Below are 55,318 nucleotides of genomic sequence, written 5' to 3'. Positions count from 1 at the left end.
GTGCGAGATAAATACATAGCCGGTGTTGAACTGCTCTTGCAGGTCCATAAACAGGTTGAGCACCTGGGCCTGGATCGACACGTCCAGCGCCGAGGTTGGCTCGTCCGCCACCAGCACCTTGGGTTGCAGCATCATGGCGCGCGCCAGAGCGATGCGCTGGCGCTGGCCGCCGGAGAACATATGTGGGTAACGCTGGTAATGCTCGGGGCGCAGGCCTACCTGCTGCATCATTGCCTGCACCCGCTCGCGCCGTTCCAGGCGGGACAGGCCGGTGTTGATCAGCAGCGGCTCGCCCAGCTGATCGCCGACCTTTTGCCGTGGATTGAGCGAGGCGTAGGGGTTCTGAAAAACCATCTGCACATCACGTCGTAGCTGCTTGCGCTGCGCCTTGTTGGCGCCAGTTACTTCCTGCCCGGCGATCTGCAGCGAGCCTGAGCTGGGCTCCTCGATCAGCGTCAGGGCGCGGGCCAGGGTGGATTTACCGCAGCCGGACTCGCCGACCACCGCCAGGGTCTTGCCCGCCTGCAGTTCAAAGGACACGCCATTCAGCGCCTGCACCTGGGCATTGGGCTGAAACAGGCCACGGGAGATTTCGTAGTGACGGGTGAGGTCGCGAGCAGTCAGGACGGCGCTCATCAGGCCACCTCCGCAGTCAGGTTGAGCGGGTAGAAGCAGCGCGCCGCGCCACGTTCATGGGCATCCAGGCTCGGCCGTTGTTCACGACAATGCGCCTGGGCGTAGGGGCAGCGTGGTGAAAGCAGGCAGCCCAGTGGCCGGTCATAGCGGCCCGGAACAATGCCGGGCAGGGTGGTCAGGCGGCGCTGGCCCTGGCTGTGTTCGGGAATCGCCTTGAGCAGCGCCTCGGTGTAGGGGTGGCTGGGCGCGTTGAACAGCTGCGGCACGCTGCCGATCTCTACCGCTTGCCCGGCATACATCACGCAGACCCGTTGCGCGGTTTCGGCGACCACGGCCAGGTCATGGGTGATCAGCACCAGGCCCATGTTCTGCTCGCGCTGCAGGCTTACCAGCAGGTCCATGATCTGCGCCTGAATGGTCACATCCAACGCCGTGGTCGGTTCGTCGGCGATCAGCAGTTTCGGTTCGGCGGCAATCGCCATGGCAATCGCCACCCGCTGGCTCATGCCGCCTGACAGCTGGTGCGGATAGGCATTCAGGCGGCTGGCGGCGGCGGGGATTTCCACCCGTTCCAGCAGTTGCAGGGCGCGCGTACGGGCGCCCTGGCCCTTGAGACCGAGGTGCTGGCGCAGCACTTCTTCAATCTGGAAACCCACGGTAAAACTGGGGTTGAGTGCGGTCATCGGGTCCTGAAAGACCATCGACAGGTCCTTGCCGACGATATGCCGGCGCTGGCGGCCCTTGAGGCGCAGCATGTCGGTGCCGTCGAACTGCAGGCTGTCGGCGGTGACGATGCCGGGTGCGTCGATCAGGCCCATCAGCGCCATCATGGTCACTGATTTGCCGGAGCCGGATTCGCCGACAATCGCCAGTACTTCGCCCTTCTCCACACACAGGTCGAGGCCGTCGACCACCGGGATGGCCGTGGCGTCGCCGAAGCGCACGCTGAGGTTTTTGATATCCAGCAGGCTCATGCAGGGTTCCTCACTGCGCATTCTTGAGTTTCGGGTCGAGTGCATCGCGCAGCCCGTCGCCCATCAGATTGATTGCCAGCACGCTGAGCAGAATGGTCAGGCCCGGCAGGCTGACCACCCACCAGGCGCGTTCGATATAGTCGCGCGCCGAGGCCAGCATGGTGCCCCACTCCGGCGTTGGCGGTTGTACGCCGAGGCCGAGAAAGCCCAGGGCGGCGGCGTCGAGAATCGCCGAGGAAAAGCTCAGGGTGGCTTGCACGATCAGTGGCGCCATGCAGTTGGGCAGCACGGTGATAAACATCAGCCGCGGCAGGCTGGCACCGGCCAGGCGTGCGGCAGTGACGTAGTCACGGTTCAGCTCGCCCATCACGGCGGCGCGGGTCAGGCGCACGTAAGACGGCAGCGAGACGATGGCGATGGCAAAGATGGTGTTGATCAACCCTGGGCCGAGGATGGCGACGATGGCCACTGCCAGCAGCAGCGAGGGCAGGGCCAGCATGATGTCCATCAGGCGCATGATCGACGGGCCGAGCAGGCGCGGAAAGAAACCGGCAACCAGCCCAAGGAGGATGCCGGGGATCAGCGACATCAGCACCGAGGCCAGTCCGATCAGCAGCGACAGTCGTGCACCATGGATTAACCGCGACAGCAGGTCGCGGCCCACTTCATCGGTGCCGAGCAGAAATTGCAGCTGGCCACCTTCCAGCCAAGCCGGCGGAGTGAGTAGAAAGTCGCGGTATTGCTCGCTGGGGTCATGCGGGGCGATCCAGGGCGCAAACAGTGCGCAGATCACCAGCAGGATCATAAATGCCAGCCCGGCGACCGCGCCCTTGTTGTGGGCAAAGGCCTGCCAGAACTCTTTGAGCGGTGAAGGGTAGAGCAGCGATTGGTCAAGACTGGTGCTTAGGGTTTCAGTTGTCATAGTGGGCTCCGTAGAACCTGTGCATGGCCTCGCGAGCTAGCGCGAGACAAGGAAAAAGCAGCTGAGGAAGCGGAGTGTGCTGTTGCACATGAGCATTCCGAAGCTTGTTTTGACGCGGTATCGCCGACGCGCAGCAGGCCATGGGCAGGTTCTTAGCGCTGATGGCGAATGCGTGGATTAGCCAGTCCATAAAGGATGTCCACCACAAAGTTGACCAGGATCACCAGGCAGGCGATCAGCAAAATGCCGTTTTGCACCACCGGGTAGTCACGCGCGCTGATCGACTCGATCAGCCATTTGCCGATGCCCGGCCAGGAGAAGATGGTTTCGGTCAGCACCGCGCCCGCCAGCAGCGCGCCGACCTGCAGGCCGAACACCGTGAGCACCGGGATCAGGGCATTGCGCAGGCCATGTACGAACACCACGCGAGCCGGCGACAGGCCCTTGGCGCGGGCCGTGCGCACATAGTCTTCACGCAGCACTTCGAGCATCGCCGAGCGGGTCATCCGCGCGATCACGGCGAGCGGAATGGTGCCGAGCACGATGGCCGGCAGGATCAGGTGGCGCAGGGCGTCGACAAAGGCGCCCTCTTCACCGGAGAGCAAGGTGTCGATCAGCATAAAACCGGTGACTGGCGGGATGTCGTAGAGCAGGTCGATACGCCCGGATACCGGCGTCCAGCCCAGCCACACCGAAAAGAACATGATCAGCAGCAGGCCCCACCAGAAAATTGGCATGGAATAACCGGCCAGCGAGATGCCCATCACCCCATGGTCGAACAGCGAGCCGCGTTTGAGGGCGGCAATCACACCGGCAACTAACCCCAGGGTGCCGGCGAACAGCAGGGCGGCCAGGGCCAGTTCGACGGTGGCGGGAAACAGGGTGAGAAATTCGCTCCACACGCTTTCCCGGGTGCGCAGTGATTGCCCCAGGTCGCCCTGGGCCAGTTGGCCGATGTAGTCGAAATACTGGGCATACAGCGGTTTGTTCAACCCCAGGCGCTCCATGGCCTGGGCGTGCATTTCCGGGTCGACGCGGCGTTCGCCCATCATCACTTCCACCGGATCGCCGGGGATCATGCGGATCAGCGCGAAGGTCAACAGGGTGACGCCGAAAAAGGTGGGGATCAGCAATAGCAGGCGTCGGGCAATAAAGGACAGCATGCGGGTCAGTGCTCCAAAAAAGGTGAGCGTGCATCGGGCTGCATGGCCAGACGCTGTTGTAGTGCGACGAGTGGCTCGGCAGTAAAGTGCCGGTTGAGCGCGCCTGTGGCAGGCAGGGTGCGGCAGGCAACAGGGCGCCTGGCGGTTCGGTCGGGCCAGATAGGTCCAGTCATCAGCGCAATCCTCGGATTATACGGAGCCAGCAAACGGCGGCCGGGTAGGCCGCCGTTGTCCGGCTGACGAGTGGCGGGGTAAGCCGCTCGCCAGCATGGTCGAGAGCCGCTGTTACTTGACGCCCACGCCGTAGAACGAGTTCAGCGCGAACGGACTGATCTTGAAGTCCACGACCTTCTTGCTCATCGGCTGGTAGACCGTGGAGTGGGCGATCGGGGTGATCGGAACTTCACGCTTGAGAATCACTTGAGCCTGCTTGTAAAGCTCGGTGCGTTCTGCCGTATCGGTCACCCGCTTGGCAGCTTTCACCAGCTTGTCGTAGTCAGCATGGCACCACTTGGAGAAGTTGTTGCCGTCCACGGCGTCGCAGCCGTACAGGGTACCCAGCCAGTTGTCCGGGTCACCGTTGTCGCCGCTCCAACCGATGAGCATGGCGTCGTGTTCGCCAGCCTTGGCGCGCTTGAGGTATTCGCCCCATTCGTAGCTGACGATCTTGACCTTGATGCCGACCTTGGCCCAGTCGCTTTGCAGCATTTCAGCCATCAGCTTGGCGTTGGGGTTGTACGGGCGCTGCACGGGCATGGCCCACAGGGTGATCTCGGTGCCTTCCTTGACGCCGGCAGCCTTGAGCAGTTCCTTGGCTTTTTCCGGGTTGTAGGCGGGGTCCTTGATGCCCTCGTCATACGACCATTGGGTCGGCGGCATGCCGTTAACCGCCAGTTGGCCGGCGCTCTGGTACACCGCGTCGATGATCCCCTGCTTGTTCACCGCCATGTCCAGCGCCTGGCGTACTTCGAGTTTGTCGAACGGCGGGTGGGTGACGTTGTAGGCGATATAGCCGACGTTGAACCCGGCCTGCTCGGGCATGTCCAGGGTCGGGTCTTTTTTCAGCGCGTCCAGATCCGCCGGGCGCGGGAACAGGGTGACCTGGCATTCGCCGGCCTTGAGCTTCTGCATGCGCACCGAGGCGTCGGTGTTGATGGCGAAGATCAGGTTGTCGATCTTCACCTCATCCGGTTGCCAGTACTCCTTGTTGCCCTTGAAGCGGATTACCGCATCTTTCTGGTAGCGGCTGAACACGAATGGGCCGGTGCCGATGGGCTTCTGGTTGATCTCGGCGGCCTTGCCGGCCTTGAGCAGGCTGTCGGCGTATTCGGCGGACTGGATCGAGGCGAAGCTCATTGCCAGGTTCTGGATAAAGGCGGCGTCGACTTCGTTGAGGCTGAACTTGACGGTCATGTCGTCGAGTTTTTCGATCTTGGCGATATTCGCGTCCATGCCCATGTCGGTGAAATAGGGAAATTCCGAGGGGTAGGCTTTGCGGAACGGATGCTCTTTATCGAGCATGCGCTGGAAGGTGAACAGCACGTCATCGGCGTTGAAGCTGCGGCTCGGCTTGAAGTACTCGGTGGTATGGAACTTTACGTTCGGGCGCAGGTGAAAGGTGTAGCTCAGGCCGTCTTCGCTGATGTCCCACTTCTCGGCAAGGCCGGGGATCACTTTGGTGCCGCCACGTTCGAACTGGCTCAAACGGTTGAATACGGTTTCTGCAGCAGCATCGAAATCGGTGCCGGTGGTGTACAGACCCGGGTCGAACCCGGCGGGGCTGCCTTCTGAGCAGAACACCAGGTTGCCGGCAGCGCTGGCAAGGGGTGTGCTGGCGATCAGCCCAGCGGCGAGTAAAGCCTGGATGACGGCGTTCTTACGCATAGTGACCTCATGGTTATTGTGGTTGTGATCCTGAGGGGCCCCTTGTAGAGGCCTTGGGTGAAACTATGCAGAGCCTATGCCGCCGGCAAGGGCTATGTCATGTTGCGAGCTGGAAATGCGGTAGCGTTGTATGTTGCTGTCGCATTTCTGTAAATCGGTGGTTAATTCATGGCAAAGCGCCGCTATCGTCGGACAACGGCGCTGCTTTCATATGTAGCAAGATGTAGCAGTTTTCAGCGCATCTGCACTTCGATCACCCCGTCGGCATTGATGCTGACCTGGCTGGAGCCTGCCTCGATTTCCGGTGACGGGGCTGCATCCATCATTGCGGCGCCCTTCATGGCTTCCATGCGTAGCATCGGGGGTTGAAAGCCGCCGCTGTTGAGGTTGAGGCTGACCAGCTTGTAACCGCTGCCGCCGAGGGCTTCGGTGGCCAGTTGCGCGCGGGCCTTGAATGCGGCCACGGCATCTTTGAGCAGGGCATCTTCGTGGGTCTTGCGGGTGTCACTGGCGATGCTGAAGTTCATTCCACCCATTTTCAGGGTGTGCAGCATTTCCCCGGTGAGCTTGGACAGCGCGCTGAAGTCGGCGCTTTCCAGGCGCAGCTCGGCGCGCTCGCGCCAGGCAGTGATTTTCTGGCCCTTTTCGTCGTACACCGGATAGCTGTTGCGGCTGCCGGAGGCGACGCTGACGCCTTTGACCTTGCGCGCCTGGGCGATGCTGGCATTCAGGGTCTGGCTGATCTGCGCGGCCAGAGCGGCTGGGTCGCTGTCCTGGGCTTCGCTGTAGAGGGTGACGTGCATCAGGTCGTGGGCGATTTCCTGGCTGACTTCAGCGCGCAGGGCGACCTGGTTATAGCGGGCGTCTTCAGCCACGGCGGATACGCTCAGCAGGGTGGTAGCACTTAGTAGCAGGGCAGTGGTGAGGCGGGACAGTGACAGCATGATGATTCCTTCAGAGGGTGAGCGCACGGGGTATGCGCAGCTTTCCAGGGGGTAGACGAAGCTATCTGACTAGGCGGGTTAAATCGGGTTCCACTTTTTTCAGTAAGCTCGCCGCTGCGGCGCGTTGCCGCAGTTGGCCGCCCAGAGGCTTGGTTATACTCCTGCGGCCCACCCGATGGGCAATCTGAGCACCTTGGAGACTCTATGCTCGCACCTGTGCAGCTGCTGTCGGCGAGCCGGCAAAACCTCTGGCGACTGACCCTGATCCGCATTCTGGTGCTGGCTGCACAAGCCGGCTCCGTGGGGCTGGCGTACAAGTCTGGCGCGTTACCGCTGCCCTGGCTGGAGCTGAGCGTCACCCTCGGCATTTCCCTGGTGTTGTGCCTGCTCACTGCACTGCGCCTGCGTGGGCCATGGCCAGTGACCGAGCAGGAGTACGCGGTACAGCTGGGCTGCGATCTGATCATCCACAGCCTGCTGCTGTACTACTCGGGTGGCTCAACCAACCCCTTTGTCTCCTATTACCTGGTGCCGTTGACCATCGCTGCGGCGACCCTGCCCTGGCTCTACACCATCACCCTCTCCGGTCTGGCGCTGGGCGGTTACACCTTTCTGCTGGTCTGGTCGCACCCGCTGGACCTGCCGTCCGGTCCACGCGAGAGCCTGCTGATCTATGGCATGTGGCTGAGCTTCGCCCTGGCTGCCGGGCTGATCACCTTCTTCGTGGCGAAGATGGCTGAAGAGCTGCGCCGTCAGGAAGAGCTGCGTGCCGAGCGTCGGGAAGAAGGCTTGCGTGACCAGCAGTTGCTCGCCGTGGCGACTCAGGCGGCGGGTGCTGCGCATGAGTTGGGTACGCCGCTGGCGACCATGAGTGTGCTGATCAAGGAATTGCGCCGCGAGCATCAGGAGCCGACGCTTCAAGAGGATCTTGCGGTGCTGCAGGAACAGGTCAAGCTGTGCAAGGAAACCCTGCAGCAACTGGTGCGCGCTGCCGAGGCGGATCGCCGTCAGGCGGTGATCGAGCTGTCATCAGTCGAGTGGCTGGAAGCCACGCTTAATCGCTGGCACCTGATGCGCCCGGAAGCCAGTTATCGCTATCAATGTCTGGGGCGTGGTACCCCCCCAAAGATGATGCCGCCGGCCGATTTGACCCAGGCGTTGCTCAATCTGCTGAACAACGCGGCCGACGCCTGCCCGGACAAACTGGATATTCGTCTGGACTGGGACCACCAGTGGCTACGCCTGAGCATTCGTGACTTTGGCGCCGGTGTGCCGCTGGCGATTGCCGAGCAACTGGGGCGGCCATTTTTCACCACCAAGGGCAAGGGGTTTGGTCTGGGTCTGTTCCTCAGTCAGGCCAGCGTCACTCGTGCCGGCGGTACGGTTAAACTGTATAACCACGAAGAAGGTGGCACGCTCACCGAGCTGAAATTGCCGCGTGCCTATGGTCGAGCCTAAGGAAATACCCGAATGAGCGATGAAGTGCTGTTCGACGGTGATGAACACCCTCACCTGCTGCTGGTTGATGATGATCCGACGTTTACCCGTGTGATGGCGCGCGCCATGAGTCGTCGTGGCCTGCGTGTGTCTACCGCCGGTTCGGCAGAGGAAGGCCTGGCTCTGGCTGAGCAGGATCTGCCGGATTACGCCGTGGTTGACCTGAAGATGGAGGGCGATTCCGGGCTGGTGCTGCTGCCCAAGCTGCTTGAACTGGACGCTGAAATGCGCGTGGTGATCCTTACCGGTTATTCGAGCATTGCCACGGCAGTGGAAGCGATCAAGCGCGGTGCCTGCAATTACCTGTGCAAACCGGCCGATGCCGATGATGTGCTGGCCGCGTTGCTGACTCAACATGCCGACCTGGAAAGCCTGGTGCCGGACAACCCGATGTCGGTCGATCGCCTGCAGTGGGAGCACATCCAGCGCGTGCTCAGCGAGCATGAAGGCAATATCTCCGCCACTGCCCGCGCCTTGGGCATGCATCGACGGACCTTGCAGCGCAAGCTGCAGAAGCGCCCGGTACGCCGCTGAGCCCTGTAATGCGGCAGCCTGGCTAAAGCGCTGCCGCGGGCTTCTTTAAATGGTTATGTCTGAGTTAGCGGTTGCTCACCCGTAGGGTGGGTTAGCCGCCAGCCGCGCTTGTCGATCCATTCGCCATGACGGGGCGGCGTAACCCGCCACCGGTGCACCACGTCTATCTGCCGCTGCTGGATCGGTGTTTAGCGCCGCTAACCCACTCTCCGGACTCCCAGTCGTCAGAGGCTGGCAAATAGTGGGAACACGCCCAACAGCAGTGCCGCCAACATGATGGCCAGGCAGATCAGCACCGCCCATTTCAGGGTGAAGCGCTGCAGGTCGCCGAATTCGATCTTTGCCAGACCGATCAGCAAATAGGTCGAAGGCACCAGCGGGCTGAGCAGGTGTACCGGTTGGCCGACAATCGAAGCGCGGGCCATTTCCACTGGGCTGATGCCGTAGGTGGCGGCGGCTTCGTTGAGCACCGGCAGGATGCCGTAGTAGAACGCATCGTTGGACATAAAGAAGGTGAACGGCATGCTCACCAGTGCCGTGATCACTGCCAGATGCGGGCCGAGGGCTTCAGGGATGACTGCCAGCAGGCTCTTGGACATGGCGTCGACCATGCCCGTGCCGGACAGAATGCCGGTGAAGATCCCCGCGGCGAAGATCAATCCGACCACTGCCAGAACGTTGCCGGCGTGGGTGGCGATGCGCTCTTTCTGCTGCTGCAGGCAGGGGTAGTTGATGATCATGGCGATGCTGAACGCGATCATAAACAGTACCGGCATCGGCAGCAGGCCGGCAATCAGCGTCGTCATGAGCACCGCGGTGAGGGCAGCGTTGATCAGGGTCAGCTTGGGACGGCGAGCCTCTGGGTACTGTGAAACGCTGATCTGATCCTGGCCGGTTTGCTCGTCCGGCAGTTGCAGAATGCCCAGGCGCTTGCGCTCACGCAGGCCATAGAAATAGGCGACGGCAAACAGCACGATGGCCCCGATCACCATGGTCGGAATCATCGGCACAAACACATCCGAGGGGTCGACATGCAGGGCGCTGGCGGCGCGGGCGGTCGGCCCACCCCATGGTGTCATGTTCATGATACCGCCGGCCATGATGATCAGGCCGGCCATGATGGTCGGGCTCATCTTCAAGCGGCTGTACAGCGGCAGCATGGCACCGACGCAGATCATGTAGGTGGTGGAACCGTCGCCGTCGAGCGAGACAATCAGCGCCAGGGCCACGGTGCCGACGGCGACCTTCAATGGATCACCCTTGACCAGTTTGAGGATCAGGCGCACGGGCGGATCGAACAGCCCCGAGTCGATCATGATGGCGAAATAGAGGATGGCGAACATCAGCATCACCCCGGTCGGCGCGAGCTTGCCGATGCCTTCGAGCATCATCGGGCCGATCTGGCTGGCGAAGCCGCCGAGCAGGGCGAAAATAATCGGGATGATGATCAGGGCAATCAGCGCCGACAGGCGCTTGCTCATGATCAGGTACATAAAGGTGATGACCATGGCAAAGCCAAGGAAAGTCAGCATGACGAGTCTCCGGGTGGGTAGGGTGCGAAAAGCGGGGCGCGGCCTTAAGTGGGCAGCGGTTGCAGTCGAGCGGGGCGGAGACGGGGTGCGCGCGGGCGTGGGCAGAGCAGCAAAATAAACATGGCAATCACCGTTGTTGTTTTTGTCAGGTGCGCAGGCGTGCTGGCAGCCGGGGTGGCCGAGTCGAGTCAGCCGTGGGCGATTCTATGAACGCAAGCTTTCAGCCAGCTTTCGCGGGCCTGCAGTCGGTCGTATCCCCATGAAAGCGGGCTGAAAGTCTGGCCTGTTATCATTCGCGGCCTTCCGTTGTACGGCGCTCTGGCATGTTGGCAATCTTCTCGCAAATTCTCGGCATCACCGCGCCGGTGTTCGCCATGCTGTTTCTTGGCATGGTGCTCAAGCGCCTGGGGCAGGTCGACGCCGCTTTTGTCAGCACTGCTACCGCCCTGGTGTTCAACGTCAGCATGCCGGCCATGCTGTTTCTCGCCATCCTGCATGCCGATCTGCGCACCGCGCTGCAGCCGGCGCTGCTCGGTTATTTTGTGCTGGTGACGGTGGTGGGCTTTCTGCTGGTATGGAGCTGGGCACTGTGGCGGGTGCCGCGGGTGGAGCGTGGCGTCTATGTGCAGGGGGCGTTTCGCGGCAATAACGGCATCATCGGCCTGGCGCTGGCCACCAGCCTGTACGGTGATTACGGTTTGTCGCTCGGCGGCATACTCGGTGGCGTGGTCATCCTCAGCTACAACAGCCTGTCGGCGATTGTTCTGGCGATCTACAGCCCAAATGCCAAGGCCAGCGTGTGGAGCATCAGCAAGAGCATTCTGCGTAATCCACTGATTCTCGGTGTACTGGCGGCAATCCCGTTCGCCTACTGGCAGGTTCGGCTGCCGGTCTGGTTGACCACCTCGGGTGAATACCTGGCGCAGCTGACCTTGCCGTTGGCGTTGATTTGTATTGGTGCCACGCTGTCGCTGGCTTCACTGCGTGAAAGTGGCAAGTTGGCCTTGGGGGCCAGTGTGATGAAGATGGTCTGGCTGCCGCTACTGGGCACCCTTGGCGCGTTCCTCTGCGGTTTCCGCGAGGCCGAGCTGGGCATCCTCTTTCTGTTCTTCGCCAGCCCAACGGCGGCAGCCAGCTTCGTGATGGCCAAGGCAGCGGGCGCTAACCATCAGTTGGCGGCGGCGATCATCGTTATCACCACCCTGGCGGCGGCGATCACCACCAATATCGGGCTGTTTGTGCTGCAGTGGGGCGGCTGGATCTAGTGAGTTTGCATGCATAACAAAAAGCCGGGCGTTGCCCGGCTTTTTGTTATGCGGTGGTCAGGCTTTCTGGGCGTCGTCGATCACGTCCTGCGCTGCGCGGAAAGCGTCGATGGCTGCCGGTACGCCGGCGTAGACCGCGCAGTGCAGCAAGGTTTCGCGAATCTCCTCGACCGTGCAGCCGTTGTTCAGCGCGCCGCGCACATGGCCTTTTAGTTCCTGCGGGCATTTCAGGGCGGTCAGTGCAGCCAGGGTGATCAGGCTGCGGGTCTTGCGATCCAGGCCCTCGCGGTTCCACACGCCACCCCAGGCGTGCTCATTGACGAAGTCCTGCAGCGGTTGGGTAAAGTCGGTGGCGTTATTCAGGGCGCGGTCGACGAAGGGGTCGCCCATCACTTCGCGGCGTACCTGCAGGCCACTTTTCTGCTCTTCACTCATAACGGTTCTCCGTAGAATCACTCGAGGGCTTCGATGCGTACCGGCACCACGCCGGCGCGGAGCATGTCGATTTGCGCGGCGGCCTTGTGCGACAGGTCGATGATTCGTCCTTTGCTGTAGGGGCCGCGGTCGTTGATGCGCACCACCACGCTTTTATCGTTACGCAGGTTGGTCACCCGCACCAGGCTGCCGAAGGCCAGGCTGCGGTGCGCGGCGGTCAGGGCGTTCTGGTCGAAGCGCTCGCCGCTGGCGGTCTTGTTGCCGTGGTGACGCGCACCGTAATAGGAGGCCTGGCCCTCTGCGCGGTAACCCTGCGGGTCAACCGGGCCCTGATGGCTGGCGCAGGCACTGAGCAGCAAGCTGGTGATGGCGATCAGTAACAGGCGCATGGCGGCTCCCGGGCAGTTTGGCAGCGGACAAAACAACGCCGGGCTGACCCGGCGTTGTGTGTGACGGCAAGGCTTAGGCTTCGAGCTTTTTCTTCAGCAGTTCGTTCACCTGGCCGGGGTTGGCTTTGCCTTTCGAGGCTTTCATGGCCTGGCCGACGAAGAAGCCGAACATTTTGCCGCGTTTGGCTTCGTCGCTGGCGCGGTACTGCTCGACCTGTTCCGCGTTGGCGGCCAGCACTTCATCCAGCATAGCTTCGATGGCGCCCGAGTCGGTGACCTGCTTGAGGCCTTTCTTCTCGATCACCTCGTCAGCCGTTGCGCCTTCACCGGCAGCCAGGGCTTCAAAGACCATCTTGGCGATCTTGCCGCTGATGGTGTTGTCCTTGATGCGCAGGATCATGCCGCCCAACTGCTCGGCGGATACGGGCGATTGCTCGATCTCCAGGTTGTCCTTGTTGAGCAGGCTGGACAGCTCGCCCATCACCCAGTTGGCCGACAGCTTGGCATCACCGCAGGTCTTCTCGACGGCTTCAAAGTAGTCGGCCAGTTCGCGGCTGGCGGCCAATACAGTGGCGTCGTAGGCGGACAGCGCAAACTGCGCTTCGAAACGCTCACGTTTCTGCACCGGCAACTCCGGCAGGCTGGCGCGTACTTCATCGAGGAAGCTCTGTTCGATCACCACCGGCAGCAGGTCCGGGCAGGGGAAGTAGCGGTAATCGTTGGCTTCTTCCTTGCTGCGCATGGAGCGCGTCTGGTCCTTGTTCGGGTCGTACAGGCGGGTTTCCTGCACCACCTTGCCGCCGTCTTCGATTAGCTCGATCTGCCGTTGCACTTCATGGTTGATGGCTTTTTCGATAAAGCGGAACGAGTTGACGTTCTTGATCTCGGCGCGGGTGCCGAACTCGGCCTGGCCGACCGGGCGCACCGAGACGTTGCAGTCGCAGCGCAGCGAGCCTTCGGCCATGTTGCCGTCGCAGATGCCGAGGTAGCGCACCAGCGCATGGATCGCCTTAACGTAGGCCACCGCTTCTTTCGCCGAGCGGATGTCCGGCTCGGAAACGATTTCCAGCAGCGGCGTGCCGGCACGGTTGAGGTCGATGCCACTCATGCCGTGGAAGTCTTCGTGCAGGCTCTTGCCGGCGTCTTCTTCCAGGTGGGCGCGGGTGATGCCGATGCGTTTGCTGGTGCCGTCTTCCAGGGTGATGTCGAGGAAGCCCTTGCCGACGATGGGGTGATCCATCTGGCTGGTCTGGTAGCCCTTGGGCAGGTCCGGGTAGAAGTAGTTTTTGCGCGCAAAGACGTTCTGTGGCGCGATTTCGGCGTCAATCGCCAGGCCGAATTTGCAGGCCATGCGTACGGCTTCAGCATTGAGCACCGGCAGGGTGCCGGGCATGCCCAAGTCAACCAGGCTGGCCTGGGTGTTGGGCTCGGCACCAAAGGCGATGGCACTGGCGGAAAAAATCTTCGATTGGGTGCTGAGTTGGGCGTGAATTTCCAGCCCGATTACGGTTTCCCATTGCATGTCAGTCGTCCTCAGAATCCGCTCGGTGCATGTTGGTGCCAGTCAGTGACCTGTTGGTACTGGTGGGCGACGTTAAGCAGGCGGCCTTCCTGGAAGTAGTTGCCGAGCAGCTGAACACCGACCGGCAAGCCATCAACGAAGCCGGCAGGCATCGACAGGCCGGGGATGCCGGCGAGGTTGGCGGTGATGGTGTAGATGTCTTCCAGGTAGGCGGCGACCGGGTCGTTGTTCTTCTCGCCGAGCTTCCAGGCCAGGTTTGGCGTGGTCGGGCCGAGGATCACGTCAACATCCTTAAAAGCCGCGACAAAATCATTTTTGATCAGGCGGCGGATTTTCTGTGCCTTGAGGTAGTACGCGTCGTAGTAGCCAGCGGACAGCGCGTAGGTGCCGACCATAATCCGGCGCTTCACTTCCGCACCAAAGCCTTCGCCACGTGAGCGCTTGTACAGATCCTGCAAGTCTTTCGGGTTCTCGCAGCGGTAGCCGAAGCGTACGCCGTCGAATCGGGACAGGTTGGAGCTGGCTTCGGCCGGAGCGATCACGTAGTAGGCCGGAATCGCGTGTTGCATATTCGGCAGCGAGATGTCCTTGACGGTCGCGCCGAGCTTTTTCAGCTCTTCCACCACGGTCATCACTTTTTCGCCGATACGGGCATCGAGACCCGCGCCGAAATACTCCTTCGGCAGGCCGATGCGCAGGCCGGCGAGCGGCTGGCTGAGGGCGGCGAGGTAGTCATCCACCGGTTGATCGACGCTGGTGCTGTCCTTGGTGTCGAAACCGGCCATGGCCTGCAGCATCAGTGCGCAATCTTCGGCGGTGCGCGCCAGTGGGCCGCCCTGATCGAGGCTGGAGGCGTAGGCAATCATGCCCCATCGGGATACCCGTCCATAGGTCGGCTTGATCCCGGTGAGGTTGGTCAGTGCGGCCGGCTGGCGAATTGAACCGCCCGTGTCGGTGCCAGTGGCTGCTGGCAGCAGGCGTGCAGCCACTGCGGCAGCTGAACCGCCGGAAGAACCGCCGGGCACGCGGGTCAGGTCCCAAGGGTTTTTCACCGCGCCGTAGTGGCTGGATTCGTTGGCTGAACCCATGGCGAATTCGTCCATGTTCAGCTTGCCCAGGGTCACGGCGCCAGCGCTGGCGAGCTTCTCGACCACGGTGGCGTTGTAAGGGGCCTTGAAGCCGGTGAGGATTTTCGACGCGCAAGTGGTCAGCACGTCTTGCGTACAAAACAGGTCTTTGTGCGCAATCGGTGCGCCGAGCAGGGCGCCGTTCTCGCCACTTGCGCGGCGTGCGTCGGCCGCTTTGGCCTGGCTCAGTGCCAGGTCTTCGGTGACGGTGATAAAGCTGTTGAGCTGCGGGTCGAGTTGGGCGATGCGCGCCAACAGGCTGCGGGTCAGTTCTTCGGCGGAAAACTGTTTGTCGGCGAGTCCGCGGGCGATCTCGGCCAGGGTAAATTGATGCATGGCTAGGCTTTTTCCCTTACTCGATGACTTTCGGAACCAGATACAGGCCGTTTTCCACGGCAGGGGCGATGGCCTGATAGGCCTCGCGCTGGTTGCGTTCGGTGACCTGGTCGGCACGCAGGCGCTGTGTGGCTTCCAGTGGGTGAGCCAGCGGCTCGATGCCGTCGGTATTGACGGCTTGCATCTGGTCAATCAGGCCGAGAATGTTATTGAGGGTCTCGGTGGTACCCGGGATATCGGCTTCATTCAGGCCCAGTCGAGCCAGATGAGCGATTTTCTCCACGTCGGAGCGGTCAAGCGCCATCAGGTTTCTCCCTAAATAAGGCAAAGCAATTGCGGCTCGCCTTTGGAAATGTGAGTGGGTCGTCATGCATGAATGTGCAGGGAACGGACCGTGACAGGTGGCGGTCAAAGGCCGCGATGATGGGCCGTAAAGCCCGGAAAAACCGGCAATCTAACATATTGGTGCCTTGCTCAAAATCCCTGCCGTTGTTAGAGTTTGCCGCACTTTTTTACCCACGCGTTGCCTAGGGTCCTTATCCCATGTTCAAAAAACTGCGTGGCATGTTTTCCAGCGATCTGTCGATTGACCTGGGCACTGCCAATACCCTGATTTATGTCCGCGAGCGCGGCATCGTCCTGAACGAGCCGTCGGTCGTGGCTATCCGCACCCACGGCAACCAGAAGAGCGTGGTGGCGGTCGGAACCGAAGCCAAACGCATGCTCGGCCGTACACCGGGCAACATTGCCGCCATCCGCCCAATGAAAGATGGCGTGATTGCCGACTTCAGCGTCTGCGAAAAGATGCTGCAGTACTTCATCAACAAAGTTCACGAAAACAGCTTCCTGCAGCCATCGCCGCGCGTGCTGATCTGCGTGCCGTGCAAATCCACTCAGGTAGAGCGCCGCGCTATCCGAGAATCGGCCCTCGGTGCCGGTGCCCGTGAAGTGTTCCTGATCGAAGAGCCCATGGCCGCCGCCATTGGTGCCGGCCTGCCGGTTGAAGAGGCTCGCGGCTCGATGGTCGTCGATATCGGTGGTGGTACCACTGAAATCGCCCTGATTTCTCTTAATGGTGTCGTTTACGCAGAGTCTGTACGCGTTGGCGGCGACCGTTTCGACGAAGCGATCATCACCTACGTGCGCCGCAACTACGGTTCGCTGATCGGTGAGTCCACTGCAGAGCGGATCAAGCAGGAAATCGGCACCGCGTATGCCGGTGGCGAACTGCGTGAGGTCGACGTACGTGGCCGCAACCTGGCTGAGGGCGTACCGCGCAGCTTTACCCTGAACTCCAACGAAGTGCTCGAAGCGCTGCAGGAATCCCTGGCGACCATCGTCCAGGCGGTGAAGAGCGCGCTGGAGCAATCGCCGCCAGAACTGGCGTCGGACATCGCCGAGCGTGGCCTGGTGCTGACCGGTGGTGGCGCGCTGCTGCGGGATCTGGACAAATTGCTGTCGCAGGAAACCGGCCTGCCGGTTATCGTCGCTGAAGACCCGCTGACCTGCGTTGCACGCGGCGGCGGCAAGGCTCTGGAAATGATGGATCGCCACACCATGGACCTGCTGTCCTCGGAATAAGCGCGACCGCTCCAAGTCTTGAGCTGCAAGCCGGGGGTTCCCCGCTTGCAGCTTTTGTTTTGCTGCCTGACGCTGTGAGGAGCTGCCGATCAAACCGCTATTTGCCAAAGGTCCTTCACTGGGTGTACGCCTGTTGGTGTTCACCGTGCTGTCGGCTGCGCTGATGGTGGTCGATGCGCGCTTCACCCTGTTGCAGCCGCTGCGCGCGCAGCTGGGCCTGATTGTCGAGCCGGTCTACTGGGCCGGACGCCTGCCGGTACGTCTGTGGGAAAGTGCCACACAGGAGCTGAGTACCCGTAGCGAACTGACCGCCGAAAACGAAAAGCTCAAAGCCGAGCAACTGATGATGCAGCGTCGCCTGCAGAAGCTCGCTGCCCTCACCGAACAGAACGTGCGCTTGCGTGAACTCCTCAACTCCGCAGCGTTGGTCGATGAGGATGTGCTGGCCACCGAGCTGATCGGCATTGACCCCAACCCCTTTACTCACCGCATTCTGATCGACAAAGGCGAAAAGGACGGGGTGGTGATGGGGCAGCCTGTGCTGGATGCGCGCGGTCTTATGGGCCAGGTGGTTGAGGTGATGCCTTATACCTCGCGCGTGCTTTTGCTCACCGACACGACCCACAGCATCCCGGTGCAGGTCAATCGCAACGGCCTGCGCGCCATCGCCAGTGGTACGGGTAACCCCGAACGACTGGAACTGCGTCATGTGGCGGACACGGCGGATATAAAAGAGGGCGATCTGCTGGTCAGCTCCGGTCTTGGTCAACGTTTCCCTGCCGGTTATCCGGTGGCCATGGTCAGTGAAGTGATTCACGACTCCGGGCAACCGTTTGCCATCGTTCGTGCAGTGCCCACGGCCATGCTGAACCGCAGCCGTTACATGCTGTTGGTGTTCACCGATCCGCGCACCCCGGAGCAACGCGCTACTGAATCGGCACAGGCCCAAGAGGCTCTGGATCGGGAAATTCTGCAGCAGGCACAACCTGCTGGCCAAGCGGCGGATGCGCCAGCGTCCCCCGCCACTTCGACAGAGGCAGCGCAATAATGGTCGCGCGTGCGAGCAATATCTGGTTTGTCTGGCTGACCCTGGCTCTGGCGCTGCTGCTGAGTGTGGCGAGCATGCCGAAGTTTATGGAGTTGGGGCGTCCGCTTTGGTTGGCGCTGTTTCTGACCTACTGGGTACTGGCGTTGCCGCATCGTGTGGGCATGACCACGGCGTGGGCCCTTGGTCTGCTGGCGGATGTGCTGAATGGCAGTCTGCTGGGGCAGAATGCGCTGATCCTGACCTTGATCACCTTTCTGGTGCTGACCTTGCACCAGCGTTTGCGCATGTTTCCGATGTGGCAGCAAAGCACTGTGCTGCTGGTGGTTTTTGGTCTGGCCCAGCTGGTGCAGCTGTGGCTGAATGCGCTTACCGGGAGTCGCCCGCCCACCCTGGCATTTGTGTTGCCGGCCCTGGTCAGTGCGTTGCTGTGGCCGTGGGTGTGCGCAATCCTGCGCGGGCTGCATCAGCGCCTCGGCGTCAATTAAGCGGGGCGCATTGGCCTTGCATCCATCCGACAGGGAGACGACTGCTTGGCCATCCTCTATCTTGCTTCCGGATCGCCGCGCCGGCGTGAGCTGCTGGCGCAGATCGGTGTGCCCTTCCTTACGCAAATCGCTCCGATTGATGAAAATGCATTGCCAGGTGAGTCGCCACTCACCTATGTAGAGCGTCTGGCGTGCACCAAGGCGCACGCCGGGCTGGCTGCCCTGGCCGATTCAAACGACGCGGTGGTGCTGGGTGCCGATACGGCTGTGGTACTTGATGGGCGCATTCTCGGCAAACCGTTGGACCGTGCCGACGCCCTGGCGACCTTGCAGGCCTTGTCCGGGCGCAGCCACCAGGTGCTCACGGCGGTGGCATTGGTCAGCCGCGAACGGCAGGCTTCGCGGGTGGTCGCAAGCCAAGTGACCTTCCGCGCGCTGAGTCCGGCTGAAATCGAGGCTTACTGGGCCAGTGGCGAGCCGCAGGACAAGGCTGGCAGCTATGGGATCCAGGGGCTGGCAGCGGTGTTTGTCAGCCAGCTGCAAGGCAGCTACTCGGCGGTGGTAGGGTTACCCCTGTGTGAGACCGCAGCGTTACTCGCAGAATTTGCTATTCCGTGCTGGCAGACCATGCCAGATCACAGTCAAGAGGTTGCGGGTCGTGGCTGACTGACTGCCATATCGGCACAGTCACCGGGCTTTCAGCTTGATCTCAGAAGAGATGAGCGCATGAGTGAAGAAATCCTGATCAACATCACGCCGATGGAATCGCGCGTGGCGGTGGTGGAAAACGGCGTACTGCAGGAAGTGCACGTCGAGCGTACACAGAAGCGCGGGATCGTCGGCAATATCTACAAGGGACGGGTTGTGCGGGTGTTGCCTGGTATGCAGGCGGCATTTGTTGATATCGGTCTGGAGCGGGCGGCATTTATTCATGCGGCGGAAATTTCCAGTCGTGAAGGATCGGCAGTCGAGAGTATCAGTGCGCTGGTGCATGAAGGCCAGAGCCTGGTGGTGCAGGTCACCAAGGACCCTATTGGCACCAAAGGTGCGCGCCTGACCACGCAGCTGTCGATCCCTTCGCGTTATCTGGTCTATATGCCGCGTACCGCGCATGTCGGTATTTCGCTGAAGATTGAAGACGAAGCCGAGCGCGACCGACTCAAGCAAGTCGTGGCGGACTGTGTGGCGGCCGAAGGTATTGAGGAGTCTGGTGGGTTTATCCTGCGCACGGCCGCCGATGGTGCAGGTGCTGACGAGATCCTTGCCGACATCCGCTACCTGCGCCGCTTGTGGGGGCAGATCGCCACGCAGATGAAAGTCGGGCCGACACCCTTGGTGATCTATGAAGACCTGTCCCTGGCGCTGCGTACGTTACGTGACCTGGTCAACCCGAAGATCGAGAAGATCCGTGTCGATTCGCGGGAGACCTTCGGCAAGATTACCCAGTTTGTTGATGAGCTGATGCCGGAAATTGCCGACCGTCTTGAGCACTACCCCGGTGAGCGGCCAATCTTTGATTTGTACGGTGTCGAGGATGAGATCCAGAAGGCTCTGGAGCGCAAGGTGCCACTCAAGTCGGGCGGCTATCTGGTGGTTGATCCTGCCGAAGCGATGACCACCATCGATGTGAACACCGGTGCTTTTGTTGGTCATCGTACGCTGGAAGAGACCATCTTCAAGACCAATTTGGAGGCGGCTACGGCGATTGCGCGCCAGCTGCGCCTGCGCAATATCGGTGGGATCATCATCATCGACTTCATCGACATGGAAGATGAAGAGCATCAGCGCCAGGTGCTGCGCACCCTGGAGAAGCAACTGGAGCGCGATCACGCCAAGACCAACATCATTGGCATCACCGAGCTGGGCCTGGTGCAGATGACCCGCAAGCGTACCCGCGAAAGTCTTGAACAGGTGCTGTGTGAGCCGTGCAGCGCCTGTCAGGGCCGCGGCAAGCTGAAAACAGCAGAAACCACCTGCTATGAGATTTTCCGCGAAATTCTGCGTGAGGCGCGTGCTTATCAGCCGGAAGGCTATCGCGTGCTGGCCAACCAGAAAGTGGTCGATCGCCTGCTTGATGAAGAGTCAGGCAACGTTGCCGATCTGGAGGCCTTTATTGGTCGCACCATCAAGTTCCAGGTGGAGACCATGTACTCCCAGGAACAATACGATGTGGTACTGCTCTGACATGCCGGCGGGGCTGAACTGAATGGAGTGGCTGGCGCGAGGGTTTGCCTGGCTGGTACGGGCTGCACTGGGGCTGTGTGCCCTGATGCTGGTGCTGGCGGCAGTGTATGTCAGTCTGGGACGCGAACTGGTGCCTCTGGTGGCCGAGTATCGGCTGGAGGCTGAAGACAGGGCTCGTGAGGCGCTGGGCATGCCGGTGCAGATCGGTGCCCTGGAAGGCCTGTGGCAAGGTTTTGCACCGCTGCTGACTGCCCATGACATGGTGGTAGGTGAGGGCGCCGGAGCGTTGCAACTGGATCAGGTGCGTGTGGTGCCGGATGTGCTCGGCAGCCTGCTGGCGCGGCAGCTGCGTATCGCCCGGCTCGAGCTTGACGGGGTGCAGTTGGTGGTGCAGCAAGCCGAAGATGGCGGTTGGTCACTCAAAGGCATGCCGCAGCGCCCTGGCGCCGCACCGCTTGATCTGGCCGAGGTATTGAAACAGTCGCACGTGGTCAAGCGTCTGTCGCTGCTCAACAGTCAAGTCACTTTGCAGGCGTTGGGGCAGCCGGAACGGACCCTGACCTATGTAAATCTTACCCTGCGTAATGGCCTGGCGCGTCAGCGTCTGGATGGTCGATTGCTGCTGCCTGATGGGCAGCCGCTGGCGTTGCAAGTGCGCACCCGGTTGCGTGCTGAGCGCTGGCAAGATGCACAGGCCGATGTCTACCTGAGCCTGCCGCAGAGTGACTGGGCAGCCTGGTTGCCGGCCAATCTGCTGGCGCAGTGGCGACTCGAACAGCTGCGGTTGGGTGGCGAAGTCTGGTTAGCCTGGGCCAACGGAGGCGTACAGCGGGTGGTCAGTCGTCTGCATGCCCCGCAGATCAAAGCCGGATATGCCGATCGCGAATCGATAGTCCTGGACAACGTGGTTGTGAATGCCTATTTCAGCCGGGCTGAGCAGGGCTTCACGCTGCAACTCGATGACTTGGCCTTCAGCCGGAGCGACAAGCGCTGGGGCGAAGTCCGCCTGGCCCTGACTCAGCAAGCAGAAAGTGCAGAGTTGCAGGAGCAGTGGCTGCTCAGTGCTGATCGCCTCGACCTGGCACCGCTGCAGCCATTGGTGGCGGCCCTTGCCCCACTACCGGAAAACGCCTTGGCGGTGTTGGCGCAACTCAATCCGCATGGGGCTCTGCGTAACATCCAGCTTGATTACCGGCCACGCCTGACAGACAGCAAGCGCCTGCAGTTTGCTGCCAATCTGGAGCGTATCGGTTTTGCGGCATACCTGGGCTCGCCCGCGGTGGAAAATGTCAGCGGCAGTATCAGTGGCGATTTGGGGCAAGGTGAACTGCGCCTCGACAGTGATGACTTTTCCCTGCACCTGGACACGCTGTTTCCCCAGCCCTGGCGCTACAAGACGGCCAACGCCCGGCTGACCTGGCGGCTCGATGAGCAAGCCTTTACCCTGCGCAGCCCCTACTTACAGGTGGTCGGTGACGAGGGGCCGGTCGCTGGAGACTTCCTGATACGCCTGCGTCGCGATCCGGCCGGCGAGGATTACATGGATCTGCGTGTCGGTCTGCGCAATGGCGATGCCCGGTTTACTGAAAAGTATCTGCCCAGCCGCTCGCCGGGCATGAGTCACGATCTGGATGCCTGGCTGAAAGCCGCAATCCGTGGCGGTGCAGTCGATGAAGGCTACTTCCAGTACCAGGGCTCGCTGAATAAAGGGGCCGAGGCGGCTTCGCGCACTATCAGTCTGTTCTTTGCCGTGCATGATGCCGAGTTGGCCTTTCAGCCTGGCTGGCCAGCATTGCGTGAGGGGCGTGGGCGAGTGCTGATCGAAGACAGCGGCGTACGTGTTGAACTGGCCCAGGGCCGAATTCTCGATAGCCAGGTGCGCAATGCCCAGGCGGTGATTGCCACCGCATTGCCTGGCCAGTCGCCGCGTCTGTTGCTTGAGGCCGAATTGGATAGCAGCGTGGTTGATGCGTTGCAGATTCTGCAGCAAGCGCCCATCGGTACGGCGCCGACGTTTGCCGGCTGGCGTGGTGAAGGCGTGCTGGCCGGCAAGCTGAAGCTCGACCTGCCACTGCGCAAAGGCGCGCCTCCTGCTGTGGTGGTGGATTTTGCCACGGCCGATGCGCAACTCAGTCTGCCCAATCCGCCGCTGCAGTTCACTCAGTTGCAGGGTGCATTCCGTTACAACACCGCCAGTGGTCTCAGTGCGCCGGATATTCGCGCTCAGGTGCTGGGGCATGCGGTGCATGGCAAGGCCCTGGCCGAGGGCGCACGTGGCAAGGCGCGCAGCCGCTTTGAAGCCAGTGGGCAGATAGCGGTCAAGGAGTTGACCAACTGGTTGGGCGTGACTCAGCCCGTGCCGGTTGGCGGCAAGGTGCCGTATCGCCTTAATCTGATTCTGGACGGTGTCGACAGTCAGTTGCGCGTTACGTCCAGCCTTAAAGGTACCTCGATCGCGCTGCCTGCACCGCTCGGCAAGGACCGCGAAGAAGTGCGCACTGCAGCCTGGCAGATGAGCTTGGGCGGTCGTGAACAACGTTTCTGGCTGGATTATGCCGAGTTGCTCAGCCTGTCGTTCGCCGCAGAACCCGGCAAGCTCGGCCTGGGCCGTGGCGAGCTGCGTCTGGCCGATGGCCCGGCGAGTTTGCCCACCAGCCAGGGGCTGCGCGTGCGTGGTCGGGTGACCGAGCTGGATTGGTCTGCCTGGCAGCAGGCTTTGCAACCTTATGCTCAGGTGCCGAAGCAGGATGCCCAGCAATTGTTCAAGGATGCCCAGCTGCGTATCGGCAACTTCAGCGGCTTTGGCATCAACCTGGAGGCGCTGGAGGTCGGTGTGCGGCGGGAGGCGGCCAGCTGGGCGGTCAGTCTCGACAGTCCGCTCCTGAAAGGCACTGTCGGGTTGCCGGAGGACTCCGCTCAAGCCATCACGGTGCAGCTGGATTACCTGCGCTTTCCAGCTGCGGAGCCGAAAATCGCGGATGCGCCTGATGTAGAGAAGCCGGATCCTCTGGGCGGTTTCGATCCGGCAGGTTTTCCAGCGCTGGATGTGCGGGTGGCCCAGGTCTTCCAGGGTATCGAACCGTTGGGGGCTTGGTCATTCAAGGCGCGGCCGGTGACCGGTGGTGTGCACTTCAACGAGCTGGACCTCAATCTCAAGGGGTTGAATCTGGCTGGGCGTGCTACTTGGCTGAACACGGCCACTGGTGCGCGCAGTACCTACAACGGTCGCCTGGGTGGGGCTGATCTGGCCGATGTGCTGATTGCCTGGGGCTATGCGCCCACTGCCAGCAGCCGTGATTTTCACCTTGATGTCGATGGCAGCTGGCCAGGCTCACCGGCCTGGTTCGGCATCAAACGTTTCAGCGGTAGCCTGGATGCGTCCCTGCGCAAAGGCCAGTTCTCCGAAGTGGAGGGCCCCGCGTCGGCGCTGCGGGTTTTCGGCTTGCTCAACTTCAATTCGATCGGACGGCGCTTGCGCCTGGACTTTTCTGATCTACTCGGTAAAGGCCTGAGTTACGACCGGGTCAAGGGTGTACTGGATGCCCGTGATGGCGTGTTCGTCACCCGCGAGCCGATCACCCTTGAAGGGCCGTCGAGCAACCTGGAGCTCAAGGGGACGCTGGACATGGCCCATGACCGTATCGATGCCAAGTTGTTGGTGACGTTGCCGGTTACCAACAACCTGCCCTTGGCGGCGCTGATCGTCGGGGCGCCGGCCATTGGCGGTGCGCTGTTTGTTGCCGATAAGCTGCTGGGTGACCGCGTGGCGCGCTTTGCCAGTGTGCAGTACGACGTAACCGGCCCTTGGCAGAATCCCAACATCAGTTTCGACAAGCCCTTTGAAAAACCTCAGTAAGCCCTGCTGGCATGCGGCCAACCGTGCAGTCTGCCGGTGAGGCTTGTAAGCTGGTGATACCGTCCTGCTTTGAGAGACGACAGTCATGACCTTTGCGGTAATTCAGATGGTCAGTCAGGCCGATGTCCTTGCCAATCTGGCCCAGGCGCGGCAATTGCTGGAGCAGGCTGCTGCGCAGGGGGCGCGCCTGGCGGTGCTGCCGGAGAACTTCGCCGCCATGGGCCGGCGCGATCTGGCCAGCCTCGGGCAGGCCGAAGCGCAGGGCACGGGCCCGATTCTGCCGTGGCTGCGGCAGGCGGCACGGGACCTGGGTTTGTGGATCGTGGCGGGCACTTTGCCCTTGCCCCCGGATGACCAACCAGACGCTAAACCGCATGCCTGCTCCCTGCTGGTGGATGCGCAGGGGCAGCGTGTGGCGCGTTATGACAAGCTGCACCTGTTCGATGTGGATGTCAGCGACAGCCATGGCCGTTACCGCGAGTCGGATGACTATGCCTTTGGCAGGCAGGTGGTGGTAGCTGATACCCCGGTGGGGCGCATTGGTCTGAGCGTGTGCTATGACCTGCGGTTCCCGGAACTTTACAGCGCCCTGCGCGCGGCAGGTGCACAGCTGATCAGCGCGCCAGCAGCGTTCACGGCAGTGACTGGCGCAGCGCATTGGCAGGTGCTGACCCGCGCCCGTGCCATTGAAACGCAATGCTATGTACTGGCCGCCGGGCAGGGAGGCACGCATCCGGGCGGACGTCAGACCTTTGGTCATTCGGCGCTGGTCGATCCCTGGGGGCGCGTATTGGCTGAACTGCCCTACGGCCCAGGCGTGCTCGTGGCCGAGCGCGATGCCGACGAGCAGGCGGCGATCCGTCAGCGCATGCCGGTGGTGCGCCATAAACGATTTTTTGCAGCGGCCGAGTTGCGGCAGCCAGGTTTGGAGTAGTTATGAACAATATGTTGGTGTCCGTCAGTGAGCATCTGCTGGGTCCGGGTGGCCTGAGCATCGAGCATTTGCCAGGTGTGCTGGCCGAATTGGCCGGGCCGGGTATCGACGCGGCTGACCTGTATTTCCAGAGTCAGGTCTCGGAAACCTGGGCGCTGGAGGATGGCATCGTCAAGGAAGGCAGTTTCAACCTCGACCAGGGGGTCGGTGTGCGCGCTCAGTCTGGCGAGAAAACTGGGTTCGCCTACAGCAATGCGATTACCGCCGATGCCCTCAGTCAGGCGGCGCGCGCGGCACGCTCAATTGCCCGCGCTGGGCAAAATGGTCGCGTGCAAGCGTTCAGCAGTCCGTTGGTCAAGCCGCTGTATGCCCAGGACAACCCGCTGGATGTGCTCAGTCGCGCTGAGAAGGTCGAGCTGCTCAAACGCATCGATGTTGCCACTCGCGCCCTCGACCCGCGTATCAAGCAGGTGTCGGTCAGCCTGGCCGGGGTTTGGGATCGGATTCTCGTTGCCGCCAATGATGGCAGCCTGGGCGCGGACATTCGCCCGCTGGTGCGCTTCAACGTCAGTGTGATCGTCGAACAGAACGGCCGTCGTGAGCGCGGTGGCCATGGCGGCGGCGGGCGCACCGACTACCGTTATTTTCTGGAGCAGACCAGCAGCAACGAAGAGCGCGCCATGGGTTATGCCCGTGAGGCCCTGCGCCAGGCGTTGGTTAATCTGGAAGCGATTCCGGCGCCGGCCGGCAGCATGCCGGTGGTGATGGGGGCTGGGTGGTCCGGGGTGCTGCTGCACGAAGCCGTCGGTCATGGCCTGGAAGGCGATTTCAACCGCAAGGGCAGTTCGGCCTACAGCGGTCGAGTCGGTGAACAAGTGGCCTCCAGCCTGTGCACCATCGTCGACGACGGCACCCTGGCCGAGCGTCGCGGCTCGTTGAGCATGGATGACGAAGGCACTCAGACTCAGTGCACTACCCTGATCGAAAACGGCGTGCTCAAGGGCTACATGCAGGACAAACTGAATGCCCGCCTGATGGGCGTTGCTGCCACCGGCAATGGCCGGCGTGAATCTTATGCGCACCTGCCGATGCCGCGCATGACCAATACCTACATGCTGGCCGGCGAAAGCGATCCGGAAGAAATCATCCGCTCGGTGAAGAAGGGTATCTACTGCGCCAACCTGGGAGGTGGTCAGGTGGATATCACCAGTGGCAAGTTCGTGTTCTCCACCAGCGAGGCTTATCTGATCGAGGATGGCAAGATCACCGCGCCAGTCAAGGGCGCTACGTTGATCGGCAATGGTCCGGAAGCCATGAGCAAGGTGTCGATGGTCGGTAACGACCTGGCGCTGGACAGTGGTGTGGGCACGTGCGGCAAGGATGGTCAGTCGGTGCCAGTGGGGGTTGGCCAACCGACGCTGAAAATCGATGCGATCACCGTGGGTGGGACCGGTAGCTGAGGTGGATGGCTGAGCAGGCTGGAGCTGTTGGCTCCAGCCTGGCCGGAGCTAGCGCAGGCCGCGCTGGGTTTCGTCCAGCTCGCGGATGTACTTGAAGATTTTGCGTGAGGCGGCGGGTGCTTTGTTCTGGGCCAGTTCGTGTTGGGCCTGGCGGATCAGTTGGCGCAGGTGCTGGCGGTCGGCGTCGGCGTACTCGCCGACGAAGGCTTCCAGGGTGTCGTCGTTACCGTTGATCAAACGGTCGCGCCAACGCTCCAGGTTGTGAAAGCGCTCGTTGTACTGGCGGGTCGAGGCATCAAGCTGGTCGAGCAGGGTCAGGATGGCTTCAATGTCCTGATCGCGCATCAGGCGGCCGATAAATTGCACGTGGCGCTTTTTCGCCGCGTTGGCGGTGTGCTTGGGCGCTTCGGCAAGCGCGCGGCGCAGCTCGTCGGTCAGCGGCAGCTTGTTCAGCAGGTCGAGTTTCAGGGTAGTCAGGCGTTGCCCCAGATCCTGCAATGCATGCAGCTCGCGTTTGATCTGGGTTTTGCTCTTCTCGCCGGAGAAGTCGTCAAGGTATTCAGACATGGTGGCGGTCCAGTGGAAAACGCCGACATGATAGCAGCAAGTTTCCAGCTGTAAGCGGATGGCCTGTGAGGCGGCGCTGTACGGCTTATCGTTCAGGAGTGTTTATGAGTGCAGTAGAAAGCGTCGGACCCCAGGCGGTGCCGCAGTTACAGGCGCAGGTGGAACAGATTATTGCCGAAGCCAAAAAACAGGGCGCGAGTGCCTGCGAGGTGGCCGTATCGGTGGAGCAGGGCTTGTCCACCACGGTGCGTCAGGGTGAGGTGGAAACAGTTGAGTTCAACCGCGATCAGGGCTTCGGCATCACCCTGTATGTGGGACAGCGCAAAGGCTCGGCCAGCACCTCGGCGAGCGGTGAAGCGGCGATTCGCGAAACAGTCGCGGCGGCACTGGCAATTGCCAAGCATGCCTCCGAAGATGAATGCGCCGGTTTGGCTGATGCGGGTCTGATGGCTCGCGAGCTGCCGCAGCTGGATTTGTACCACGCCTGGTCGATCACTCCCGAGCAAGCCATTGAACAGGCGCTCAGTTGTGAGGCCGCCGCGTTTGCGGCAGATGGCCGGATCAAGAATGCCGACGGTACCACCCTCAACACTCATCAGGGTTGCCGGGTGTATGGCAACAGCCATGGCTTTGTCAGTGGTTATGCCAGCACGCGGCACAGCTTGAGTTGCGTGATGATTGCTGAAGATGGCGGGCAGATGCAGCGTGACTACTGGTATGACGTCAATCGCCAGGGCGAGTTGTTGGCGGAGGCCGGCAGCATTGGTCGCCGCGCTGCAGAGCGTGCAGTCAGCCGTTTGGGCGCGCGCCCGGTGCCGACCTGCGAAGTGCCGGTGCTGTTCGCGGCCGAATTGGCTAGCGGGTTGTTTGGCAGCTTTCTTGCGGCGATTTCCGGCGGCAATCTGTACCGAAAATCATCGTTCCTTGAAGGTACGTTGGGTCAGCAGCTGTTTCCAAGCTGGCTGAAACTCGATGAGCGTCCACATATTCCGCGGGCACTCGGCAGTGCGGCCTTTGATGGCGACGGCCTGGCGACGTACGCCAAGTCCTTCGTCGAGCGTGGCGAGTTGCTTTCCTATGTGTTGGGCACTTATTCCGGGCGCAAGCTCGGCATGCCCAGTACGGCCAACGCCGGTGGCGTGCATAATCTGTTCGTCAGCCATGGCGATGAAGACCAAAAGGCCTTGCTCAAGCGCATGGGGCGCGGCCTGCTGGTTACCGAGTTGATGGGGCAGGGGCTGAATATGGTCACGGGCGATTATTCGCGCGGTGCGGGTGGTTACTGGGTGGAGAACGGTGAGATTCAGTTCCCGGTGCAGGAAGTCACCATCGCCGGCAATATGCGCGACATGTTCAGGCAGATTGTGGCCGTGGGAAATGACCTGGAACTGCGCAGCAATATCCGCACCGGCTCGGTGCTGATTGAGCGCATGACGGTGGCGGGTAGTTGAGTCCAGTGGCGTGAAAAAGGGGCTGTCGCTTAGGCGTTCAGCCCCTTTTTATTGCCTGCCATCCATAGTAGGCAAGCCTGCGGGCCGTCGCTTTGCGCTGTTAAAAATGTCTCCCGAACATTTTTATTGGCTGCGGTCTTACTCGCCTTCGTCGAAGTAGTTGTTGATCAGCTCGCTCAGGGCTTGCAGGGCGTCGGTATCCTGCTCGCCTTCGGTATACAGGTGCACAGCTGTGCCTTTGCCAGCGGCAAGCATCATTACGGCCATGATGCTCTTGCCGTCGACCAGGCTCTCCGGCGTGCGGCCCACTCTGACCTGGCACGGAAAACGCCCGGCGACGCCAACAAATTTGGCTGCCGCGCGGGCATGCAGGCCAAGCTTGTTGATAATGGTGATTTCGCAGGCAGGCATCGCGGCAATTCCTTAGCTGAGGTCGCGGTGGCGAATCTGAACATTTTTCAGGATGGGTTTGATGGTCTCGCCCAGGCGGTTCGCCAGGTACACCGAGCGGTGATGGCCACCGGTACAGCCAATCGCTACGGTGACATAGGCGCGGTTGCTGGCGGCAAAGCGCGGCAGCCATTTGGTCAGGTAAGCGAGGATGTCCTGGTACATGTCTTCGACGTCGGCCTGGGCCGAGAGATAGTCGACTACCGGCTGGTCGAGGCCGGAGAAATCGCGTAGATCAGGCTTCCAGTAGGGGTTGGGCAGGCAGCGCACATCGAATACCAGGTCAGCATCTACCGGCATGCCACGCTTGAAACCGAATGACTCAACCAGGAATGCAGTGCCCGGTTCGGGCTGGTTGAGCAGGCGCAGCTTGAGGCTGTCTCGCAGCTGATACAGGTTGAGGTGAGTGGTGTCGATCTTGAGGTCTGCCAGGTCGATAATGGGCCCGAGCAGCAGGCTTTCATCGGCAATGGCTTCAGCGAGCGAGCGATTCTGGTTGGTCAGCGGATGGCGCCGGCGCGTTTCCGAGAAGCGCTTGAGTAGGGTTTCTTCGTCGGCATCCAGGTAGATCACATCGCATTTGATATGCCGTGCGCGAACTTCTTCAAGCAGCTCAGGGAAACGCTTGAGATGGCTTGGCAGGTTGCGCGCATCAATCGACACCGCCACCTGCGGATGCAGCAGCTCGGTGTGCAGCAGGGCGCGCTCGGCCAGTTCAGGCAACAGGCCTGCGGGGAGATTGTCGATGCAGTAGAAGCCGTTGTCCTCAAGTACATCGAGGGCGGTGCTCTTCCCGGAGCCGGAGCGACCGCTAACGATGATCAGGCGCATGCTCAGGCTCGGTTGAGTTGGCTTTGTACGTCCACGACCACCTGATACAGGGCTTCGCTGCTTTCGGCTTGGCGCAGGCTGGCACGTACATCGCTGCGATCGAGCATGCTGGCGATCTGCCGAAGCAGCTCCAGGTGAGCATCGGTTGCTGCTTCGGGCACTAGCAGGACAAACAGCAGGTCCACTGGCGCACCGTCGATGGCGTCGAAGTCTACGGCAGCGTCCAGGCGCAGCAAGGCGCTGATCGGCGCGGTGCAACCGGGCAGGCGGCAGTGCGGAATGGCGATGCCATTACCGAAACCGGTCGAGCCGAGTTTTTCTCGGGCAATCAGGCTTTCGAAGATATCTTGTCCATCCAGGTCAGGCAGCTCGCGCGCTACCAGGTTGGCAATCTGTTCGAGGACACGTTTTTTGCTGCCGCCCGGCACGTTCACCAGGGAACGGCCGGGGGTCAGGATAGTTTCAAGTCGGATCATAGGAGATAGACGATGTCAGCGGGCCATTGCACCCTGTTGACGTTCGAGCTGTTTTTCCTTGTGTTTGATGAGTTGTCGGTCGAGTTTGTCAGTCAGTAGATCGATGGCCGCGTACATATCGTCATGCTCGGCATTGGCGACGACTTCGCCACCGGCAACGTGCAAGGTCGCTTCGATTTTCTGTTTGAGTTTCTCGACCTCCATGATGACTTGCACATTGGTAATCTTGTCGAAGTGGCGCTCCAATCGGCCGAGTTTTTCGGCGATGTAGTCGCGCAGGGCGTCGGTCACATCCAGCTGATGTCCACTGATGTTGACTTGCATACCGCTTTCTCCTTGTTGCCGTGTGTAAGAGACAGGCAAAGGGCCTGCCGCCGGAACACTGTGGCGCGGAAGACGCTGACAGAGCTAGCCAGGCACATGCGCTGATTGCTAATAGGCAGTATGGCTGCTTTTGCAAAAAAGGCGTGGCCTGGGGTGTTTGGTCAGTGCTATCTGTCTTCCTTCTTTGTGCCGCCTTAGATCAATCGTTTGCGCTCACTGGAAGGCGCTATTCCGAGGGATTCACGGTACTTGGCGACCGTGCGGCGGGCTACTTGAATGCCCTGTGCCTCCAGTAAACCAGCGATCTTGCTGTCACTCAACGGCTTTTTCGCATTTTCCGCCGCGACCAGTTTTTTGATGATCGCGCGGATCGCAGTGGATGAGCATTCTCCACCTTCGGAGGTGCTGACGTGGCTGGAGAAGAAATACTTCAGTTCGTAAATGCCGCGTGGGGTGTGCATGAATTTTTGCGTGGTCACCCTTGAAATGGTCGATTCGTGCATGCCGACGGCTTCGGCAATATCATGCAGTACGAGCGGTTTCATCGCTTCGTCGCCGTAGTCGAGGAAGCCGCGTTGGTGTTCGACGATCTGCGTGGCGACTTTCATCAGGGTTTCGTTGCGGCTTTGCAGGCTCTTGATGAACCAGCGTGCTTCTTGCAGCTGGTTGCGCATAAAGGTGTTGTCGGCGCTGGAGTCAGCACGCTTGACGAAGCCGGCGTACTGCGCGTTGACCCGCAGGCGCGGCATGGCTTCCTGGTTCAGCTCTACCAGCCAGCGCTCGTTGTGCTTGCGCACGATTACATCGGGGACTACGTACTCGGGCTCGCTGGACTCGATCTGCGAGCCTGGGCGCGGGTTGAGGCTCTGGATCAGCTCGATAACCTGACGCAGCTCGTCTTCCTTGAGCTTCATGCGGCGCATCAGTTGGCTGTAGTCGCGGCTACCAAGCAGATCGAGGTAATCACTGGCCAGGCGCTGGGCTTCGCTCAGCCATGGGGTTTGGGCTGGTAATTGACGCAGTTGCAGGAGCAGGCATTCACCCAGGTTGCGCGCGGCAATACCGGCAGGCTCGAACTGCTGGATACGGTGCAGCACGGCCTCAACTTCGTCGAGCTCGATATCCAGTTCCGGATCGAAAGCATCGACCACTTCTTCCAGGCTTTCTTCGAGGTAGCCCTGATCATTGATGCAGTCGATCAGGGTGACGCCGATCAGGCGGTCCTTGTCTGACATCGGCACTAGATTGAGTTGCCAGAGCAAGTGGCTTTGCAGGCTTTCACCACTGGAGGTGCGGGTGGTGAAATCCCACTCGTCGTCATCACTGGCGCTGCTGGGCAGGCTGCTGGCGCTGGTCTGGTAGATGTCTTCCCAGGCAGTGTCTACGGGCAGCTCATTGGGGATGCGTTCGCCCCAATCGCCTTCTTCCAGGTTGTCCACCGTCTGTGTGGTTTCCTGAAAGCTGGTTTCCTGGTAGGGGGTGTCCTGCTGTTCACTGGAGCTGGCGCTCTCTGCGCCATCGGCCATGGGGTCCGAATTGTCGAAATCATCGCCGTCTTCCTGGCGTTCGAGCATCGGGTTGGACTCCAGGGCTTCCTGAATCTCTTGTTGCAGATCCAAGGTCGACAGTTGGAGTAGGCGGATGGCCTGTTGCAGCTGCGGTGTCATCGTCAGCTGCTGGCCCATCTTCAGGACTAGCGATGGTTTCATTGCAGACCTTATTTACCGGCGTCTGTGCGCAATCCACTACAGGGCGTTGTTAAAATCGCCACTAGGAAGCAAATTATATGCCTGACTTTTGGGGTTTTGCCTAGTCTTGGCTGCCGCAGGCCCGAGAAAAGCTGTGGTTACAGCTTGAACTCATGGCCTAGGTACACTTCTTTTACTGTCTGGTTGGCCAGGATTGCCTCTGCATCCCCTTCGGCGATCAGTTGACCGTCGTTGACGATATAGGCGGTTTCACAGATATCCAGTGTCTCACGCACGTTGTGGTCGGTGATCAGTACGCCGATGCCTTTGGCCTTGAGGTGGTGGATGATCTGTTTGATATCACCCACGGAAATCGGGTCGACCCCGGCGAAGGGTTCGTCAAGCAGGATGAATTTTGGGTTGGTGGCTAGGGCGCGAGCGATTTCCACCCGGCGGCGCTCTCCCCCAGACAAACTCATGCCCAGGTTGTCGCGAATGTGGGTGATGTGGAACTCCTGCAATAGCCCCTCGAGCGCTTGTTGGCGCGCGCTGCTGTTGAGATCCTTGCGGGTTTCCAGGATGGCCATGATGTTGTCGGCCACGCTGAGTTTACGAAAGATCGAGGCTTCTTGGGGAAGGTAGCCAATTCCGGCGCGGGCGCGGCCATGCATGGGCTGATGGCTGACGTCGAGATCGTCGATCATCACGCGGCCCTGATCGGCCTGGACCAAACCGACGATCATGTAGAAACAGGTGGTCTTGCCGGCCCCATTGGGGCCAAGCAGGCCGACGATCTGCCCGCTGTCGATGTTCAGGCTGACGTCGCGCACGACCTGGCGGCCTTTGTAACTCTTGGCCAGGTGTTGGGCTTTCAATGTGGCCATTATTACTGCGCCTGTTGGTCGGCTGGTTTGTTCTTCGGCTGGATCACCATGTCGATGCGCGGACGTGGCGCAGTCACATTGGTGCCTGTGGCGCGGCCGGCGTTAACGATCTGGCGCTGGGTGTCATAGACGATTTTCTCGCCTTCGAAGGTGTTGCCTTCCTGAATCACCTTGGCTTGGTCGATCAGTACCACGCGCTCGTTGGCCATGAAGTACTGGATAGTCAGGCCGTAGGCCTTGACGATCTGCTTGTCGGCTGACGGCAGTTGTTCGTAATAGGCGGGCTGGCCGACGGAGGTAAATACCTCAACATCGCCTTGGGCATTCTGAGTAATGGTCACGGTGTCGCCGGTAACCTTCATGGTGCCTTGGGTGATGACTACGTCGCCGCGATAGACGGCCACGCCTTGTTTGTCATCGAGCTCGGCGCTGTCAGCCTGAATGCGAATCGGCTGTTCGCGGTCGGATGGCAAGGCCCAGGCGCTGGCGCTTCCAAGTGCCGCACTGAGGCTAAGTAGTAGGGGGAGGGTGTTAACGAGCCTCATGCTGACCTCTTACGTTGGACAGCAGGAGCATCCTGCCGTCATTCATGTACGCTTTCATTCCTTGTGCCGTGGTCACCCCATTGGCCGTGTCGATTCTAACGGCTTGCTGGGTCTGCGCATATTCCTTCTCGGGGAATACGGTCAGACGGCTGGTGGTGAGAATGGTCGGGCGACCTTTGGCGTCGGTGCGCTCGACACGCACCTTGTCGATCAGTTCGACCTCGACTCCGCCTGGTGAGACTTCGCCGCGTTCACTGCTGATTTTCCAGGGAAGTTCGCTGCCGCGAAACAGATTCATGTTCGGGGTTGTCATCAGGGTGATGTCACTGGCCTTGATATGCTCGACCTTGTCGGCTGTCAGTTCGTAGTGCAGTTTGCCGTCGGCCTGGTACTGCACGGTATAGGTATTGTTGGCGTAGAAGTCGATGGCATTGTCGGTCGCCGTTGTTTGTGTCTGCTGGTTGAAACTATCTGGGTTGAGATTCCAGTAGCCGAGGGCTGCTACCAGCAGGGCTGCGCAGGCGAACAGCAGAACATTGAGCGATTTACGGGGCATGGTTGGCCTATAGATAAGCGGCTTGAGCGGCTTCAAGGGTGCCTTGGGCGCGCATGATCAGTTCGCAGAACTCGCGTGCGGCCCCTTCACCGCCGCGGGCTTGGGTGATGCCATGGGCGTGTTGGCGGACAAAACCATTAGCGCTGGCAACGGCCATTCCCAGGCCGACACGGCGCATAACGGGGAGATCCGGCAGGTCGTCACCCAGGTAGGCGACCTGGTCATAGGTCAGGTCCAGTTCGCTGAGCAGTTCATCCAGCACCACCAGTTTGTCTTCGCGGCCCTGGTAAAGGTGTTGAATCCCGAGGTTTTGTGCGCGGCGCTCAACCACAGGGGTCTTGCGACCGCTGATGATGGCGGTGCGGACGCCGGAGTTGATCAGCATCTTGATGCCGTGGCCGTCGAGGGTGTTGAAAGTCTTGAATTCGCTGCCGTCCACCAGGAAGTACAGTTTGCCGTCAGTCAGTACGCCGTCGACATCAAAGACTGCCAGTTTGATCGTCTGGGCGCGCTGCGTCAGTTCGGTATTTATCACGTCAGTGCTCATTACATCACTCCAGCGCGTAGCAAATCGTGCATGTTGAGCGCGCCAATTGGCTGATCCTGCTCATCCACCACGACCAGGGCGTTGATTTTGTGGTCTTCCATGATTTTCAGGGCTTCTGCTGCCAGCATGTGCGCCCGAGCAGTCTTGCCGTGACGGGTCATGACCTCGTCAATGGTCGCCTGGCGTACATCAATGCTGCGATCCAGGGTGCGGCGTAGATCGCCGTCGGTGAAAACGCCTGCCAGGCGGCCATCAGCCTCGGTTACTACGGTCATGCCCAGGCCTTTCTGGGTCATTTCCAATAGTGCGTCACGCAGTGAGGTGCCACGGCTAACCTGGGGCAGGTTGTTGCCGGTGTGCATCACGTTTTCTACCTTGAGCAGTAGGCGGCGGCCCAGGGCGCCACCTGGGTGGGAGAATGCGAAATCTTCGGCAGTGAAGCCGCGCGCCTCCAGAAGGGCGATGGCCAATGCGTCGCCAAGAACCAGCGAGGCTGTTGTGGAGGACGTCGGGGCCAGATTCAGTGGGCAGGCTTCCTGAGTGACGCGGGCGTCCAGATTGACTTCGGCAGCCTTGGCCAAAGGGGAGTCGGGATTGCCTGTCATGCTGATCAGGGTGATGCCCAGGCGTTTGATCAGTGGCAGCAGGGTGACGATTTCGGCTGTGGAGCCGGAGTTGGAGAGGGCCAGTACCACGTCGTCGCGGGTAATCATACCCATGTCGCCGTGGCTCGCCTCGGCGGGATGTACGAAAAAAGCCGTGGTGCCTGTGCTGGCCAGGGTGGCTGCAATCTTGTTGCCCACATGACCGGACTTACCCATCCCGACCACGACTACGCGGCCCTTGCTGCCAAGAATCAGTTGGCAGGCGCGTACGAAGTCACCGTTGATGCGCTGCAGCAGGTCCTGTATCGCCTCAATTTCCAAGCGGATAGTGCGCTGCGCGGACTGAATCAGTTCGGTTGGCTGGCTCATTGAATCTCTGGGGCTGGGAGTAAAGCTGCCGATTATAACGGTAAAGGGGCGTCTGCCCAGTCTTTACCGTTGCAGGGCTGTGAGGCGCTTATCTTCCGCAACAAGTTCAATCTTGGGTGGCGTTGACCCTGGTGGTATAGTTCGCGCCCCATTTTCGGTACGTTCGACGATCAGTAGTGTCCTTTGTTCAGGGCGGTACGTCAGTCAGGCACGCGTTGAGCAAGGAGTCCAGATGAGCGCCGAGAGTCCGTACGCAGTTGAGCTGAAGCGTGTGAGCTTCAAGCGCGGCGAGCGGGATATTTTCAAAAGTGTCGATATTCAGATCCCGCGCGGCAAAGTGACCGGCATTATGGGGCCGTCTGGCTGCGGCAAGACCACCTTGTTGCGCCTGATCGCTGCTGAGCTCAAGCCCAGTGAGGGCGAGGTCTGGGTCAATGGTGTGAATTTACCGGGCTTGTCGCGTAGCGAGCTGTTTGACATGCGCAAGCAGATGGGTGTGCTGTTTCAGAGTGGTGCGCTGTTTACTGATCTGGATGTCTTCGAGAACGTCGCCTTTCCGCTGCGGGTGCATACCCAGCTGCCGGAAGAGATGATTCGCGACATCGTGCTGATGAAATTGCAGGCGGTGGGTCTGCGTGGTGCGCTGGACTTGATGCCTGACGAGCTGTCGGGTGGCATGAAGCGTCGTGTGGCGCTGGCACGGGCTATTGCTCTTGATCCGCAAATACTCATGTATGACGAACCGTTCGTCGGCCAGGACCCGATTGCCATGGGCGTGTTGGTGCGTCTTATTCGCCTGCTCAATGATGCACTGGGCATCACCAGTATCGTGGTGTCCCATGATCTGGCAGAAACCGCCAGCATCGCTGACTACATCTATGTAGTGGGGGATACCCAGGTGTTGGGGCAGGGCACGCCGGCTGAACTGATGGCTTCGGATAACCCGCGCGTGCGCCAGTTCATGCAAGGCACGCCAGATGGGCCGGTGCCCTTTCATTTTCCTGCGGCCAATTACCGCGACGACCTGCTGGGGGGGCGCTGATGCGCAAGACGTCTGTGCTCGAGCGGGTGCGCCTGTTCGGTCGCGCTGGTATCGACGTGGTCGCTACATTGGGCCGCTCGGGGATTTTCCTGCTGCGCGCCTTGCTGGGGCGTGGTGCTACGGGCAACAGTTTTCAGTTGCTGATCAAACAGCTGTATTCGGTTGGGGTGATGTCCCTGGCCATTATTGTCGTATCGGGCATCTTTATCGGCATGGTGCTGTCGCTGCAGGGGTTCAGCATTTTGGCCAAGTATGGTTCTGAGCAGGCGGTGGGGCAGATGGTTGCCTTGACGTTGCTGCGTGAGCTGGGGCCGGTGGTGACCGCATTGCTGTTCGCTGGTCGTGCCGGCTCGGCGCTGACAGCGGAAATTGGCAACATGAAATCCACCGAGCAGTTGTCCAGTCTGGCGATGATCGGCGTGGATCCGCTCAAATACATTGTCGCTCCGCGTCTGTGGGCGGGGTTTATCTCAATGCCGCTGCTGGCGATGATCTTCAGCGTGGTCGGCATCTGGGGTGGGGCAATGGTCGCCGTCGACTGGCTCGGGGTCTATGAGGGCTCGTTCTGGGCCAATATGCAGAGCAGTGTTTCGTTTCGTGAAGATGTGCTCAATGGTGTGATCAAGAGCATGGTTTTCGCGTTTGTCGTGACCTGGATCGCCGTGTTCCAAGGGTATGACTGTGAGCCGACTTCGGAAGGGATTAGTCGTGCCACCACCAAGACGGTGGTGTACGCCTCGCTCGCCGTATTGGGGCTGGACTTCATTCTGACCGCTTTGATGTTTGGAGATTTTTGATGCAGAACCGCGCGCTGGAAGTGGGTGTCGGCTTGTTCCTGTTGGCCGGGTTGTTGGCCTTGTTGCTACTGGCCTTGCGCGTCAGCGGCCTGGCGGTGGGCAGCAGCGATAATACGTATAAGGTCTATGCGCACTTTGACAACATTGCCGGTCTGACTGTGAGGTCCAAGGTGACCATGGCGGGCGTCACGATTGGCAAGGTTACGGCCATTGATCTGGACCGTAACAGCTACATGGGGCGCGTCACCATGCAGTTGGATGATGCGGTGGACAATCTGCCGGCAGATTCCACCGCCTCGATTCTCACCGCCGGTCTGCTGGGTGAGAAATACATCGGAATTAGTGTGGGTGGTGAAGAGGAGGTGCTGCGTGAAGGCAGCACCATCCACGACACGCAGTCATCGCTGGTGCTGGAAGACCTGATTGGCAAGTTCCTGCTCAATTCGGTCAATAAAGACCAGGCCAACAAGTAAGAGGTATTGAAGATGCTCAGAACACTGCGAAACGGCTTGCTGGTTACCCTGGCTTTACTGTCCTGCTCGTTGCAGGCGGCGCCGGCAGCCCATGAGGTGGTGCAGCAGACCACCAGCACCCTGTTGGCTGACCTTAAAGCCAATAAAGAGCGTTACCGTACGGATCCAGGGGCGTTCTACAACGCACTGGACAGCATTCTCGGTCCGGTTGTGGATGTGGATGGGATTTCTCGCGGGGTGATGACCGTGCGCTATTCGCGTCAGGCATCGCCCGAGCAGATGCAGCGCTTTCAGGAAAACTTCAAGCGCAGCCTGATGCAGTTCTATGGCAACGCCCTGCTCGAATACAACAATCAGGATATCCGCGTACTGCCGGTGAGTGGTCAGCAGGATCCTGAGCGCACCTCGGTCAACATGGAAATCAAGGACGGTAATGGCACGGTGTATCCGCTGTCCTACACCATGGTCAGTCAGGACGGTGCCTGGAAAATGCGCAACGTGGTCATCAATGGCATCAACGTCGGTAAGTTGTTCCGCGATCAGTTTGCCCAGGCCATGCAGGACAATCGTAATGACTTGGACAAGGTGATCGACAACTGGGCCGAGACTGTTGCCAAGGCGCGGCAAGGGGCCAATGCCTCGTGAGTCAGGCGAATATCACTGAGGCTGCGCCCGGAGTTCTGCAACTGGTTGGCGTGCTGGATTACCTGAGTGCTCCAGCCTTACGCGAGCAGGGCGGAAGGCTGCTCAAGGCCAGTCAGGCCGCTGACTGCGTGATCGATTGCAGCGGTGTGGAAAAATCCAGCAGCGTCGGTGTGTCGCTGCTGTTGGCTTTTATGCGTGACGCCAGTGCCCACAGCAAGACGCTGAGCGTGCGTAACCTGCCCAACGATATGCGCGAAATCGCCAGTGTCTGCGGTTTGCTGGAAATTCTTCCGCTGCAAGCCTGATCACGGCTTCGGTCGGCGGCTGATAATGCGGGGTTCGCAGGCGGGGGGCTTTTTTGTATGATGCTCGACCCGCGAGCGTCAGCTCGGCAATCGTTAATTCATGCATTGATCGAGGTTGAGCATGCAAGCCTTAGAAGTAAAGAGTCTCCTTGAGGCTAAATTGCCGGATACCCAAGTGGAAGTCGAAGGCGAAGGCTGCAACTTTCAGCTGAACCTGATCAGTGACGAGCTGGCGGCCCTCAGCCCGGTCAAGCGCCAGCAACAGATTTACGCTCACCTCAACGCTTGGATCGCTGATGGCAGCATCCACGCCGTGAGTATGAAATTCTTCAGCCGTGCCGATTGGGCCGCGCGCTCCTAAACCGAGAGAATCATGGACAAACTGATTATTACCGGCGGTGTGCGCCTCGATGGCGAAATCCGCATTTCCGGGGCAAAGAACTCTGCCCTGCCGATTCTCGCCGCCACCCTGCTCGGTGACGCGCCGGTCACCATCTGCAATCTGCCGCACCTGCATGACATCACCACCATGATCGAACTGTTCGGTCGTATGGGGATCGAGCCGATCATCGACGAGAAGCTCAGCGTCGAAGTTGACGCGCGGGCGATCAAGACCCTGGTTGCACCCTATGAGCTGGTGAAAACCATGCGCGCCTCGATCCTGGTGCTCGGCCCGATGGTGGCGCGCTTCGGTTATGCCGAAGTGGCCCTGCCGGGTGGTTGCGCCATTGGCTCGCGTCCGGTCGATCTGCACATCCGTGGCCTGGAGGCCATGGGCGCGATCATTGATGTCGAAGCCGGCTACATCAAGGCCAGGGCCCCAGAAGGTGGCCTGCGTGGTGCGCACTTCTTCTTTGATACCGTCAGCGTGACCGGTACCGAAAACATCATGATGGCCGCGAGCCTGGCCAAGGGCCGCAGCGTGCTGGAAAACGCCGCTCGCGAGCCGGAAGTGGTTGACCTGGCCAACTGCCTGATTGCTATGGGCGCGAAAATCAGCGGTGCCGGCACGGATACCATCACTATCGATGGCGTTGAGCGCCTGCACGGTGCCCGTTTCAGCGTGATGCCTGACCGTATCGAAACCGGCACCTACCTGGTGGCGGCAGCGGCGACCGGTGGTCGGGTCAAGGTCAAGGACACCGATCCGACTACCCTGGAAGCAGTGCTGTCCAAGCTGCAGGAAGCCGGGGCGGAAATTACCTGTGGCAACGACTGGATCGAGCTGAACATGCACGGCAAACGGCCGAAAGCCGTCAACCTGCGCACCGCTCCGTACCCGGCGTTCCCCACCGACATGCAGGCACAGTTTATCGCCCTCAATGCGATTGCTGAGGGCACCGGCACGGTGATTGAAACCGTATTTGAAAACCGCTTTATGCACGTGCATGAAATGATCCGCATGGGGGCGCAGATCCAGGTTGAAGGCAACACCGCCATCGTCACTGGCGTTGAACCCCTCAAGGGCGCGCCTGTAATGGCCACCGACCTGCGTGCATCCGCCAGCCTGGTGATTTCGGCGCTGGTCGCCGAAGGTGACACCCTGATCGACCGCATCTACCACATTGACCGTGGTTACGAGTGCATCGAAGAGAAGCTGCAGCTGCTGGGGGCGAAGATTCGCCGCGTGCCGGGCTAAGACCATGCTGACCATTGCTCTTTCCAAAGGCCGGATTCTCGATGACACCCTGCCGCTGCTGGCCGCGGCGGGCATTGAACCGACCGAGAATCCGGATAAAAGTCGCAAGCTGATCATCCCCACCACCCTGGATGATGTACGCCTGCTGATCGTGCGTGCCACCGATGTGCCGACCTATGTTGAACACGGTGCGGCCGATCTCGGTGTGGCTGGCAAGGACGTGCTGATGGAATACGGTGGCCAGGGTCTGTACGAGCCGCTGGACCTGCGGATTGCCCAATGCAAGCTGATGACCGCCGGTGCTGTTGGCGCGCCCGAGCCGAAAGGCCGTCTGCGGGTAGCCACCAAGTTCGTCAATGTGGCCAAACGGTATTACGCCGAGCAGGGCCGCCAGGTCGACATCATCAAGCTGTATGGTTCGATGGAGTTGGCACCGCTGGTGGGGCTGGCCGACAAGATCATTGACGTGGTCGACACCGGCAACACCCTGCGCGCCAATGGTCTGGAAGCTCAGGAGTTGATCGCCATGATCAGCTCGCGGCTGATTGTCAACAAGGCGTCGATGAAGATGCAGCACGCGCGCATTCAGGCGTTGATCGACACCCTGCGCGATGCGGTTGAAGCGCGACATCCACGCTGAGTCTGATGGCCGTCCTGTGCGGCCTAGCCTATCCGCGTTATAGCCAAAATTCTCAGGTGCCCGCGCGGAGTGGTTGTTACTCTACGGGCGCTTGAGCATTTGCCAATCTAAGAGGCCCGCTATGACCGCTCCTATCGCTATTCGCCGACTCAATGCTGCTGACCAGGACTTTGCCCAGCATCTGGATCATCTGCTGAGCTGGGAAAGTGTCTCGGACGACGCGGTCAACCAGCGCGTGCTGGACATCATTAAAGCCGTGCGTGAGCGTGGCGATGCGGCGCTGGTCGAGTTCACCAAGCAGTTCGATGGGCTGGATGTCGCCTCGATGGCCGATCTCATCCTGCCGCGCGAGCGCCTGGAGCTGGCCCTGACCCGCATCACCGCCGAGCAGCGCAGCGCCCTGGAAAAGGCCGCCGAGCGCGTGCGCCTGTACCACGAGCGCCAGCGTCAGGACTCTTGGACCTACACCGAGGCCGACGGCACGGTGCTGGGGCAGAAAGTCACCCCGCTGGACCGCGCCGGCCTGTATGTGCCGGGCGGCAAAGCCTCCTACCCGTCTTCGGTGTTGATGAACGCCATTCCGGCCAAGGTCGCCGGCGTGCCGGAAGTGGTGATGGTGGTGCCGACCCCGCGTGGCGAGATCAATGAGATCGTTCTGGCTGCCGCCTGTATTGCCGGCGTTGATCGCGTGTTCACCATCGGCGGTGCGCAAGCCGTGGCCGCCTTGGCCTATGGCACCGAAAGCGTGCCACCGGTGGACAAGGTCGTCGGCCCGGGCAATATCTATGTCGCCACCGCCAAGCGCCACGTGTTCGGCAAGGTCGGTATCGACATGATCGCCGGACCGTCGGAAATTCTCGTGGTGTGTGACGGCCAGACCGATCCAGACTGGATCGCCATGGACCTGTTTTCCCAGGCCGAACACGATGAAGACGCGCAGTCGATTCTGGTGAGCCCAGATGCCGCCTTCCTTGATCGCGTCGCCGAAAGCATCGCCAGATTGCTGCCGACTCTGGAGCGTGAAACCATTGCGCGCACTTCACTGGAAGGCCGTGGCGCACTGATTCAGGTGGCCGACATGGCCCAGGCCATTGAGGTGGCCAACCGTATTGCGCCGGAGCACCTGGAGTTGTCGGTGGCGAACCCCGACGAGTACCTGCCGCTGATTCGTCACGCCGGTGCGATCTTTATGGGCCGCTACACCGCCGAGGCCCTGGGTGACTACTGCGCCGGCCCTAACCATGTGCTGCCGACCTCTGGCACAGCGCGCTATTCCTCGCCGCTGGGGGTGTATGACTTCCAGAAGCGCTCGTCGATCATTCATTGTTCGGCCGAGGGTGCGTCGGAGTTGGGTAAGGTCGCCAGCGTGCTGGCCCGTGGCGAGTCGCTGACCGCCCATGCCCGCAGCGCTGAATACCGCATCAAGAACTGAGTTTTCAGGGCGCGCCGCGCGCGCCTCACCCCAGAATCGAATTCGAGGAGAGAAGGGCAGATGAGCAAATTCTGGAGCCCCTTCGTCAAAGACCTGGTGCCTTATGTGCCGGGTGAGCAGCCGAAACTGGCCAAGCTGGTCAAGCTCAACACCAATGAAAATCCCTATGGCCCGTCGCCCAAGGCGATCGCCGCCATGCAGGCTGAGCTTAACGACAACCTGCGCCTGTACCCGGACCCCAATAGCGATCGCCTGAAGCAGGCAGTGGCCGATTATTACGGTGTGCAGACGGCTCAGGTGTTTGTCGGCAATGGTTCCGACGAGGTGCTGGCGCACGCTTTTCACGGCCTGTTCCAGCACGGCCAACCGCTGCTGTTTCCGGATATCAGCTACAGCTTCTATCCGGTGTATTGCGGCCTGTATGGCATCGACTTCGTGCAGGTGCCGCTGGACGAACAATTCCAGATTCGTGTGGAAGATTATGCGCGGCCCAACGGCGGCATTATTTTCCCCAACCCGAACGCACCGACCGGCTGTCCTCTGGCGCTGGATGCCATCGAGCGCATGCTCCAGGCCAACCCGGATACCGTGCTGCTGGTAGACGAGGCCTATATCGATTTTGGCGGCGAGACGGCGATCAGTCTGGTGGATAAATACCCCAACCTGCTGGTTAGCCAGACGTTATCCAAGTCGCGCTCGCTGGCCGGGTTGCGGGTCGGTATCGCGGTCGGTCATCCTGACCTGATCGAAGCCTTGGAACGCATCAAGAACAGCTTCAACTCCTACCCGCTGGACCGTATGGCGATTGCCGGCGCGGCGGCGGCATTTGAGGACAAGGCGTACTTCAAGCAAACCTGCCAGCGGGTGATCGACAGCCGTGAGGCGGTGGTGGCAGGGCTGGAGCAGCTGGGCTTTGAGGTGCTGCCGTCGGCGGCGAACTTCGTGTTCGCCCGTCATCCGGGCAAAGATGCGGCCACCCTGGCGGCCGGCCTGCGCGAGCAGGGCGTGATCGTGCGTCACTTCAAGCAACAGCGGATTGCCCAGTTCCTGCGCATCACCATCGGCACGCTGGAGCAGAACCAGGCGCTGCTGGATGCCCTGCAAGGTCTGTAATTCGGTGCCATAAAAAAGCCGGAGCAGTGCTCCGGCTTTTTATTGCCTGTGACTTTTCAGTATGGGTTATTCGTGGTGCGCCTGGCCGAGGAAGGTCAGCGAGGTAAACAGGCCGCGCGTCTCGATATCCTTGTCGCCTTTGACGGGTAGGTCGATGGATGCGCTGATGATATTCAGCCCTTCGTTGCGTACCAGTACCTGGGCGCGGCCGTCGGCATCGGTGGTGGCGCTGACCTGGTGCGGCGCACCACGGTAGTCACCGACCAGCTCGACCCCCGCAGCTGGCTGGCCATCCACCAGCACCCGCACCGCCAGCAGCTTGCCGGGGCCGACCTTGAGTGGGTCGACTTCCGGCAGGATAACCATCTTCAATTGATCCAGCTTCGGCAACGTGGCGCCTTCCTGGTAAATCGCCAGGCTGTACTTGAACGTGTGCAGCGACTCGGTCGAGTTCGGCACTTTGCTGCGGCCCTGATTGATCCACTGCTTGTCCGGGGTCAGTGACCAGGCGCCGTTATCCAGGGCTACGCCGAGCACCGCCGGGGTTTTCAGCGGTTGCAGGCGGGCGTGATCCTCAAGACGCTGAACGGTGACCGGGATCATCTTGCCGGCGCGGTCATAGGCCCAAGCGCCGCTGATCTTCTCGGCCTTGAAGGCGTTGTCCTCGGCACCGTGGCCGTAGATGGTTTCGATATGGCCGCGGCGTTGTTCGGTCCACAAACCGTGGGCCTGAGCTTGCCCGGCAAGCAGGGCGGCGAATAACACAGTGAGCAGGGCGGGTTTGGCAGTGCGCATACGGGTGTTCCTTGCGGGTTAGAGATTGAGGGTCAGGCTGAGGCTGAGGTTGCGTGGGTCACCGGGCATGACCCAGGCGCTGTTGAACGCGCGTTCGTAGTACTCGCGGTCGAACAGGTTGTTGAGGTTCAGACCGACGCTTAGGTCCTCGCTGGCCTGATAGCGCGCGAGCAGGTCGACGGTGTTGTAGGCCGGTAATTCGAAGTCGCTGCCGGCTTGCCCCGAGCGATCCCCTACATAGTGGAAGGCGGCACCGATGTCCGAGCCGCGCAGGCCACCTTCCTGAAACTGATAGACCGTCATCAGGCTGCCACTGTGGCGGGCGACGCCGAGCAGCTGGCTGCCGACCGGCAGGCTGTTGTCTTCGGTCACTTCAGCATCGATAAAGGCGTAGGCGCCGATGATGCGCACGGCATCGCTGAGCTGGCCGCTGAACTGCATGTCCAGACCCTGGCTGCGCGCCTTGCCAGCGGCGATGCTGTTGCCGGGATTGGCCGGGTCGGCGGTCAGCACGTTTTCCTTGTCGATATGAAACAACGCGAGTGTCGCGCCCAGGCGGCTGTCGAGCAGGTCGAGCTTCAGCCCAGTTTCATAGCCCAGGCCCTTCTCCGGTTTGAACACCGTGCCCTGGCTGCTGATGCTGTTGGGCTTGAACGAGGTGGAGGCGTTGGCGAACACCCCGATCTGCGGCGTCAGTTGATAGAGCAGCCCTGCGCGCGCGGTGGCGACATCCTTGTTCTGCTCATTGCTGACCCGCGTGCTGCGGTTCAGTGCGGTCTGCTCGAAGCGCTCGAAGCGTGCGCCGATCAGGCCACTCAGGCGTTCGCTGAAACTGATCTGATCCTGCAGGTTGAGGGCATAGCTCTCGGTATGCTCGAAGAAGTCGTTGGGATTGACGATGGCGGGCTTGGTCTGGCCGTACTGCGGTTGGTGGATGTTCTGGCCGTAGCCCAGGGTGGTCGCGCTTTGCGGGTACTTCTGGCTGTTGCGGTAGTTCTCGTACTCCAGGCCAGCGAGGGTCTGGTGCTGCCAGCTGCCGAGGTCGAAGCTGCCGTGCAGTTCGGCCTGGGTGATGCTGTCGTTCCATTCGAAGCTGCGCTGGCGATAGAAGCGCGTCAGGGTGTCGCCAACCAGGCGTGACGGCTCGGAGCTGTTGCCCTGCAGGCGACCCTGGGCGTAGTGGTTGGCCAGGCGTAGCTTCCAGCTGTCATTGAGGTGGCGCTCCAGGCTGACCTGCAGCATCTGGTTGTCGTTGCGGATGGTGCCGTCGTTCGGCTCGCCCATAAACGTGGAATCTTTCACCGCGCCCATGCGGTTGTTCACCGCCGGTATGCCACGGTCGAACACCGATTCGGTACGGCTGAACTCGCTCTCGACCAGTAGCAGGGTGTCGGCATCCAGCTGCCAGCTCAGCGACGGGCTGACGATCTGCCGTTCACTGCCGACATGGTCGCGAAAGCTCTGGTTGTCCTCGATCGCCAGGTTGACCCGTGACAGCAGGGTAGCGTCGTCATTCAGCGGGGTGTTGACGTCCAGGCTGCTGCGGTAGCGGTCCCAACTCCCGGCGCTGGCCTTGAGTTGGCTGAAAGCCTCGGCCTGCGGCTTCTTGCTGACGATATTGATCATGCCGCCTGGGTCGCCACGGCCATACAGGCTGGCGGCCGGGCCTTTGAGCACCTCAATACGTTCGATACCGGAGGCGTCCGGCGAGCTGTAGCTGCCGCGGTTGATGGCGAAGCCGTTCTTGTACAGCTCACCAGTGGTGAAACCGCGCACGCTGTAATTGAGGAAGGTCAGGCCGCCGAAATTGTTTTGCCTGGATACTCCGCCAGCAAAATCCAGGGCGCGGTCGATGCGCGGGGTGCCCAGGTCATCGAGCACCTGTGACGGCACCACGCTGATGCTTTGCGCGATCTGCTCAATCGGCGTATCAGTGCGAGTCGCACTGGCCGAACGGGTGGCGCGATAACCCTGTACAGGGCCATCCGCCCGTTCCTGGCGTGCGGTGACGGTGGTGGCGGACAGCTCGACGGGGTTTTCTGCTGCTGCGGCAAAAGCGCTGGGGGTGATCAGGCAGGCAAGCAAAGCGTGGGCGGCGCGCAAGAGGTAATATCCTTCTACTGTATTTAATGTAATAACATAACATTAAAGTTGAGAGGAATTATCGATTGCGTTGTGCAAATTGAAAAAGAGTGAGAATTAGCTGCCGTTGACGGGCGGCCTAACGCCGATTTCTGCGGTCAGTTGCAGCGGTTTGCCGTTGCGCAGGATGTCGATGCGGATCTTCTCGCCGGGTTTGGCGCGGGCTACCTGGTTCATCGAGCGGCGGCCATCACCAGCGGCTTCACCGTCGATGCTGAGGATCAGGTCGCCGGGCTGTAGGCCGGCTTTCTGCGCCGGGCCATTACGGTAGATGCCGGCCACAACGATACCGGGTCGTCCGTCCAGCCCAAAGGATTCCGCCAGTTCCGGCGTCAACGGTTGCACCTCGATCCCCAGCCAGCCGCGAATCACCTGGCCGTGTTCGATGATTGCCTGCATCACTTCCATCGCCAGTTTTACCGGGATGGCAAAGCCGATGCCTTGTGATCCGCCGGACTTGGAGAAAATCGCGGTGTTGATGCCTACCAGGTTGCCGTAGGCATCCACCAGTGCGCCGCCGGAGTTGCCAGGGTTGATCGCCGCGTCGGTCTGGATGAAATCTTCGTAGGTGTTGAGGCCCAGCTGGTTGCGCCCGGTGGCGCTGATGATGCCCATGGTCACGGTCTGGCCGACGCCGAAGGGGTTGCCGATGGCCAGGGTCACGTCGCCGATGCGGATATTGTCGGAGCGCCCGAGGATGATAAACGGCAGATCCTGCAGATCGATTTTCAGCACCGCGAGATCAGTCTCCGGGTCGCTGCCAATGATGCGAGCCAGGGTTTCACGCCCATCTTTCAGGGCCACGACGATCTGATCAGCACCCGCGACCACATGATTGTTGGTCAGCAGGTAGCCTTCCGGGCTCATGATTACTGCCGAGCCCAGGCTCGACTCCATGCGCCGTTGCTTGGGCAGGTTGTCACCGAAGAACTTGCGGAACTGCGGGTCCTCGAACAGTGGATGCGCCGGCTTGTTGACGAACTTGGTGGTGTACAGGTTAGCGACGGCCGGTGAGGCCAGGTTTACCGCGTCGGCGTAGGACACCGGGCCTTCCTGCATGCGGCTGTAGAACGGTGCCTGGCGCACGTGCACGTCCTGCCCCGGCAAACCGACCCACTGGGGGAAATACTGCATGATCAGCAGTGCCGACAGCACACCGACCAGCAGGGGCCAGCCGAGGAAACGCAGGGCCTTGAACATCGATCCAATCCTGAGGGTTGCCGGGGGCAGGTGCGCCCCTTAAGGTGCGCCATTATAGAGAGGTGGCTGCGAATAAAGCAGCGCCCGCACACCTGTTGATAAGGAAACCCTATGGCCATTGCCCTGGCGACCCTAGTGGAAGAAGCCGACCGCTACCTCAATGCGGCGCGAATCAGTGATTACTGCCCCAATGGCCTGCAGGTCGAGGGCCGGCCGCAGGTACGGCGCATCGTCAGTGGCGTGACCGCCAGCCAGGCGCTGGTCGATGCGGCCGTCGAGGCCGAAGCTGATGTGCTTTTGGTGCACCACGGCTATTTCTGGAAGGGCGAAAACCCCTGTGTCACCGGAATGAAGCGCCGCCGCCTACAGACCCTGCTGGCCAACGACATCAGCCTGCTGGCCTATCACCTGCCGCTGGATGTGCACCCCGACGTGGGCAACAACGTGCAGCTGGCCGCGCAGCTCGGTATTACCGTGGAAGGCCCGCTGGAGCCGGAAAATCCACGCACCGTCGGCCTGATCGGCTCCCTGGCTGAGGCCATGAGTCCGCGCGATTTCGCCCGCCATGTGCATCAGGTGCTGGGCCGTGAGCCGCTGCTGGTTGAGGGCGATGAAATGATTCGTCGAGTCGGTTGGTGCACGGGCGGTGGTCAGGGTTATATCGATCAGGCGATTGCCGCTGGGGTTGATCTGTACCTGACCGGTGAAGCCTCTGAACAGACTTTCCACAGCGCCCGGGAAAACGGCATCAGCTTTATCGCCGCCGGCCATCACGCCACCGAGCGTTATGGGGTGCAGACGCTGGGTGATTATCTGGCGCGGCGCTTTGCCATTGAGCATCTTTTTATCGATTGCCCCAACCCAATCTGAGGCGCAATTGCGGCCTTTCCTGTAGGTATAAAGCTAGATCGTTTCGATCTAACCGGGCTCCTGAATAGAAGAGGGTGCTGTGCTAGAGTGCGCCCTCGTCCACGGCCCGCCGGCCCAAATATATCGCATTTCGTGAGTAGCCATGCTCGATAAACTGACCCACCTGAAACAGCTGGAGGCGGAAAGTATCCACATCATTCGTGAAGTGGCCGCCGAATTCGATAACCCGGTGATGCTCTACTCCATCGGCAAAGACTCCGCCGTGATGCTGCACTTGGCCCGCAAGGCATTCTTCCCCGGCAAACTGCCGTTCCCGGTGTTGCACGTCGACACACGCTGGAAGTTTCAAGAGATGTATCGCTTCCGCGAGAAGATGGTCAACGAGTATGGTCTGGATCTGATCACCCACATCAACCCCGATGGTGTGGCGCAGGACATGAACCCCTTCACCTACGGCAGTGCCAAGCACACCGACGTGATGAAGACCGAGGGTCTCAAGCAGGCGCTTAACAAGTACGGCTTTGACGCCGCCTTCGGTGGCGCGCGCCGTGACGAAGAAAAGTCCCGCGCTAAAGAGCGTGTGTATTCCTTCCGCGACAGCAAGCACCGCTGGGACCCGAAGAACCAGCGCCCTGAACTGTGGAACGTGTACAACGGTAAGGTCAAGAAGGGTGAATCGATCCGTGTGTTCCCGCTGTCCAACTGGACCGAGCTGGACATCTGGCAGTACATCTATCTGGAGCAAATCCCGATCGTGCCGCTGTACTTCGCTGCCGAGCGTGAAGTGATCGAGAAGAATGGCACCCTCATCATGATCGACGACGAGCGCATCCTCGAGCACCTCTCGGACGAAGAGAAAGCCCGCATCACCAAGAAGATGGTGCGTTTCCGCACCCTCGGCTGCTACCCGCTGACCGGCGCGGTGGAGTCCACAGCCACCAGCCTCACTGACATCATCCAGGAAATGCTCCTGACCCGTACTTCCGAGCGCCAGGGTCGCGTTATTGACCACGATGCCGCCGGCTCGATGGAAGAGAAAAAACGTCAGGGGTACTTTTAATATGTCGCACCAATCCGATCTGATCAGCGAAGACATCCTCGCTTACCTGGCCCAGCACGAGCGTAAAGAACTGCTGCGCTTCCTCACCTGCGGCAACGTCGACGACGGCAAGAGCACCCTGATCGGGCGCCTGCTGCACGACTCCAAGATGATCTACGAAGACCATCTGGAAGCCATCAGCAAAGACTCGAAAAAAGTCGGCACCACCGGTGACGACATCGACCTGGCGTTGTTGGTCGACGGCCTGCAGGCCGAGCGTGAGCAAGGCATCACCATCGATGTGGCGTACCGCTATTTCAGCACCGCCAAGCGCAAGTTCATCATCGCCGACACCCCTGGCCACGAGCAGTACACCCGCAACATGGCCACCGGTGCGTCCACCTGCGACCTGGCGATCATCCTGATCGACGCCCGTTACGGTGTGCAGACCCAGACCAAGCGCCACAGTTTTATCGCCAGCCTGCTGGGCATCAAGCACATCGTTGTGGCCATCAACAAGATGGACCTCAAGGGCTTCGATCAAGGCGTTTTCGAGCAGATCAAGGCCGACTACCTGAAGTTCGCCGAAGGTATTGCGCTCAAACCCACATCGCTGCATTTCGTGCCGATGTCGGCGCTCAAAGGCGATAACGTGGTGAACAAGAGCGAGCAGTCGCCTTGGTATGACGGTCAGTCGCTGATGGAAATTCTGGAAACCGTGGAGGTGGCCGGTGACCGTAACTTTACTGACCTGCGTTTCCCGGTGCAGTACGTCAACCGTCCGAATCTGAACTTCCGTGGCTTCGCCGGCACCCTGGCCAGCGGTATCGTGCGCAAAGGTGACGAAGTCATTGCGCTTCCGTCGGGCAAGGGCAGCAAGGTCAAATCCATCGTCACCTTTGAAGGTGAACTGGAGCAGGCCGGTCCGGGCCAGGCGATCACCATCACCCTGGAAGACGAAATTGACGTCTCGCGCGGCGACATGCTGGTGCATGCCGACAGCCGCCCGCAGGTGGTCGACAGTTTCGACGCCATGCTGGTGTGGATGGCTGAAGAGCCGCTGCTGCCGGGCAAGAAATACGACATCAAACGCGCCACCAGCTATGTGCCGGGTTCGATTGCCAGCATCACCCATCGGGTGGATGTGAACACCCTTGAAGAGGGCGCGGCGAGCAGCCTGCAACTCAATGAAATCGGCCAGGTGCGCATCGCCCTTGACGCGCCGATTGCACTGGATGGCTACGCGCACAACCGCACCACCGGCTCGTTTATCGTCATTGACCGTCTGACCAACGGCACCGTGGGTGCCGGCATGATTATCGCCGAACCTGTTGAAGCAGGTGCGGGTGGCCATCACGGCAAGCTGGCCCATGTGTCCACCGAAGAGCGTGCCACGCGCTTCGGCCAGCGACCGGCCACCGTGCTGTTCAGCGGCCTGTCCGGTGCCGGCAAGAGCACCCTGGCCTACGCCGTAGAGCGCAAGCTGTTCGACATGGGCCGTGCGGTTTATGTGCTCGATGGCCAGAACCTGCGCCATGACCTGAACAAAGGTCTGCCGCAGGACCGTGCTGGGCGCACCGAGAACTGGCGGCGTGCCGCGCACGTGGCGCGTCAGTTCAACGAAGCCGGTTTGCTGACCCTGGCCGCCTTCGTGGCTCCGGATGCCGAAGGCCGCGAGCAGGCCAAGGTGCTGATCGGTGCTGAGCGTCTGATGACCGTGTATGTGCAGGCGTCGCCGCAGGTCTGCGCCGAGCGTGACCCGCAAGGCCTGTATGCGGCGGGTGGCGACAATATCCCGGGCGAGTCCTTCCCATATGACATTCCGCTGAATGCCGATCTGGTGATCGATACGCAGTCAGTGTCGGTGGATGAGGCTGTTAAACAAGTATTGGCTCTGCTGCGCGAGCGCGGCGCGATCTAAAGCCACCGCTCAATAAAAAGCCCCGCCTAGTGCGGGGCTTTTTTTGGCTGCTTGGTCGCCGACGCTACCGCGTCAGCGCCTATTACTTGTTCTTCAAACCGTAGCTTTCATCGAGCATGCCCGGCACATCGGCACTTTTCGGTGCGTAGTCCTTGGGCATTTCATTGTTTTTTGGCGGCGTCAGGCGTTCGCGTTTTTCGCTGCTGTCATCAGCGTGCAGGGTGGCCAGCAGGCGTTGGCGAGTCAGCTCGTCGAGGGCCAGGCGGTTGGCTCCCTCGGACAGGTGCTCCTGCACGTCCTGATAGCTCTGGGTGAGCTTCTTCACCATGCTGGCGGTGGTGTTGAAGTGGCTGACCACTTCACTTTGGTAAGCGTCGAAGCGCTCCTGCATTTCATCCAGTTGGCGCTGGGTGCGGCTGGGCGCTGCATTGGGTGCCAGGCGAGCAATCAGGAAGCCAATGGCAATGCCTGCGACCAGGGTAATGGCGGGTAGCAACCAGGCGGTAAGCGTCTGTTCCACGAGTCCTTCCTCTCTAAACGGCTTTGCTTTACGTTAACGGCTCGAACCTGCGCTGTATACCGCAATGCAATGCCGAAACGATTACGGCGGTTCTGCGGCGCAGGCTGTCAGCTAGACGAGTCGACCCACTGCGAGGTCACGGAGTTCCCTGTTGCTCACCCGCGAAACCCCCATCACGATTGCCGGCCCCTGCGGCCTACTTGAGGCCCTCTGGCTGGACACCCCCGACGCCCGTGGCGTGGCGCTGATCTGCCACCCTAACCCGGTGCAGGGCGGCACCATGCTTAATAAAGTGGTCTCCACCCTGCAACGCACGGCCCGTGACTGTGGTCTGGCCACGTTGCGTTTCAATTACCGTGGTGTCGGTGCCAGCGCCGGCAGCCATGACATGGCCAGCGGTGAGGTGGACGATGCCGAGGCCGTGGCGAACTGGCTGCGTGCGCAGCACCCTGAATTGCCAATGACCCTGCTGGGCTTTTCCTTTGGTGGTTTTGTTGCCGCCGCGCTCGGAGCGCGCCTTGAGGCCCAGGGGTTAACGCTCGAAAAACTGTTTATGGTGGCCCCGGCGGTGCATCGTCTGATGGATGACACGCCACCGGCCAGTCATTGTCCGCTGGTCCTGATCCAGCCCGAAGACGACGAAGTGATCGACCCGCAGGTGGTTTACCAGTGGTCGGCAGCACTCGGGCGTGCCCATGAGCTGCTGAAAGTGGCAGAATGCGGCCACTTTTTTCACGGCAAGCTGACCGACCTGAAGGATTTGCTACTGCCGCGTCTCTGAACTGATTGAGCCTCAATAAGCGAACGTTATGACCACTCGTATCCTTACCGGCATCACCACCACCGGCACGCCGCACCTGGGCAACTACGCGGGTGCGATTCGCCCGGCCATCGTCGCCAGCCGCGCCGCCGATGCGGATTCGTTCTACTTTCTGGCCGACTACCACGCGTTGATCAAGTGCGATGAGCCAGCGCGCATCCAGCGTTCCCGTCTGGAAATCGCTGCCACCTGGCTGGCGCTGGGGCTGGATACCGACAAAGCCACCTTCTACCGCCAGTCGGATATCCCCGAGATTCCCGAGCTGTGCTGGTTGCTTACCTGTGTGGCCGGCAAGGGCTTGCTCAACCGTGCCCATGCCTACAAGGCCTCGGTGGACAAGAACGTCGAAGCCGGTGAAGACCCGGATGCGGGCATCACCATGGGCCTGTTCAGCTACCCGGTGCTGATGGCCGCAGACATTCTGATGTTCAACGCGCACAAGGTGCCGGTCGGTCGTGACCAGATTCAGCACGTGGAAATGGCCCGCGATATCGGCCAGCGCTTTAACCACTTGTTCGCTCAAGGTAAAGAGCTGTTCACCCTGCCCGAAGCGGTGATCGAGGAAGACGTGGCCACCTTGCCCGGCCTCGACGGCCGCAAGATGAGCAAAAGCTACGACAACACTATCCCGTTGTTTGGCAGTGCCAAGCAGCTCAAGGATGCCGTGGCGCGGATTGTGACCGACTCCAAGCTGCCAGGCGAGCCGAAAGACCCGGACAGCTCGCACCTGTTCACCCTCTATCAGGCCTTTGCTGCACCGACTCAGCAGGCGGATTTCCGCGCGGCGCTGGAAGGTGGCCTGGCCTGGGGCGAAGCCAAACAGGCGTTGTGCAACCTGCTGGAAGCCGAGCTGGGCGAAGCCCGCGAGCGTTATCACGCGCTGATCAGCAAACCGGCCGATCTGGAAGACATCCTCCTGGCCGGTGCCGCCAAGGCGCGCAAGATCGCCACGCCGTTTCTCGGCGAGCTGCGTGAGGCCGTGGGCCTGCGCTCGTTCCGCAGCCAGGCCGTCAACACGGCGGGCGAGAAGAAGAAAGCCGGCAAGAGTGCACGCTTTGTCAGCTTCCGCGATGACGACGGTAGCTTCCGTTTCCGCCTGCTCGATGCCACTGGCGAGCAACTGTTGCTGTCCAAGTCGTTTGCCGATGGCAAGGCGGCAGGCATGGTCAACAAGCGTCTGCAATCCGGTGAAGCATTGGATGTGCGCGAGCAGGACGGCGGCTTTGGCGTCTGGCTGGACGATGAATGCGTGGCGCAAAGCCCGGCATTCGCCGACAGCAGTGCCTGTCAGGCGGCTATGCAGCGCCTGCGTGAAGCCTTGGCACCGCAGGATTAAGGTGTAGGTTGGGTTGAGGAGCAACGCGACGAAGCCCAACGTTGCGTTTTTGTTGGGCTTCGCTGCGCTCAACGCCAACCTACCCGATTGCCAATCCACCGGGGCGTCGCTAAAGTGACGCCCCCGTTTTACTTGCCCGGCTAACGAGTTTATGACGCCCCTAGAACGCTACCAGGCTGACCTTAAACGCCCTGATTTCTTCCATGACGCTGCGCAGGAAACGGCGGTGCGTCATCTGCAGCGCCTGTATGACGACCTGATCGCCGCCGACAAGGGCAGCGCCGGCGTATTTGGCAAGCTGTTCGGCAAAAAGCCGCAGGGGCCGGTCAAAGGTCTTTATTTCTGGGGCGGCGTCGGGCGTGGCAAGACCTACCTGGTCGACACCTTCTTCGATGCGCTGCCCTTCGAGCGCAAGATGCGTACGCACTTCCACCGCTTTATGAAGCGTGTGCATGAAGAAATGCGCACCCTCAAGGGCGAAAAGAACCCGCTGACCCTCATCGCCAAGCGCTTTGCCGACGAGGCCAAGGTCATCTGCTTTGACGAGTTCTTTGTCAGTGACATTACCGACGCCATGATCCTCGCCAC

The 55,318-nt window shown here is 60.8% G+C and carries 55 protein-coding genes (2 of these 55 cut by a window edge); 28 read left to right on the top strand and 27 right to left on the bottom strand.

Annotation, left to right across the window (positions count from 1 at the left end; genetic code table 11):
- From DBR00_RS09005 to DBR00_RS08980, 6 genes are all read right to left on the bottom strand, one after another.
- Positions 1-636, bottom strand: the 5' portion of a protein-coding gene (locus DBR00_RS09005; RefSeq protein ID WP_108489377.1) for a peptide ABC transporter ATP-binding protein. The gene continues 336 nt to the left of window position 1, outside the view; 636 of the gene's 972 nt are visible here — the first part of the coding sequence; it begins with the start codon at positions 634-636; the stop codon falls past the left edge of the window.
- The gene (locus tag DBR00_RS09000) at positions 636-1,610 is read right to left on the bottom strand and encodes an ABC transporter ATP-binding protein (protein WP_108489378.1); all 975 of its coding nucleotides are present in this window, start codon (positions 1,608-1,610) and stop codon (positions 636-638) included. Before DBR00_RS09000 ends, DBR00_RS09005 begins: the two co-directional genes overlap by 1 nt.
- A 10-nt stretch (positions 1,611-1,620) precedes the next feature.
- Complete coding sequence (locus tag DBR00_RS08995) at positions 1,621-2,532, bottom strand: ABC transporter permease subunit (RefSeq protein WP_108489379.1); 912 nt, start codon at positions 2,530-2,532, stop codon at positions 1,621-1,623.
- Between the two features lie 152 nt (positions 2,533-2,684).
- A complete protein-coding gene (locus tag DBR00_RS08990; RefSeq protein ID WP_108489380.1) occupies positions 2,685-3,695 on the bottom strand; it encodes an ABC transporter permease subunit in 1,011 nt (336 codons plus the stop codon).
- 285 nt (positions 3,696-3,980) lie between these two features.
- A complete protein-coding gene (locus tag DBR00_RS08985) occupies positions 3,981-5,579 on the bottom strand; it encodes an ABC transporter substrate-binding protein (protein WP_108489381.1) in 1,599 nt (532 codons plus the stop codon).
- A gap of 233 nt (positions 5,580-5,812) precedes the next feature.
- Positions 5,813-6,523 carry an SIMPL domain-containing protein gene (locus DBR00_RS08980; protein WP_108489382.1) on the bottom strand — a complete coding sequence of 237 codons (711 nt, stop codon included), beginning with the start codon at positions 6,521-6,523 and terminating at the stop codon, positions 5,813-5,815.
- A gap of 204 nt (positions 6,524-6,727) precedes the next feature.
- On the opposite strand from DBR00_RS08980, the gene DBR00_RS08975 reads away from it, so the two are divergent.
- Both DBR00_RS08975 and DBR00_RS08970 read left to right on the top strand, forming a co-directional pair.
- Positions 6,728-7,981, top strand: a complete 1,254-nt coding sequence (locus DBR00_RS08975; RefSeq protein ID WP_108489383.1) for an ATP-binding protein — start codon at positions 6,728-6,730, stop codon at positions 7,979-7,981.
- Positions 7,982-7,993: 12 nt separating this feature from the next.
- Positions 7,994-8,554, top strand: coding sequence for a response regulator transcription factor (locus DBR00_RS08970; protein WP_108489384.1), 561 nt, complete (start codon positions 7,994-7,996; stop codon positions 8,552-8,554).
- Positions 8,555-8,778: 224 nt separating this feature from the next.
- Here DBR00_RS08970 and DBR00_RS08965 read toward each other — a convergent pair whose 3' ends face one another.
- A complete protein-coding gene (locus DBR00_RS08965; RefSeq protein ID WP_108489385.1) occupies positions 8,779-10,086 on the bottom strand; it encodes a CitMHS family transporter in 1,308 nt (435 codons plus the stop codon).
- A gap of 323 nt (positions 10,087-10,409) precedes the next feature.
- On the opposite strand from DBR00_RS08965, the gene DBR00_RS08960 reads away from it, so the two are divergent.
- Complete coding sequence (locus DBR00_RS08960; RefSeq protein ID WP_108489386.1) at positions 10,410-11,351, top strand: AEC family transporter; 942 nt, start codon at positions 10,410-10,412, stop codon at positions 11,349-11,351.
- A gap of 57 nt (positions 11,352-11,408) precedes the next feature.
- Here the strand turns inward: DBR00_RS08960 and DBR00_RS08955 are convergent, their stop codons facing one another.
- From DBR00_RS08955 to gatC, 5 genes are all read right to left on the bottom strand, one after another.
- Positions 11,409-11,786 carry a carboxymuconolactone decarboxylase family protein gene (locus DBR00_RS08955; RefSeq protein WP_108489387.1) on the bottom strand — a complete coding sequence of 126 codons (378 nt, stop codon included), beginning with the start codon at positions 11,784-11,786 and terminating at the stop codon, positions 11,409-11,411.
- 17 nt (positions 11,787-11,803) lie between these two features.
- Positions 11,804-12,175: a septal ring lytic transglycosylase RlpA family protein gene (locus DBR00_RS08950; protein WP_108489388.1), complete on the bottom strand. Its 372-nt coding sequence runs from the start codon at positions 12,173-12,175 to the stop codon at positions 11,804-11,806.
- Between the two features lie 73 nt (positions 12,176-12,248).
- Complete coding sequence (gene gatB / locus DBR00_RS08945; protein ID WP_108489389.1) at positions 12,249-13,697, bottom strand: Asp-tRNA(Asn)/Glu-tRNA(Gln) amidotransferase subunit GatB; 1,449 nt, start codon at positions 13,695-13,697, stop codon at positions 12,249-12,251.
- Between the two features lie 11 nt (positions 13,698-13,708).
- Positions 13,709-15,160: an Asp-tRNA(Asn)/Glu-tRNA(Gln) amidotransferase subunit GatA gene (gene gatA, locus DBR00_RS08940; protein ID WP_108489390.1), complete on the bottom strand. Its 1,452-nt coding sequence runs from the start codon at positions 15,158-15,160 to the stop codon at positions 13,709-13,711.
- A 16-nt stretch (positions 15,161-15,176) separates the two neighbouring features.
- Positions 15,177-15,464 (bottom strand): Asp-tRNA(Asn)/Glu-tRNA(Gln) amidotransferase subunit GatC, encoded by a 288-nt coding sequence (gene gatC / locus DBR00_RS08935; protein ID WP_108489391.1) that lies wholly within the window; start codon positions 15,462-15,464, stop codon positions 15,177-15,179.
- 239 nt (positions 15,465-15,703) lie between these two features.
- Here gatC and mreB point away from each other — a divergent pair, with 239 nt between their 5' ends.
- From mreB to tldD, 8 genes are all read left to right on the top strand, one after another.
- Positions 15,704-16,741, top strand: coding sequence for a rod shape-determining protein MreB (mreB, locus tag DBR00_RS08930; protein WP_090255536.1), 1,038 nt, complete (start codon positions 15,704-15,706; stop codon positions 16,739-16,741).
- A 136-nt stretch (positions 16,742-16,877) separates the two neighbouring features.
- Positions 16,878-17,789, top strand: coding sequence for a rod shape-determining protein MreC (mreC, locus tag DBR00_RS08925; RefSeq protein ID WP_371920640.1), 912 nt, complete (start codon positions 16,878-16,880; stop codon positions 17,787-17,789).
- Positions 17,789-18,274: a rod shape-determining protein MreD gene (gene mreD, locus DBR00_RS08920; RefSeq protein WP_108489393.1), complete on the top strand. Its 486-nt coding sequence runs from the start codon at positions 17,789-17,791 to the stop codon at positions 18,272-18,274. The genes mreC and mreD overlap by 1 nt, the downstream gene beginning before the upstream one ends.
- A gap of 45 nt (positions 18,275-18,319) precedes the next feature.
- Positions 18,320-18,940, top strand: a complete 621-nt coding sequence (locus DBR00_RS08915; protein WP_108489394.1) for a nucleoside triphosphate pyrophosphatase — start codon at positions 18,320-18,322, stop codon at positions 18,938-18,940.
- Between the two features lie 60 nt (positions 18,941-19,000).
- A complete protein-coding gene (gene rng / locus DBR00_RS08910; RefSeq protein WP_108489395.1) occupies positions 19,001-20,458 on the top strand; it encodes a ribonuclease G in 1,458 nt (485 codons plus the stop codon).
- A 22-nt stretch (positions 20,459-20,480) separates the two neighbouring features.
- On the top strand, positions 20,481-24,314 hold the full coding sequence (locus tag DBR00_RS08905; RefSeq protein WP_108489396.1) for a YhdP family protein: 3,834 nt from the start codon (positions 20,481-20,483) through the stop codon (positions 24,312-24,314).
- Between the two features lie 85 nt (positions 24,315-24,399).
- Entirely contained in the window at positions 24,400-25,248 is an 849-nt protein-coding gene (locus tag DBR00_RS08900; protein ID WP_108489397.1) for a carbon-nitrogen hydrolase family protein, read from the top strand.
- A gap of 2 nt (positions 25,249-25,250) precedes the next feature.
- Entirely contained in the window at positions 25,251-26,708 is a 1,458-nt protein-coding gene (gene tldD, locus DBR00_RS08895) for a metalloprotease TldD (protein WP_108489398.1), read from the top strand.
- A 48-nt stretch (positions 26,709-26,756) separates the two neighbouring features.
- Here tldD and yjgA read toward each other — a convergent pair whose 3' ends face one another.
- On the bottom strand, positions 26,757-27,275 hold the full coding sequence (gene yjgA, locus DBR00_RS08890; RefSeq protein ID WP_108488224.1) for a ribosome biogenesis factor YjgA: 519 nt from the start codon (positions 27,273-27,275) through the stop codon (positions 26,757-26,759).
- A 104-nt stretch (positions 27,276-27,379) separates the two neighbouring features.
- Between yjgA and pmbA the strand changes: the two genes are divergently transcribed.
- A complete protein-coding gene (gene pmbA, locus DBR00_RS08885) occupies positions 27,380-28,726 on the top strand; it encodes a metalloprotease PmbA (RefSeq protein ID WP_108488225.1) in 1,347 nt (448 codons plus the stop codon).
- A 138-nt stretch (positions 28,727-28,864) separates the two neighbouring features.
- On the opposite strand, the gene DBR00_RS08880 is transcribed toward pmbA, so the two are convergent.
- From DBR00_RS08880 to DBR00_RS08835, 10 genes are all read right to left on the bottom strand, one after another.
- The gene (locus DBR00_RS08880; RefSeq protein ID WP_108488226.1) at positions 28,865-29,137 is read right to left on the bottom strand and encodes an HPr family phosphocarrier protein; all 273 of its coding nucleotides are present in this window, start codon (positions 29,135-29,137) and stop codon (positions 28,865-28,867) included.
- Positions 29,138-29,149: 12 nt separating this feature from the next.
- Positions 29,150-30,007 carry an RNase adapter RapZ gene (rapZ, locus tag DBR00_RS08875; RefSeq protein ID WP_108488227.1) on the bottom strand — a complete coding sequence of 286 codons (858 nt, stop codon included), beginning with the start codon at positions 30,005-30,007 and terminating at the stop codon, positions 29,150-29,152.
- 2 nt (positions 30,008-30,009) lie between these two features.
- The gene (gene ptsN, locus DBR00_RS08870) at positions 30,010-30,483 is read right to left on the bottom strand and encodes a PTS IIA-like nitrogen regulatory protein PtsN (RefSeq protein ID WP_108488228.1); all 474 of its coding nucleotides are present in this window, start codon (positions 30,481-30,483) and stop codon (positions 30,010-30,012) included.
- 15 nt (positions 30,484-30,498) lie between these two features.
- Positions 30,499-30,807, bottom strand: a complete 309-nt coding sequence (hpf, locus tag DBR00_RS08865; protein ID WP_108488229.1) for a ribosome hibernation-promoting factor, HPF/YfiA family — start codon at positions 30,805-30,807, stop codon at positions 30,499-30,501.
- Between the two features lie 194 nt (positions 30,808-31,001).
- Complete coding sequence (locus DBR00_RS08860; protein ID WP_108488230.1) at positions 31,002-32,516, bottom strand: RNA polymerase factor sigma-54; 1,515 nt, start codon at positions 32,514-32,516, stop codon at positions 31,002-31,004.
- Between the two features lie 137 nt (positions 32,517-32,653).
- A complete protein-coding gene (gene lptB, locus DBR00_RS08855; protein ID WP_108488231.1) occupies positions 32,654-33,379 on the bottom strand; it encodes an LPS export ABC transporter ATP-binding protein in 726 nt (241 codons plus the stop codon).
- Between the two features lie 2 nt (positions 33,380-33,381).
- A complete protein-coding gene (lptA, locus tag DBR00_RS08850; protein WP_108488232.1) occupies positions 33,382-33,924 on the bottom strand; it encodes a lipopolysaccharide transport periplasmic protein LptA in 543 nt (180 codons plus the stop codon).
- Positions 33,911-34,480 (bottom strand): LPS export ABC transporter periplasmic protein LptC, encoded by a 570-nt coding sequence (lptC, locus tag DBR00_RS08845; protein ID WP_108488233.1) that lies wholly within the window; start codon positions 34,478-34,480, stop codon positions 33,911-33,913. The genes lptA and lptC overlap by 14 nt, the downstream gene beginning before the upstream one ends.
- A gap of 7 nt (positions 34,481-34,487) precedes the next feature.
- Positions 34,488-35,027 carry a 3-deoxy-manno-octulosonate-8-phosphatase KdsC gene (gene kdsC / locus DBR00_RS08840; RefSeq protein WP_108488234.1) on the bottom strand — a complete coding sequence of 180 codons (540 nt, stop codon included), beginning with the start codon at positions 35,025-35,027 and terminating at the stop codon, positions 34,488-34,490.
- On the bottom strand, positions 35,027-36,001 hold the full coding sequence (locus DBR00_RS08835) for a KpsF/GutQ family sugar-phosphate isomerase (RefSeq protein WP_108488235.1): 975 nt from the start codon (positions 35,999-36,001) through the stop codon (positions 35,027-35,029). The genes kdsC and DBR00_RS08835 overlap by 1 nt, the downstream gene beginning before the upstream one ends.
- Before the next feature lie 232 nt (positions 36,002-36,233).
- Here DBR00_RS08835 and DBR00_RS08830 point away from each other — a divergent pair, with 232 nt between their 5' ends.
- From DBR00_RS08830 to hisC, 10 genes are all read left to right on the top strand, one after another.
- Positions 36,234-37,043, top strand: a complete 810-nt coding sequence (locus DBR00_RS08830) for an ATP-binding cassette domain-containing protein (protein WP_108488236.1) — start codon at positions 36,234-36,236, stop codon at positions 37,041-37,043.
- Positions 37,043-37,840, top strand: coding sequence for a lipid asymmetry maintenance ABC transporter permease subunit MlaE (gene mlaE / locus DBR00_RS08825; protein ID WP_108488237.1), 798 nt, complete (start codon positions 37,043-37,045; stop codon positions 37,838-37,840). The genes DBR00_RS08830 and mlaE overlap by 1 nt, the downstream gene beginning before the upstream one ends.
- Positions 37,840-38,313: an outer membrane lipid asymmetry maintenance protein MlaD gene (mlaD, locus tag DBR00_RS08820; RefSeq protein WP_108488238.1), complete on the top strand. Its 474-nt coding sequence runs from the start codon at positions 37,840-37,842 to the stop codon at positions 38,311-38,313. Before mlaE ends, mlaD begins: the two co-directional genes overlap by 1 nt.
- 12 nt (positions 38,314-38,325) lie before the next feature.
- Entirely contained in the window at positions 38,326-38,958 is a 633-nt protein-coding gene (locus DBR00_RS08815) for a phospholipid-binding protein MlaC (protein WP_108488239.1), read from the top strand.
- On the top strand, positions 38,955-39,263 hold the full coding sequence (locus tag DBR00_RS08810; protein ID WP_108488240.1) for a lipid asymmetry maintenance protein MlaB: 309 nt from the start codon (positions 38,955-38,957) through the stop codon (positions 39,261-39,263). The genes DBR00_RS08815 and DBR00_RS08810 overlap by 4 nt, the downstream gene beginning before the upstream one ends.
- A 121-nt stretch (positions 39,264-39,384) precedes the next feature.
- Entirely contained in the window at positions 39,385-39,624 is a 240-nt protein-coding gene (locus tag DBR00_RS08805) for a BolA family protein (RefSeq protein ID WP_090255487.1), read from the top strand.
- A 12-nt stretch (positions 39,625-39,636) separates the two neighbouring features.
- On the top strand, positions 39,637-40,902 hold the full coding sequence (gene murA / locus DBR00_RS08800) for a UDP-N-acetylglucosamine 1-carboxyvinyltransferase (RefSeq protein WP_108488241.1): 1,266 nt from the start codon (positions 39,637-39,639) through the stop codon (positions 40,900-40,902).
- Positions 40,903-40,906: 4 nt separating this feature from the next.
- Positions 40,907-41,542, top strand: a complete 636-nt coding sequence (gene hisG, locus DBR00_RS08795) for an ATP phosphoribosyltransferase (protein ID WP_090255484.1) — start codon at positions 40,907-40,909, stop codon at positions 41,540-41,542.
- Positions 41,543-41,663: 121 nt separating this feature from the next.
- On the top strand, positions 41,664-42,974 hold the full coding sequence (gene hisD, locus DBR00_RS08790; RefSeq protein WP_108488242.1) for a histidinol dehydrogenase: 1,311 nt from the start codon (positions 41,664-41,666) through the stop codon (positions 42,972-42,974).
- 60 nt (positions 42,975-43,034) lie between these two features.
- Positions 43,035-44,087, top strand: coding sequence for a histidinol-phosphate transaminase (hisC, locus tag DBR00_RS08785; RefSeq protein WP_108488243.1), 1,053 nt, complete (start codon positions 43,035-43,037; stop codon positions 44,085-44,087).
- A gap of 66 nt (positions 44,088-44,153) precedes the next feature.
- Here hisC and DBR00_RS08780 read toward each other — a convergent pair whose 3' ends face one another.
- The 3 genes from DBR00_RS08780 to algW all read right to left on the bottom strand — a co-directional run bounded on the left by DBR00_RS08780 (position 44,154) and on the right by algW (position 48,224).
- Positions 44,154-44,882, bottom strand: coding sequence for a DUF4198 domain-containing protein (locus DBR00_RS08780; protein WP_108488244.1), 729 nt, complete (start codon positions 44,880-44,882; stop codon positions 44,154-44,156).
- A gap of 18 nt (positions 44,883-44,900) precedes the next feature.
- Positions 44,901-46,907 carry a TonB-dependent siderophore receptor gene (locus tag DBR00_RS08775; RefSeq protein WP_371920639.1) on the bottom strand — a complete coding sequence of 669 codons (2,007 nt, stop codon included), beginning with the start codon at positions 46,905-46,907 and terminating at the stop codon, positions 44,901-44,903.
- A 174-nt stretch (positions 46,908-47,081) separates the two neighbouring features.
- Positions 47,082-48,224, bottom strand: coding sequence for a Do family serine endopeptidase AlgW (algW, locus tag DBR00_RS08770; protein ID WP_108487939.1), 1,143 nt, complete (start codon positions 48,222-48,224; stop codon positions 47,082-47,084).
- Positions 48,225-48,335: 111 nt separating this feature from the next.
- On the opposite strand from algW, the gene DBR00_RS08765 reads away from it, so the two are divergent.
- From DBR00_RS08765 to cysN, 3 genes are all read left to right on the top strand, one after another.
- Positions 48,336-49,094: a Nif3-like dinuclear metal center hexameric protein gene (locus DBR00_RS08765; RefSeq protein WP_108487940.1), complete on the top strand. Its 759-nt coding sequence runs from the start codon at positions 48,336-48,338 to the stop codon at positions 49,092-49,094.
- A gap of 142 nt (positions 49,095-49,236) precedes the next feature.
- On the top strand, positions 49,237-50,154 hold the full coding sequence (gene cysD, locus DBR00_RS08760) for a sulfate adenylyltransferase subunit CysD (RefSeq protein ID WP_108487941.1): 918 nt from the start codon (positions 49,237-49,239) through the stop codon (positions 50,152-50,154).
- Between the two features lies 1 nt (position 50,155).
- Positions 50,156-52,054, top strand: coding sequence for a sulfate adenylyltransferase subunit CysN (gene cysN / locus DBR00_RS08755; RefSeq protein WP_108487942.1), 1,899 nt, complete (start codon positions 50,156-50,158; stop codon positions 52,052-52,054).
- 82 nt (positions 52,055-52,136) lie between these two features.
- On the opposite strand, the gene DBR00_RS08750 is transcribed toward cysN, so the two are convergent.
- Positions 52,137-52,574: a YhcB family protein gene (locus tag DBR00_RS08750; RefSeq protein WP_108487943.1), complete on the bottom strand. Its 438-nt coding sequence runs from the start codon at positions 52,572-52,574 to the stop codon at positions 52,137-52,139.
- Between the two features lie 151 nt (positions 52,575-52,725).
- Here DBR00_RS08750 and DBR00_RS08745 point away from each other — a divergent pair, with 151 nt between their 5' ends.
- The 3 genes from DBR00_RS08745 to zapE all read left to right on the top strand — a co-directional run.
- Positions 52,726-53,355, top strand: a complete 630-nt coding sequence (locus DBR00_RS08745) for an alpha/beta hydrolase (RefSeq protein WP_108487944.1) — start codon at positions 52,726-52,728, stop codon at positions 53,353-53,355.
- A gap of 28 nt (positions 53,356-53,383) precedes the next feature.
- Entirely contained in the window at positions 53,384-54,730 is a 1,347-nt protein-coding gene (locus DBR00_RS08740) for a tryptophan--tRNA ligase (protein WP_108487945.1), read from the top strand.
- A 151-nt stretch (positions 54,731-54,881) separates the two neighbouring features.
- Positions 54,882-55,318: the 5' end (the start) of a cell division protein ZapE gene (gene zapE, locus DBR00_RS08735; RefSeq protein WP_108487946.1), read on the top strand. Its footprint extends 658 nt past the window's final position; the window shows 437 of its 1,095 coding nt (coding positions 1-437); it begins with the start codon at positions 54,882-54,884; its stop codon lies beyond the right edge, outside the window.

Origin of the sequence: Pseudomonas sp. HMWF032 (assembly GCF_003060885.1) — a bacterium.
Taxonomy (GTDB): Bacteria; Pseudomonadota; Gammaproteobacteria; order Pseudomonadales; family Pseudomonadaceae; genus Aquipseudomonas.
This window is presented reverse-complemented; position numbering and strand designations above follow the sequence as displayed.

Excerpts from the sequence above, each read along its gene's own strand:
- DBR00_RS09000 (WP_108489378.1), bottom strand. The coding sequence starts at position 1,610 with ATGAGCCTGCTGGATATCAAAAACCTCAGCGTGCGCTTCGGCGACGCC.
- DBR00_RS08995 (WP_108489379.1), bottom strand. The coding sequence starts at position 2,532 with ATGACAACTGAAACCCTAAGCACCAGTCTTGACCAATCGCTGCTCTAC.
- DBR00_RS08990 (WP_108489380.1), bottom strand. The coding sequence starts at position 3,695 with ATGCTGTCCTTTATTGCCCGACGCCTGCTATTGCTGATCCCCACCTTT.
- DBR00_RS08985 (WP_108489381.1), bottom strand. The coding sequence starts at position 5,579 with ATGCGTAAGAACGCCGTCATCCAGGCTTTACTCGCCGCTGGGCTGATC.
- DBR00_RS08980 (WP_108489382.1), bottom strand. The coding sequence starts at position 6,523 with ATGCTGTCACTGTCCCGCCTCACCACTGCCCTGCTACTAAGTGCTACC.
- DBR00_RS08975 (WP_108489383.1), top strand. The coding sequence starts at position 6,728 with ATGCTCGCACCTGTGCAGCTGCTGTCGGCGAGCCGGCAAAACCTCTGG.
- DBR00_RS08970 (WP_108489384.1), top strand. The coding sequence starts at position 7,994 with ATGAGCGATGAAGTGCTGTTCGACGGTGATGAACACCCTCACCTGCTG.
- DBR00_RS08965 (WP_108489385.1), bottom strand. The coding sequence starts at position 10,086 with ATGCTGACTTTCCTTGGCTTTGCCATGGTCATCACCTTTATGTACCTG.
- DBR00_RS08960 (WP_108489386.1), top strand. The coding sequence starts at position 10,410 with ATGTTGGCAATCTTCTCGCAAATTCTCGGCATCACCGCGCCGGTGTTC.
- DBR00_RS08955 (WP_108489387.1), bottom strand. The coding sequence starts at position 11,786 with ATGAGTGAAGAGCAGAAAAGTGGCCTGCAGGTACGCCGCGAAGTGATG.
- DBR00_RS08950 (WP_108489388.1), bottom strand. The coding sequence starts at position 12,175 with ATGCGCCTGTTACTGATCGCCATCACCAGCTTGCTGCTCAGTGCCTGC.
- gatB (WP_108489389.1), bottom strand. The coding sequence starts at position 13,697 with ATGCAATGGGAAACCGTAATCGGGCTGGAAATTCACGCCCAACTCAGC.
- gatA (WP_108489390.1), bottom strand. The coding sequence starts at position 15,160 with ATGCATCAATTTACCCTGGCCGAGATCGCCCGCGGACTCGCCGACAAA.
- gatC (WP_108489391.1), bottom strand. The coding sequence starts at position 15,464 with ATGGCGCTTGACCGCTCCGACGTGGAGAAAATCGCTCATCTGGCTCGA.
- mreB (WP_090255536.1), top strand. The coding sequence starts at position 15,704 with ATGTTCAAAAAACTGCGTGGCATGTTTTCCAGCGATCTGTCGATTGAC.
- mreD (WP_108489393.1), top strand. The coding sequence starts at position 17,789 with ATGGTCGCGCGTGCGAGCAATATCTGGTTTGTCTGGCTGACCCTGGCT.
- rng (WP_108489395.1), top strand. The coding sequence starts at position 19,001 with ATGAGTGAAGAAATCCTGATCAACATCACGCCGATGGAATCGCGCGTG.
- DBR00_RS08905 (WP_108489396.1), top strand. The coding sequence starts at position 20,481 with ATGGAGTGGCTGGCGCGAGGGTTTGCCTGGCTGGTACGGGCTGCACTG.
- DBR00_RS08900 (WP_108489397.1), top strand. The coding sequence starts at position 24,400 with ATGACCTTTGCGGTAATTCAGATGGTCAGTCAGGCCGATGTCCTTGCC.
- tldD (WP_108489398.1), top strand. The coding sequence starts at position 25,251 with ATGAACAATATGTTGGTGTCCGTCAGTGAGCATCTGCTGGGTCCGGGT.
- yjgA (WP_108488224.1), bottom strand. The coding sequence starts at position 27,275 with ATGTCTGAATACCTTGACGACTTCTCCGGCGAGAAGAGCAAAACCCAG.
- pmbA (WP_108488225.1), top strand. The coding sequence starts at position 27,380 with ATGAGTGCAGTAGAAAGCGTCGGACCCCAGGCGGTGCCGCAGTTACAG.
- DBR00_RS08880 (WP_108488226.1), bottom strand. The coding sequence starts at position 29,137 with ATGCCTGCCTGCGAAATCACCATTATCAACAAGCTTGGCCTGCATGCC.
- rapZ (WP_108488227.1), bottom strand. The coding sequence starts at position 30,007 with ATGCGCCTGATCATCGTTAGCGGTCGCTCCGGCTCCGGGAAGAGCACC.
- ptsN (WP_108488228.1), bottom strand. The coding sequence starts at position 30,483 with ATGATCCGACTTGAAACTATCCTGACCCCCGGCCGTTCCCTGGTGAAC.
- hpf (WP_108488229.1), bottom strand. The coding sequence starts at position 30,807 with ATGCAAGTCAACATCAGTGGACATCAGCTGGATGTGACCGACGCCCTG.
- DBR00_RS08860 (WP_108488230.1), bottom strand. The coding sequence starts at position 32,516 with ATGAAACCATCGCTAGTCCTGAAGATGGGCCAGCAGCTGACGATGACA.
- lptB (WP_108488231.1), bottom strand. The coding sequence starts at position 33,379 with ATGGCCACATTGAAAGCCCAACACCTGGCCAAGAGTTACAAAGGCCGC.
- lptA (WP_108488232.1), bottom strand. The coding sequence starts at position 33,924 with ATGAGGCTCGTTAACACCCTCCCCCTACTACTTAGCCTCAGTGCGGCA.
- lptC (WP_108488233.1), bottom strand. The coding sequence starts at position 34,480 with ATGCCCCGTAAATCGCTCAATGTTCTGCTGTTCGCCTGCGCAGCCCTG.
- kdsC (WP_108488234.1), bottom strand. The coding sequence starts at position 35,027 with ATGAGCACTGACGTGATAAATACCGAACTGACGCAGCGCGCCCAGACG.
- DBR00_RS08835 (WP_108488235.1), bottom strand. The coding sequence starts at position 36,001 with ATGAGCCAGCCAACCGAACTGATTCAGTCCGCGCAGCGCACTATCCGC.
- DBR00_RS08830 (WP_108488236.1), top strand. The coding sequence starts at position 36,234 with ATGAGCGCCGAGAGTCCGTACGCAGTTGAGCTGAAGCGTGTGAGCTTC.
- mlaE (WP_108488237.1), top strand. The coding sequence starts at position 37,043 with ATGCGCAAGACGTCTGTGCTCGAGCGGGTGCGCCTGTTCGGTCGCGCT.
- mlaD (WP_108488238.1), top strand. The coding sequence starts at position 37,840 with ATGCAGAACCGCGCGCTGGAAGTGGGTGTCGGCTTGTTCCTGTTGGCC.
- DBR00_RS08815 (WP_108488239.1), top strand. The coding sequence starts at position 38,326 with ATGCTCAGAACACTGCGAAACGGCTTGCTGGTTACCCTGGCTTTACTG.
- DBR00_RS08805 (WP_090255487.1), top strand. The coding sequence starts at position 39,385 with ATGCAAGCCTTAGAAGTAAAGAGTCTCCTTGAGGCTAAATTGCCGGAT.
- murA (WP_108488241.1), top strand. The coding sequence starts at position 39,637 with ATGGACAAACTGATTATTACCGGCGGTGTGCGCCTCGATGGCGAAATC.
- hisG (WP_090255484.1), top strand. The coding sequence starts at position 40,907 with ATGCTGACCATTGCTCTTTCCAAAGGCCGGATTCTCGATGACACCCTG.
- hisD (WP_108488242.1), top strand. The coding sequence starts at position 41,664 with ATGACCGCTCCTATCGCTATTCGCCGACTCAATGCTGCTGACCAGGAC.
- hisC (WP_108488243.1), top strand. The coding sequence starts at position 43,035 with ATGAGCAAATTCTGGAGCCCCTTCGTCAAAGACCTGGTGCCTTATGTG.
- DBR00_RS08780 (WP_108488244.1), bottom strand. The coding sequence starts at position 44,882 with ATGCGCACTGCCAAACCCGCCCTGCTCACTGTGTTATTCGCCGCCCTG.
- algW (WP_108487939.1), bottom strand. The coding sequence starts at position 48,224 with ATGTTCAAGGCCCTGCGTTTCCTCGGCTGGCCCCTGCTGGTCGGTGTG.
- DBR00_RS08765 (WP_108487940.1), top strand. The coding sequence starts at position 48,336 with ATGGCCATTGCCCTGGCGACCCTAGTGGAAGAAGCCGACCGCTACCTC.
- cysD (WP_108487941.1), top strand. The coding sequence starts at position 49,237 with ATGCTCGATAAACTGACCCACCTGAAACAGCTGGAGGCGGAAAGTATC.
- cysN (WP_108487942.1), top strand. The coding sequence starts at position 50,156 with ATGTCGCACCAATCCGATCTGATCAGCGAAGACATCCTCGCTTACCTG.
- DBR00_RS08740 (WP_108487945.1), top strand. The coding sequence starts at position 53,384 with ATGACCACTCGTATCCTTACCGGCATCACCACCACCGGCACGCCGCAC.